The sequence below is a fragment of the Sporosarcina sp. resist genome (genome assembly GCF_014302295.1).
GTDB lineage: Bacteria > Bacillota > Bacilli > Bacillales_A > Planococcaceae > Sporosarcina > Sporosarcina psychrophila.
On the sequence record NZ_CP060287.1, the window covers coordinates 459171 to 510000 of the forward strand.

The following is a 50830-nucleotide window of genomic DNA, read 5'->3' on the forward strand; positions in this document are numbered from 1 at the left end:
CAGCCCAGTTACTGTTGAATTTATTTATAGCTCTGCTCTGGATGCTCTTAATCGATGAGGATGAGCTAAAGTTTACGACTTTCTTTGCCGGCTTCCTGGTTGGGATAGGAATCATATTTTTCATGCATAGATTTTTCGGCACGCAATTCTACTTGCGCCGTTTGTATGCGACATTCAAGCTGCTTTTCATCTTCATATCCGAATTGACCAAATCGAGCGTAGTTGTATTGAAACAAATACTTAGCCCAAAGCTGAAAATTAAACCGGGTATTTTTAAATATGAAACAGTCTTAGAGAGTGATTCAGAAGTGACGATGCTGTCGTTGCTTTTGACGCTGACCCCGGGGTCTGTCGTCATGGAAGTGTCCCCTGAAGGAAATGTCCTGTTTATTCACGCGATGGACGTCGAACAATCTCGCGATGGACTTTTGATGCAACTGCATAACTTTGAAAGAGCAATCATGGAGGTGACCCGCTGATGATTCAAGCAATGCTGACGACTTCGCTCGTATTATTCTCAATAACGATTGCAATAGCTGTCATACGAATCATTCTCGGCCCTTCGATGCCGGACCGCGTTATCGGGCTCGATATGATTGGTGTAAACTTGATTGCTATGATAGCCGTAATTTCAGTGGTGATGAACACGAAAGCATTTTTAGAAGTCATTCTTATTTTGGGAATTCTATCGTTCATCGGTACAATTGCCTTCTCTAAATTCATCGAGAGGGGTGTTATCGTTGAACGTAAACACGATAGGTGAATTCGTAGGCGCATTTCTGATTTTAACAGGCGGAGTTGCGAGCGTAATCAGTGTCTTTGGATTGCTTCGGCTGCCTGATGTCTACACGAGATCTCATGCTGCGACGAAAAGTTCGACGCTCGCTGTTTTGCTAACCTTGTCAGGTGCTTTTATTTACTTTTTGTTCAGTCAACATTTCGTAAGTGTACGCCTTCTTTTAGGAATTGTGTTCGTCTTTCTAACTGCACCGGTTGCCGGACATTTGATCGTCCGAGCGGCTTACCGGTCGAATGTGAAGTTAGCGGATATTTCTACTGAGGATGAATTATATGAGGTTTTGCATAAGGATAAAATAGAAGAGGATGGGACCGGCCGTTAGTGGCTGTCCTATCCTTTTTTTTGTTGAGGGGATTTGGATGGATGATTGGTTGTGCTGTGTTAATGCTCGGTGTCGCGGATATATGATTGGTTGTGATGCGTTTCTGCTCGGTATCGCGGATATATGATCGGTTGTGATGCGTTAATGCTCGGTATCGGGGATATATGATTGGTTGTGCTGTGTTAATGCTTGGTGTCGGGGATATATGATCGGTTGTGATGCGTTAATGCTCGGTGTCGCGGATATATGATTGGTTGTGCTGCGTTAATGCTCGGTGTCGCGGATATATGATTGGTTGTGCTGCGTTAATGCTCGGTGTCGGGTATATATGATCGGTTGTGATGCGTTAATGCTCGGTATCGCGGATATATGATTGGTTGTGATGCGTTAATGCTCGGTAGCGCGGATATATAATCGGTTGTGTTGAGTTACCACTTTTGCCCTAAGGTTAGTTTGGAGAAAGAAGGAATATAAATGAAATAGTAGAATACCATTAAGGGAGATAGGGAAGGTGCGTGAAATGGTGAAACAGGGGAAACGGATGGGGAAATGGCCAAAAATTATGTTGTCGGTGTTTGGATCAATTATAGTTTTGGCTATTGTGGTACTACTTATTGTAAATAGTTACATAGCGAAGTCGAAACCGTTTATTGATGGAGAAGTAAGTATGGAAATTCTAGATGAAGATGTGACAATCGTCCGGGATGAGTTTGGCGTACCGCATATAACGGCGGAATCGGACGCGGATTTGTATAGGACTCAAGGCTATGTGCAAGCTCAAGACCGTTTATTCCAAATGGATATGGCTCGTAGGCAAGCGAGTGGTCGATTATCCGAAGTAGTTGGGGAAGTAGCTGTTGGAACGGATAAGAAGTTCCGTACATTTAGTTTGCGCTCGGCGGCCGAAGCGTCTTATGACGGCTATGGTGAGGGAGGGAAAAAGGTGCTCAGCTGGTATGCGGAAGGAGTCAATGCATTCATTGAGGAGGCGGAGCGAGATGGGAAGTTTCCGTATGAATTCAAGGTCCTGGGCTACACGCCTGAACCATGGACAGAAATCGATTCGCTGACGATAGGTAAGTATATGGCTTATGACCTCGGCGGAAACTGGGATAGTTTAGCGGTCAGGCATTGGGCGTTGAATAATTTCTCGGAAGACTTGGCGCGGGAGTTGTTCACCGTTTATCCGGAAAATGCGTCTTCTATTATTGAGGCTAACATTGCGAATCCGGTCGCTGTGGCTGGTCAGTTCGACCCTGATCTTGTGCCGCCTGAATTCAACGGTAGTAACAACTGGGTCGTGTCGGGGGATAAAACGGCTTCAGGATTACCGCTTCTAGCAGATGATCCGCATCTCGGGCTTGATACGCCGGCGATCTGGTATCAGATGCATTTGCAATCACCTGAACAAAACGTTAGCGGTGTTATTTTTGCAGGGATTCCAGGAATTATTCTTGGGCATAATGACGACGTTGCATGGGGTGTGACGAACGTTGGACCTGACGTACAAGATCTATATATCGAAACTCCGAATCCTGAAGATCGGACACAATTTCTCTATGATGGAGAATGGGAACAGGCTGAGGTAAGAGATGAAACGATTTCTGTAAAAGGCGAGGAGGATGTACCGTTTGAAGTAATGGTTACGCGACATGGCCCGATTATTTCGGACATTCTTTACAAAGATGAAGATCCAGACGCGCTGTTTTCAATGCAATGGACAGCACTGGAACCGACAAAAGAACTCGAAGCGATTATGAAGATGAACAAAGCTTCCGACTGGGAAAGTTTTGAGATGGCTTTGGAAGACTTCCATGCACCAGCACAGAACTTTGTGTTTGCAGCGAATGACGGCACTATTGCTTATAAAGCGAACGGTCGTATTCCTATCAGGAAACAAGGGGATGCGCAATTGCCTGTACCAGGCGACTCTTCCGATTATGGCTGGACGGGCTACATTCCATATGATGAGTTGCCGCGTGTCGTGAATCCTAAAGAAGGGTTCATTGCCACAGCAAATAATCAAATTGTTGACGATTCATATCCGTATCATATTACAAAACTTTGGGCACAGCCTTATCGCTATGAACGAATAGCGGAAGTGCTTCGCGAAGGAGATAATTTCACGGCGGAAGATATGATGAAATTGCAGATGGATCAGAAGAACTTATACGCTCGTGAGTTCTTGGACGATATGATTGGTTCAATTGAAATGAAAGACGCCGCTGTCGGAAAGTACAAAGAAATTGTAAAAATGCTTCGCGAGTGGGATCAATATGATTCCGCAGATGCGGCGGCACCACTTGTCTTTCATAAATGGATAAAACAATTGCCAATTGGCATGCTCAGTGCAACGATGCCTGAGGACGTTTATGAGCTTCTGCCGGCGAAGGGGACAATTACCGACAAAATGTTGCGCGACGCTTATGCGGGTGAACCAGGCGCCTGGGTGGAAGAGTATGGCGGTGTTGATAAGTGGGTCTTCGATTCATTTGTAAATTCAATCGAAGAGATTGAAGGATTGTTCGGTGATAAAATCGCGGATTGGCAATGGGGAGATTTCCATCAGTTGGAGTTTCCGCACGCTCTATCAGGCGCATCTCCAATCTTTGAATATTTCTTAAATCCGAAGAAACAGGCAATCGGCGGTTCGAATGTTACAGTCCAGGCTGCAGCATTTCAGGCAGATGGTACTGTAAATCACGGTGCACCTTGGCGCTTTGTTGCCGATTTGTCCGATTTATCGAAAGCGAATCATATTGTAGGGCCGGGTCAAAGTGGCCACATAAAATCGCAATGGTTCCACGATCAAGCAGATGACTGGGTGAATGGTAATTACCATGAAACTGTTTTGGATGGGGACATTAAAGAAGGATATACGTTGAAGTTAAAAGCGGAGCGCTAATGCGCCCCGTTTTTAATTTGGTGAAACTTTGGAAACGCGGGTAAACCGATGCATTATCTTATCCACCGCTAAGAGCCTCTGTTATTTAACAATCAAAACCGGTGCTGTCACACGTTTTGCTACTTTATGACTCACACTGCCTAGCACCATTTCCTGAAAAGTATTCAGGCCACGGCTACCGAGAACGACAAGATCGAATTCACCACTATTGGCAAAATTAACGATGATTGGTCCAGGGTCACCGTGTTTGATGACAAGCTTAAAGGGGATTTGAAACTGCTCGAAAGCCTCCTCGATGGGCATGAGTCGCTTCTTGCGATCGATATGGAGATCATCACTGCTAGCATTATCAAGTACATCTGAACGTGTTCGGTCAAACTCAAGGATATAAAGGATTTCAACGGCCACTCCTTGGCATAACGAGGCAAGTTGAGCGGCATGTTTGGCTGCGCGGTGCGAGTTTACTGAGCCGTCGACCGCGACTAGTATTCGGTTATACATCGGAATCCCTACTTTCGTATGTCTGACATGTAAAGTTACATTGTTAGTAAGTATAAGTCTTCTACGCCTATCTGTTAAACCCTTCTTTTGAGTAATAAATCAAGCGGAAATTTACATTCAAAGCACCGTTTGATTAGCCTTGCAATTACAAGAGGAATTACATATACTAAAGTTAATCAAACAACCATTTGAATGAGGTGTAAATATGACGGTAAAAGAAGTTTGTGAAGTGACAACGGTTCATGAAGAAGTTGTGAATCGGGTACAGAAGGCGCTCCCTGATGTGGGTGCTGCTGTCGCGATATTTAAAGCGTTGGCGGATGAAACCAGATTAAAAATTGCTTTTTCGCTGACACTAGAAGAAGAAATGTGTGTATGTGACGTTGCGGCAGTGATTGGTTCTTCCGTTGCGACAGCTTCCCACCACTTACGCTATTTGCGCGAACAAGCACTTGCTAAATCAAGGAGAAAAGGGAAGATGGTTTACTATTCGCTCGCAGACGATCACGTCCACCAACTTGTGAAAGTCGCACACGAGCATACGATAGAGGGTGTTGAGCATGGCAACGGTTGAGAAGAAAGAATATAGGTTGGAGAATCTAACATGTGCCAGTTGTGCGATGAAGTTTGAAAAAAACGTTAAAAACCTGCCTTCTATTGAGGATGTACAAGTGAATTTTGGTGCATCAAAATTAGCGTTCAGTGGCAGCGCGACGATTGAAGATCTCGAAGCAGCAGGTGCATTTGATGGCATTAAAGTTGTCCCGCTTCAGAATAAGAAGATTGAGCCGAAAACGTCTTTCTTTAAACGGAAAGAGAATCTCGTTACACTTTTTTCGCTGCTGTTCTTACTAATAGGGATGTATGTGTCATTTCGTTACGCTGAAACACATCCTGCAGCAATTGCCCTATTTGCAATTGCCATTGTAATTGGTGGAACAAGCATATTCAAAACAGGATTGCGAAATTTGGTCCGTTTCGAATTCGATATGAAAACGCTGATGACGATTGCCATTATTGGTGCTGCCATTATTGGGGAATGGCGTGAAGGTGCGGTTGTCGTCTTCCTGTTTGCGGTTAGTGAAGCGTTAGAAGCCTATTCAATGAATAAAGCACGACAGTCCATCCGACAATTGATGGATATTGCACCGCCTTCCGCCCTCGTAAAACGTGGGGAAGCGTTTATGGAACTTCCGACAGAAGATATCATCGTCGGCGATATTCTAATCGTAAAACCGGGTCAGAAAATCGCTATGGACGGCGCTGTTCTAATGGGTTCATCTACGGTCAATCAAGCAGCGATTACAGGGGAATCCATCCCTGTCCAAAAAAAATCTGGTGATAATGTATTCGCGGGCACGCTTAATGAAGAGGGTGCACTTGAAGTTACGGTTACAAAGCTTGTCGGCGATACAACAATTGCGAAAATCATCCATCTCGTAGAAGATGCGCAAGCAGAAAAAGCACCATCTCAAAAGTTCGTTGATAAATTCGCGAAATACTACACACCTGCAATCATCGTGATTGCAATTCTTGTGGCCATAATACCACCATTACTTGGTGGCGATTGGAACGCGTGGATCTACCAAGGTCTTGCTGTACTCGTCGTCGGTTGTCCGTGTGCACTTGTTGTCTCTACACCAGTTGCGATTGTCACAGCGATTGGTAACGCGGCACGTCAAGGCGTGCTGATTAAAGGCGGTATCCACCTCGAAGAAACAGGAAGACTTGACGTTATTGCGTTCGATAAAACCGGAACGTTGACGAAAGGGTATCCAGAAGTAACGGATTTCATCGTAGGTAAAGAAATCGCTCAAGAGCAATTGTTAAGCGCAATCGCAGCAGTCGAGTCAATGTCGCAGCATCCGCTTGCAAAAGCGGTTGTCGATTACGCGCATCATCATGGTGCACAGAAAGTCGTTGTGTCGAATTTTCAATCGGTTACCGGAAAGGGCGCTTATGCTGAAATTGATGGCATGACGACTTATATTGGCAGCCTGAGCTGGGCACAAGAACTTTCTTCATTGCCAGAAGAAATATTACAGCAAGCGGCATCCCTTCAACGAGAAGGAAAGTCTGTCATGGCGATTGTCACGGGTACTGATTTTAGTGGACTGCTAGCCGTGGCGGATCCCATACGTGCGGAAAGTCGTGACGTCCTTGAACAACTGAAAAGTATAGGTATCCGTCATACAGTCATGCTGACAGGCGATCACCAAGTAACGGCAGATGCAATTGCTACTGAGCTCGGTGTTACGGATGTACGCGCCGGACTAATGCCGGAAGACAAATTAACAGCGATTAAACGATTGAGCGACGAATATGGCCGTGTTGCCATGGTTGGAGATGGCATCAATGACGCACCTGCCTTAGCTGCGGCTTCAGTTGGTATAGCAATGGGTGGAGCAGGAACGGACGCTGCATTGGAAACAGCAGATATTGCACTAATGGCAGATGATTTAGGGAAATTACCTTATACAATGAAATTAAGCCGAAAAACATTGCGAATCATCAAAGAAAACATTATGTTTGCATTAGGCTTAAAAATTATAGCATTGCTTCTTATCATTCCCGGTTGGCTGACATTATGGATTGCCATCTTCGCGGATATGGGTGCCACGCTACTCGTTGTGCTGAACTCGTTGCGGTTGCTACGCGTTCATAAGTAAGTAGTTTCTATACGGAGGCGAATTCTAATGTATTTACAAGAGTGGACAATGGAAGAGCAGGAGCAACTTATTCATTTCATGACAACTAATACGTGGCCTTACCACGGTAACTCTGATCCGGGACGTCATTTGATTGAAAAAACAATCGAAGAGGGCGGCTATGAGTCGGATGAAGTCAAAACGTTTTGGGTGGAAAATGACGCCGGAGAAAAAGTAGGAATCGTAAAAATTTACGACTTGCAAGATGAAATTCCGTTGTTCGATTTACGTATTGCAGATATGTCGAGGGGATATGGCTACGGCCCGAAGGCTCTTCGTCTTGTCGCGGAATATGTATTCGGATTGCCAGGCAAGAAAATTCGTCTCGAAGGTCATACGAGACAAGATAATCTTGCGATGCGAAAAACGTTCGAACGTGCAGGCTTTGTCAAGGAAGCACATCTTCGGAAAGCTTGGTTTTCGCCTAAAGAACATTCCTATTATGATGCAGTGACCTATGGTATTACGCGGGAAGATTTCATGGCGGGAACGACAACGCCTGTGATTTGGGAAGACGGAGAGAAGTCACGAGGTTCTGCGGCATCCCCTCGTATCCCGGATTTCGCGGAGTCATTCGAATCAGAACGGCTTGTCATTCGGGCTCCTGAACTGGGCGATGCAACAGATGCTTGGAATGCGATTAGGGCTTCATTACCTGCGCTTCGCAAGTGGATGCCATGGGCGCAACCGGAACCGGAGCTGCATATGACAGAAGAAAGCTTGCGAAAAGCAGTTGCAAATTTCATCACAAGACAAGACCTGCGCTTCCATGTTTACCATAAAGAAACCGGGAAGTTTGTCGGTTCATCGGGACTACATCGAATCGATTGGTCGATTCCGAAATTCGAGATTGGCTACTGGCTAGCTACAGAATTTGAAGGCCAGGGCTATATGACCGAAGCCGTTAAACATATTGAAAAATTTGCCTTCGAAAAGCTTGGAGCGCGCAGAGTGGAAATTCGTTGTGATGAAGAAAACATGAAAAGTCGTAGCGTCGCAGAACGTGCAGGGTTCACCCTCGAAGGAATTTTGAAACAAGATTCCTTATCACCCGATGGTAATGTTTTACGAAATACATGCATCTATGCGAAAATAGACTAAAGAAAAGCGGAAGCGGCCCGTATAGACGCGACAGGCATAAAACGGACCGGCGACGCGGTGCTCTTCCCGCACAGCTGGTCTGGCTTATGACCCGAGCGTCTGGCCGCTGTAGCTAGACAATATAAGGAATGCAGCTTAAGTGCGCGACGTTCTGTCGCAACAGCTGCATGACCTACTTCGTGTAGGCCTAAGCTCCAGGCGCCGTCTAGCTCCGAAAAGCGCTGGAGGTCTTTCAGAAAAAGGCGTACTTTGCCTTTATCTGAAAGAATGAAGCGACTCGAGGGGCTGGCGCCTGTAGCTAGACAAGAAAAGCGGAAGCGGCCCGCATAGACGCGACAGGCATAAGACGGACCGGCGACGCGGTGTTCTTTACCCGGGAGGGATGCACTTCAATCCTTCCTAGCTGGTCTGGCTTATGACCCGAGCGTCTGGCCGCTGAAGCTAGACACTAAAAAAGGGATGCCGACTAATGTCGACATCCCTTTCGTTACACGCTTCGTTTTCCGGAAATAAGATTGAAAATAAATGCAATAACCGCGATGACTAGAAGAATGTGAATTAGTCCTCCGCCAATCTTGAATACGAGACCTAACAACCAAAACACGAATAATGCTACAATGAGTAACCATATAATTCGACCCATGTGAATTCCCCCTTTACTGATGTATTCTATCTTTACCCCCGCCAATTAAAAGTTAAACTAGGGACGTTTGAAAAGTAGTGATTGGGAATGAGACTGGGTATACATACTGGAGGCGGTACAGTTGGCAACACCAGGTATGGAAGATTATCTTGAACAGATTTATTTGCATATCGAAGCGAAAGGCGTTGCACGTGTATCGGATGTAGCTGAATCCTTGGCGGTTCTCCCTTCATCCGTTACAAAAATGGCTCAGCGTCTCGACAAGGAAGGCTATATTGTTTATGAACGCTACAAAGGTCTCGAATTGACAGGAAAAGGGTTTTCGTTCGGAAAAAAACTTGTTCGACGTCATGATCTCCTTGAACAGTTTCTTCGCATTATTGGAGTCGATGAAGAAAATATTTATGGGGACGTGGAAGGAATTGAACATCACCTAAGCTGGAATGCGATGGATCGAATAACTGATTTGGTCGAAGCGATGGGACAAGACGAAGAATTTGTTAGAAAATTACGTGTAATGGATCAGGAGAAAGAGGTAGATAAATAATGGAACAACTAAAATCAGGTTATGCGGTGGAGTTAGAAGTGTTGGAGCAAGACGGTTCAAGATGGATATTGGGTGGCGATAGCGAACAAGAACATATTATGTTGAATGCATCTGATGCAGACGAAAACATTCAAGAAGGAGATAAAGTAAAAGTATTCCTTTACATGAATAGACGCGGAGAGCTTTCTGCGACGATGCAGATTCCACACATGACAGCTGAGACATTTGGCTGGGCACGTGTAATACGTGTGGATGACCATGAAGGTGTTTATGTTGATATCGGTTCTTCAATCGAAGTGCTTGTGAATAAAAATGATATGCCTAAAGTGCGGGCTCTATGGCCGAAGGTAGACGATGCATTGTATATGACGCTTCGAATGGATTTGGGCGGTACTATTTTCGGCCGACTTGCTACAGAAGAACGCGTATTAGAACAAATCATTGAAGCACCTACTTCCGTCTTTAACATGGACTTGAAGGCAAGAGCGTATCGCTTGTTACCAGTTGGTTCGTTTATGCTTAGCATTCCTGAAAATTACCGTATTTTCATCCACAATACAGAACAGGAACGTGAACCTCGTCTCGGCCAAGAAATGACTGTCCGTATTATTGGTGTCCGTGAAGATGGAACAGTGAACGGATCGATGTTGCCTCGTAAAGAGGAGCGTCAGGGAGACGATGCTGAAAAAATCCTTCGTTATTTGAATGAAGCTAAGGGACGTATGCCCTTCACGGATAAATCAACACCTGACGAGATAAAAGAAATGTTCAATATGAGTAAAGCATCATTCAAACGTGCACTTGGTAAACTCATGAAAGAAGGCAGAATTGAACAGAATGATGGATGGACATTGTTGAAATAATACCGAAGTTCGGGAACCTTTATCAACCGGGAATCGTATTAATTCCTAGAAAGAGGGGGAATCAACATGAAACGTCTACTGACAATAATGATGGCGGCTGTACTGGTAATCGGAATCACGGTTCCGGCGACCGTACATGCAGAAGATCCAGTCATCAATGAAAAACTAGGTGTACCAATCGTTGTTTACGGTGCAGATTTATCAGACGCAGAAAAAGAAAGTGTGAAGAATAGTTTGGGCGTTGCACAAGAAGCGGAAGTGGAAGAAATATCCGTTGATGGCAGTGACCTTGTGAAATATATTAAAGATGGCAATGGCAAGGCACGTATGTATTCTTCAGCTAAAATCACGAGGCAGGAAGAAGGCAAAGGGCTTGTCATCACGATTGTTACACAGGATAATATTACACAGGTGACACCAGAAATCTATGCAACGGCAATGTTAACGGCCGGAATCGAAGACGCAATTGTCGAGGTAGCCTCACCGAAAAAAGTGACGGGCCATTCCGCGTTAGTTGGAATATACAAAGCCTATGAAGTGACTGGTGAGAAACTTGATACAGAGCGGACTGATGTCGCAAATGATGAATTGAATCTTGCGACGAAGTTTGCGAAAGAACCCGGTGTCGATAGTGACAAAGTAGCCGAGCTTCTAACGGAAATTAAAAAGCAAATCGCAGAGAAAAATCCGGCGACAAAAGAAGAGGTTGAGAAAATTGTCACAGAGCAAATGAAAAAGCTTAATATTAATTTAAGTGATGCGGATCGGCAATTGCTCATAGACTTAATGGACAGAATTAGAAATTTAGATATCGATTTCAATAAATTATCTGAGCAATTATCGGATATGACATCGAAAATAAAAGAAACACTCGGTGATATTGATCCTGGCTTTTGGGAAAGTGTGAAGGAGTTCTTTGCGAACCTTTTCGAATCCGTTCAGTCTTGGTTTAAGTAATCGGGAAGTAAAATGTTGTATTATGAAGGAGAATTTATTGAAAAGGGGTAGTTTAGATGGAATTCGAATTTGTTGAATTGGGCGGGGATGCATTCGCGTTCCGTTATGAACAAAATGGAGCGATGCTTGCAGAAATTACATGGACAATTCTTGGGGATGTGATGGTGATGGATCATACATTCGTTTCACCTGAACTCCGAGGACAAGGCGTTGCAAAAAAAATACTGGACCGTGCAGCGAGTTATGCGCGTGAACAAGAGTTAAAAATGGAGCCTGTCTGCTCGTATGTTGTAACAGCTTTTGAACGCTACAAAGATTATGATGATGTAAAAGTGTGAAAAATAATAAAAGGCAATCCATTTAGTTATAAAACTAAGGATTGCCTTTTATATTTCACGCGGTAAAGTTCGATTCATTCAAATCCCTCACAATAAAGTAATTAAGTACACTATACTAGTTAATACAGTAGCGCCGGCGACAGTATACATCATGTCGGCTTGACTGAAAATCAGTTTCTTCTCCATTTGTATCGTCCCCTTTCCTAATTTGGGCTATGATGCCTGCATATATACAGAATACCCGTTCACTATTTTATGAAACATCTTTGTCATGTTATTGTTTGAAAAAGTGAAACCTATCCTTCAGTTGAACGTATAATCATATATAGAGATTAAGAGAGAGGTGTATTTCATGAGCCGTACAGTAGAAAGAGTATTATCGATAATAAGTGTTATATTTACGGCAGTAGGTGTTATTCTAAGTTTCGCCTCACTGGCTTTATTTAACTATGTGAAGTCGGAGCCGATGTTCCGTGTAGAATTCGATTCGGAGATGATGGCATATGATCCGACGCTAACACCAATGGAACTGGAGTCAATTTATTCGGTCTTTTCCCTAGTAGGTGGGTTTATGTGGTTAATCATTATCAGCTTAATCATTAGTTTTATCTTGACGATAATTGGGATTGTGAGTATTTGGAAGAACAAAAACCCTAAGCTTGCCGGGATTATGTTCATTATCGCCGGTTTGACTGCTGGGATTATTTCATTGACTTCAATTCTTCTGTACATTGCTGGGATCCTTTGTTTTACCAAGAAACCACCACTAACACAGGAGTCGCAGTTCGTGGATGATAAGTATGATGGAACAATGAGACCTTTATAATAATGTAAAAAAACACTTTCCTCCAATTGGGGGAAAGTGTTTTTTTTAGTGTAAGGCAAGTGCTGGGGAATGAATACAAAATACATATTGGGCTGTTACTACAGGGTAGCCCTCGAAATATTCTTCAAAGATATCAAGTAACTCAAAGCCTTGTTTCTCATAAAAGGCTCGTCCAACCGTATTGCGTTCGTCTACATAAACAAATAATTTCTGTGCGTCTGAAAGTAACGACAGAGAGTATTCAACTAACTTTTTACCATAGCCCATTTTCTGATGCGATGGTAAAATATACATAGCAGTCAATTCAGAATCGCCATCTTCATCTTTTTTCGTGAAACTGGAAAAACCGATAGGAATACCTTCACATTCGGCTACTAGCACATACGTTTTCTCCATGCGCTTCAGTAGCATCGCTTCTGAGTAGGAGCGATTGATAAATTTCTTTTGGATTTCTGCTGGAATAATATCTTTATAGGTTTCGTTCCAAGTCTTAAAAACAATCTGTTGAACGTGCATACTATCCATGGCAGTCATTAGTCGGATCATTGCACTGTCACCTCTGCATTTCTTTTTGTAATCATAACAAATAACTTGGATGAAAACTACCAATGTAATGAAAATGATATATATGGGAGAGATGCTGGATGAAGTGGACTTATAACGAATTTGGGGAATTAAGCGGTCATGAAGTATATGAAATGTTGAAGTTACGTGTTGATGTATTCATCGTGGAGCAAAATTGTGCGTATCATGAAGTTGATGGTCATGATTACGATGCGATTCATATATTCTGTTGCGATGAGGAAGGACTGGCCGCCTATGCACGGCTTCTTCCGGCTAGTGTGAAGTATTTGGAGCCATCCATTGGTCGGGTCATCATCAGAGAGGACAAAAGGGGCACAGGGCTTGCACATATTCTTATGGAACGAAGCGTTGACTTTACCAAGAAACATTGGAAACCTGAAAAGATTCGATTGCAGGCTCAGCAACATCTTGTTGGATTTTATGAGAAGCATGGATTTAATGCGATTTCGGAGCCTTATGAAGATGGTGGAATTCCGCATGTGGATATGATTTTATCAAACGTATGAAAATGAAAGTTTCTAAACTGGCAGATGAGGGTATACTCTCTATACAATACTTTTTTCATTAAATCTGGGAGGAATGATTTGAATGGGTCGTAAACGAAATAATAATTTATTACTTGCAACGATGGCGGCGGGGGCTTATGCCTACTTCAGTAAAAAAGAAAATAGGGATAAGGCACAAGTGGCTTTTAGTAATATGAAAACAAAAGTTGATTCATTCATCGAATCACAAAAGTTGAATAGATCTTCCGAAACTAAAGTCGGACATTCGGATCCATATGATCTTCAAGATAACAAAATGGTAAGTGAAGGTGCTCAAACGAGTGTCCACTATTATAACCAAGAAATTGAAGATGATGTGAAGATGACCCCTGAAACAGATGGACTCTACCATAAAAAAGAACAAAACGAATTAGGCGCGGAACAATCCATCAAATAAAAATGTAGTACGATACCAAAAACACTTCCTACATGGAAGTGTTTTTTTATTAAATTATGTTAGGGATTCTTGCATTTGGGTATTGAGGGAAGAATGAAAAATATATACGACAGGCAACAACCCAGAAGCTCCTCCAGGATTCTACTCGTGAAGACGGAACAGAATGAAATTTATGAAGTACATACGAAAATTTTGTGCTCTGGAAGAATCTCAATACTACCTATGTTTTCCTGAAAATAAAATTCCTGATATATCTGAGCGATTCTATTTTGTAATCAAAGTTATTTCACACGCATAGATAAAAAATAAACCGGTCAAACACCTAGGCAATTCCGAAGAGGTCTGGCAGGAGATTATTTTCGTTACTCCATTACTGGGGAAGAAAAAATTTTCCGAACGGTCAATCGTTGTAATTTGAGGACTAGGTAAGGTATACTTTTTAATAGTTTGAAATAGTGAAGGTGAATCTAATGAAGAAGAAAATTGGATTAGTTACGATGTTAATGACCACTGCCGTTTTTCTAAGCGGTTGTGCAGGCATCGAGAACAAAGAAGGTACATTTTATAATCTTTTCGTTAAGCCGATGGATTGGTTACTGCATTTTTTCAGTGATTTCTTCAATGGGAATTACGGCCTGTCGATTATACTCATTACGGTATTAATCCGGTTGGTCCTAATGCCGCTTATGCTGAAAAACTATAAGTCGCAACAGAATATGAAAGTTAAAATGGATGCGCTCCGCCCTGAGATGGAAGACATTCAAAAGCGTTTGAAAGAAGCAAAAGAAAAAGAACAAAAAGATGAGCAAGTGAAGCTTCAGCAAGAAATGATGGGACTTTATTCGAAGCATGGTGTCAATCCACTTAATATGGGTTGTCTTCCGTTAGTCATCCAGATGCCAATCATCATGGGTCTCTACTTTGCTATCCTCAATTCTACTGAAGTACAAACACATGAGTTTCTTTGGTTTAATCTCGGAGAGCCGGATATGATTATGATGGTTCTTGCTGGTGCAGTTTACTTCGTCCAAGCACGTGTATCACTATGGACAATGCCGGAGCAGCAGAAGAAACAGATGAAAGCATTTATTTACTTATCGCCAGTTATGATTATGTTCATTTCATTCAAGGCGATGGCAGCACTACCCCTTTACTGGGCAGTTGGGGGACTTCTCCTTATCTTCCAAACGTACTTAGGCCGCAAGTTCTATTACAAGCATCCTGAACTGGTTGTAGAAGATGCTGAAGAGGTTATAAATGCTGAAGAAGTAAAAGAAGTAAAAGAAGTAAAAGAAGTAAAAGAAGTAAAAGAAGTAAAAGAAGTAAAAGAAGTAAAAGAAGTAAAAGAAGTAAAAGAAGTAAAAGAAGTAAAAAAGATAGACACTAAAGACGATAAATGAAAGTAGGCTGGAGAGAAATCTTCGGCCTTTTTTCTGGTCAGATTACAGGAATCAGATAATGGTCAACATATGTAGATTACAAGGCATAGGAGGATATCGATGTGCAGACTAAATGGTTATTTGGAATCGGGATTGTAGCAGCCGCATTAGCTTCGGTCTATTTCATCATCAAGCTCGACTTGAACAACGCTGTTTTGTCGATGGTGGCTCTGTTTTCATTGACAAATGGGGCTCGGGCGAAATCATTTCGTGAGCAGGGTATGGTACGCGAGTCGAAATGGATGTTATGGATGTCTATTTTTTTCGGAGGCGCTTTTGTAGTGTTGCTCATATTTAATATTGTTAGGTAAGTTGAACATATGATTAACTATATATGTTGAATGAGTGATTCTATATAATCTCCAGCGAAGGCGTCCCCTAGCGTTGTTGGTAGGATTCTTTATTTCAACACATATAGGTAAAGAAAAGACGCTTACCGGGAACTGAAATTTCCGGTAAGCGTCTATTCTATTAATAGGTATATTTCTTTCTAGTCATCAGCACGATGATGATAGCCGGAATAGAACAAATAATCATACCGAGAAATGCGAGCCGTGGTGAAACGTCATATAAGTAACCACCTAAAAATGTCAGGATTGCGGTGCTCAGGCTCATCGCGAATGCTGCATACATTCCTTGTGCTGTAGCAAGTTGATCATGGGGCAGTTTTTGAGAAATGAATTTTATGAACGCAAAATGGGCTACACCAAACGACAAGGCATGGAGTATTTGAGTACCGATGAAAACAGATATGTATGGAAATAAAGCAATTAGTACCCATCTTACCGTGGATCCGATCCCTGCTATGAGAAACATCGTGGAGACTTTAAGGTTTGCAAGCAATCGATCAGCACGTGTAAAAAACAATATTTCAAATAACACTGCTATATTCAAGATAATCCCGATATAAAGACCATTAACACCAAGATTATCTAGGAAGATGAATCCGAAGTTATAATAGGACGCATGCGCCCCTTGTAAAAGGATGGCGAGTAGCAAGACGATTGCAAATTCTTTGGACGTCAAGAGCGATTTGAAATTGATGGCTTGTTTAGTAGTGTCGTCATGAACTGGATTTAATCGCAAAGCTTCTGGTGCTGGTCGCATGAAAAATAATGTTAAGATAGTTAACCCAACAATCATTATGTAAAGGATTGCTTGCTCAGTCCAAATAGCTGTAGCTGCTCCGATTAACAACAAAGCAACAGTGTAGCCAATTGATCCGAACGATCTGCTCTTTCCGTAATGAATTCCTTCTATCTGCATTAAAATAGACGCGCCGCTTTCGACGGCAGGCAATATCATCGGATAGATTGCACTGAATAGGACGGTAATAATAAGAAGTACGATGAAAGGTGAGTCTGGTAAATAGAGGAGCGTTAAAATAAGTGCTGTAAGTGAAATCCATTTCATCACACGGATCATGGATATTTTTCGAGTCAGATACGGGAAGATAAGGAATGTGGATAACGATCGTGCAATCATTCCAGCACCCATAATAAAACTTGCTGCTGTTACGGATAAACCTTTTTCAATTGTTAGCCAGCCAGTCCAATAGGGAAGAAATACGCCCCAAGTAAAGAAAAAAGCGAAAAAACTCATCGAAAGCCATCTTTGGTTCTTCATCCTATCGCTCCCTTGCAAACTATTCAATAATCGTGAAATTAAATGATAGCATACGCAGACCACAAAGAAAAATGATGGTAGACTATACATATATATTGAGAAGGTAGGCTTATTGATGAAACGAAAAAACAACTATACCAATAAGAAAAAAAAGGGTAAAGCTTTAACAATCACTTTAATTATTTCCGGCTTCATTATGACAGGACTCCTAATTGGACTTGGAATGAATGACTGGGATGTAGAAAAAAGTATTAAAAAAGGGCAGGAAGTCATTGGTATGTCTGTTGCAAATGGGGATGAGGACGCAGCCCACGAAACAGAACCAACCGAACTCCCTGACCTTGTAGAGCAACCAGATGCTGAAGAAACGAAAGAAGAGGACGAACCAGGGAAAGTGCAGGAGGTTACGCCTGAATCTCCATCCAAACCAACAAAAAACAACGGTGCAGGATCTGGTACTGAAGTAAAGCCGAATCCAGCGATTGACAACGGAGGATATATCGAAGGTCAGACGCTTCCTAAAGAACCGAAGTTTGTAAAAGGGATTTTACTCGCCAATAAAAAGTATCCGCTTCCGGCAACATACGCACCTGGAGAAGACAAAAAAGCGCGTGGGGCATTTGAAAGAATGGCGGCAGAAGCGAAACTTACAGGTTTTAATCTCAATGCATTCAGCACCTATCGCTCATTTGAATACCAGACGACACTTTACGAGAGATATGTTGCTCGTGATGGTGAGAAAGCGGCCGATACCTACAGTGCACGCCCGGGTTATTCTGAACATCAAACAGGGCTGGCATTCGATATTGGTGAAGTGAATTTCGAACAGCACTTTGCTTCATCATCATTTGGGGAAACAGAAGCAGGAAAATGGGTGGCAGCAAACGCTCACCGATTCGGCTTCGTTATGCGCTATCCAGTGGGGAAAGAACAGATTACAGGATATATGCATGAATCTTGGCATTTCCGTTATGTTGGTCTTGAAATTGCGGACGAAATTTTCAAGAAAAATCTTACGTTAGAAGAATATTTAGGGGTCCAATAAACACATAAGTGACTCATATTTTCATAGAACAAAAGGGACGTACCGTTTTAGCGGTGCGTCCCTTTTGTTCTATGAAAAGAAAGTATTTAGGTCGGTATTTAGACTCCAGACATCTTGCGCTTTTCTTAGTGTCTAGCTTCAGGCGCCAGCCGCTCGACTTATGCCTGTCGCGTCTAGCGGGCGTATTAAGCCTTTCTTATATCATAAAATTGGTGAAAGTAGTCTTGAAACTGATTCTTTTAATTTAATGAGACGAGAACGTTCCAAATACATTTCATAGGTTAATTCAGTCGATAATTGCATATCCTGTTCGAAAAGCTCAGCTAATTCATGTGATTTTTCACGATCATAAATGAAGGCGTTGACTTCAAAATTCAATTTGAAGCTGCGGACATCGATATTGGCAGTTCCGACGGTTGAAAGCTCATCATCAACGACGATTTGCTTGGTATGCAGGAAGCCATTTTCATAAATATAAACTTTTGCTCCTGCTTTTAATAATTTACCAACATTTGAATAGGTTGCCCAGTATACAAACATGTGGTCAGGCTTGTTCGGAATCATTATCCGCACATCGATTCCAGAGAGACATGCAATGCGTAGCGCGTCCAAGAAGCTGATATCTGGGATGAAATAAGGCGTTTGAATATAAATATATTTCTTCGCGATGAAAATCATTTTCAAATAACCGTCTTTAATCTGCTCCCATTCTGAGTCGGGTCCACTCGACACAATCTGCATCCCGACGGAACCTTTACGAGGGATAGCAGGGAAGAAGTGTTCTGCATATTCGATATCATTTTTTTCAGATGCTTGGTTCCAGTCCAATATAAACCTCGTCTGAAGCGGGTGTACCGCACTTCCTTCAATCCGCAGATGTGTATCGCGCCAATAACCAAACTTCTTGTTCAGCCCCAAGTACTCATCGCCTACGTTGAATCCACCAACATAACCAATTCGCCCGTCGATAACAACAATTTTACGATGGTTCCTGAAATTCATTCGAGGATTGATAAGTGGCATAGTAGCTGGGAAAAACGCTTCAACATCTCCTCCGTTATCAATCAGTTCCTTCAAATGTCTCTTGCGAAGCCCTCGTGAACCGATATCATCGAAGAGTACACGCACTTTTACGCCTTGCTTCGCTTTTCGTATTAAAACGTTTAGTATCCTAGTCCCCAGGGTATCCAATTTGAAAATGTAAGTTTGAAAATGAATATGATCCTTTGCTTGCTCGAGGTCATGGATAAGTGCATCAAATTTAGCTGCGCCATCGTTGAAAACCTGAACGTCATTGTCTTGCGTCAAGACAGCGTGGTTATTTCTAAGATGAAGGTAAATCATGTCCTTGTAGTGAGCTGTATCATCTAGCCTAAATTCGAGGGTATCTTCTTCTATTGCTTCAATTTGATAATCAATCAATTGATCGATACCAATTTTACTTCGTCCTTCCCAACGGAAAAGGTGTTTTTCCCTCAGTTGCCTGCCGAGTAAAAGGTAAATAAAGAAACCGAAAAATGGAATGAAAAATATGACGAGGAGCCATGCCCAAGTTGAGGTTGGGTCTCTTCTTTCTAGAAAAATAAGGGCAATCGCAAGAAATATATTCAAAATAAAAACTGCCGTAACCGAGATGCTGATTAGTTGAGTCATAAGCGGCCTCCTTTACATATAATGCTTATCTTACTAGTATAACGGAAGACTTAGAAAAAAGAAGTAACAGTGGAAGTTAAGATAAAACCTACTTGACTGATAGACATTAATGGTTTAAAGTGTGCTTTATGCTACACGCTATCTAAAACTTAGGAGGAAGAAAAGTGAATACATTATTACTTATTTTAAACATTGCCGGGTTGCTCTTGCTCGTCGGTATACTATATAGTATGCATCGCAAAAAGGTTTCGTTTTCAAAACGTGTTTTCACCGGGCTGGGTCTCGGAATTGCATACGGACTTATTTTACACTTCGCATACGGTACAGATTCAACAGTATTGCAGGAGTCTATGCCGTGGTTTAACTTGATAGGAACAGGTTATGTTAAATTACTTCAGATGATTGTTATGCCACTCGTTTTCATTTCAATTCTTGGGGCATTCACGAAAATAACAATCGGCAAGAATTTTGGTAAGATGGCGGGATTGATATTAGGACTTCTTATTGGAACAACTGCAATCGCCGCGGTTATCGGGATTTCTGTTACACTTCTTTTCGGCCTTGATGCGAAGGAAATAGTGCAGGGGGAAGCTGAGCTTGCACGCGGTGTTTCTATTGAAGAACGATCGGAAGGAGTCGCGGACCGTCCGTTGCCTGATCAGTTAATAGACTTATTGCCTGCGAATCCGTTTCTTGACTTCACAGGTGCACGACCAACTTCAACAATTGGGGTTGTCATCTTTGCGGCATTCCTTGGATTTGCGTATTTGACACTTACAAGAAGAGATGAAAAAAATGCAGCTACAGTGAAAAAGGGAATCGATGCAATCTATTCTCTGATCATGGGTGTTGTAAAGATTGTCTTGCGCTTGACTCCATACGGTATTTTAGCGATTATTGCAACCACCGTAGCGACGTCTGACTTTGCAGCTATCTATAGTCTAGGCAAGTTTGTACTTGCTTCGTATGTAGCGATTTTAATCATGTTCGGCATTCACTTAATCATTATTACGCTATCGGGATTAAACCCAATCACTTACGTGAAAAAAGCAGGGGAAGTATTGATATTTGCCTTCTCCTCAAGATCGAGTGCAGGGGCGCTTCCACTAAACATTGATACACAGACGAATCGTCTCGGCGTACCTGATGGTATTGCCAACTTTGCCGGATCATTCGGCCTGTCAATCGGTCAAAATGGTTGTGCTGGAATCTACCCTGCGATGCTTGCAGTGATGATTGCACCTTCAGTAGGACAGAACCCGCTTGAACCAACATTCCTTGTTACATTGATCGCTATCGTGGCAATCAGCTCATTCGGAGTTGCTGGAGTTGGTGGCGGAGCAACATTCGCTGCGATTCTTGTTCTATCAGCACTGGACTTGCCGATTGTATTAGCAGGACTGCTGATTTCAGTAGAACCGCTCATCGACATGGGCCGTACAGCATTAAACGTCAGCGGATCCATGACGGCGGGTGTTACGACCGCACGTGTAACGGGCGAATTGGATAAAGACATGTACAACGCTCCGCTTGATAAGCAGACGGCTGAAGTATAATCGTGCAATCGGGCATAAATTTGCTTGACCGATCGTATAACGCTGCAATCGAGCATAAATTTGCTTGACCGATCATATAACGCTGCAATCGAGCATAAATGTGTTTGACCGATCGTATAACGCTGCAATCGAGCATAAATGTGTTTGACCGATCGTATAACGCTGCAATCGAGCATAAATTTGCTTGACCGATCGTATAACTTTGTAATCGAGCATAAATTTGCTTGACCGATCATATAATCTTGCAATCGAGCATAAACTTGTTTGACCGATCATATAATCTCGCAATCGAGCATAAATCTTGGTTGACCGATCATATATTACTTCAGACCAATCATAAAACAAAAAATACCGCAGAAGACGCGATTGTCTTCTGCGGTATTTTTATTTTGTTAACAATTCATATGTCTCCAAAATGAAATCTTTATAAGGCGTACGGGGCATCATTGAAATGTTCTGCATGGCGAGCCATGCAAGGCGTCTCGCTTCAATAAGATTGCCTAATTCCATGTAGCAAAGTGCTTTATATGCATCCTTTTCATAAAAAATCGACAAGTCGAATGGATGATGGGTATAGTCTGCAATCTTCACTTTTTCGAGGGCCACGAGTGCATGTTCAAATTCATTTAATCCGAAAAAGGATTTTCCTTTTTCTAGATTAATAAAGGGACTGTAGTCATTAGAATACTTACCTTTATCTAAGAACTGATCCCATTGTTCTTGCGCTTCCTTGTAGGACTTTTTGAAAGAATTTAAATAATGGACTTCCGCAAACTTCGTGAAAAATATTGCTTCTTTATCTTCCGAAAAATCCCCGTATTGGGTTAATTTCTTTAAATAATAAGCGTATTGGTCTTCATCTTCCTCCATTATTGCATGAGCGGTTGCTAGCCTATATAAGTGGTCGATACGATAAAACACCCGCTCCTGCTTTGAAAATTCAATACCGCTTTTCATGACTCGTATGGCAGACTCGGAATCTCCTACTGCAAAAAGGAGAACAGCTTCCATATAATCGAGGTCAAGCCGTGTCATCGGATCGATAAATGCATTTCGAGCTTCGATTTCGGAACGTTCGTGGAGCAAAGTACTTAGTGATTGTGCATAGTTATGCTCGGTAAATTTGACAAATGCCCGGAATATTCCTATGCTTGCGCGCCTCGGAATGATGTTCATCAGATCATACATTGTTGCAGCTCGATCGGAAAATACTTGCCATCCACTCTTTTTTTCATAATAAATACAGCGACTATATATTTCCAATAGGCGCGCTGATTCATAACCTTGTGTCAATTTTGGGACATAGGGCTCAACTAGCGTGATGAGCTGAGTGTATTCATCAGTCCGTATATCAAATTCGGTATTATACAGAATCTCCGCTTTCTCAAGCAGTGCTCTTAGTTCATGTGTGCTTACTTCTTCCAATAACTCCACCACTTCTACACCGAGTCTTTCTGCTATATAAGATAGGCTTTCCATCGAAGGATTCGCCTTGTTATTCTCGATGAGACTAAGCATGCCTTTTGTTAGCTCATCACCCGCTAAAGCCTCCAACGTCAATTTCCGTTGTTTTCGTAATTTGCGTATTCGCTCACCTAACGTTTCGATAGGTCACACCTCCACTGTTTTAATTACGTAGTTTAATTATATTAAACTTTAACTTGTAATGGAAGTGTTTATCATGTTATTATTCGTTTAATGAAATTAAACAATTCAGACGGGAGTGTTTGTATGCAAGAGGTTTTAAAGCTTAAAAAAGCCACTTATCATCTGTGGACGTTCACAATCAGTAAGCTCATTTCTTCGTTCGGGGCACAGGTATATGCATTCGCTATTAGTTTTTACATTTTACAACTAACTGGATCCGCAACAAGTTTTGCGACGAACCTTATTTGCAACCTTTTACCACGGACACTTGTTGCGCCTTTTGCAGGCTACGCGGCTGATCGGTATTCAAGAAAGACAATCATTATTACCGCTCAAGTTGCTTCAACTCTTGCAATCGGGGGGCTCTTGATTGTAAGTCTGACTTCTGGATTGTCTTTAATTGCAATCTACACTACAACTGTTGTTTTATCGATCACATCAACATTTTCGGGCGTAACGTTCAGCTCTTCTATTACTGGACTTATTGATGAAGGACGAATTCAAAAAGCGATGTCTCTGAACCAAATGTCCATTTCATTTGCGGCAATCGGAAGCCCGGCGGTAGGTGGTTTATTGTATGGAACAGTCCCGATGCCGGTATTTCTCATAATGTATATGACTGCTTCGATTATTGGGGTATTTCTAGAATCAACGATGAATTTCAAGTTATTTGCGAAACGTAAAGAAATAGTCGATGGGGAACCGAAGGAATCGATGATGCAAAGTATGAAGGCTGGATTAGCCTATTTAAAATTACAACCAATTCTGATGACATTGATTTGGATTGCTTTATTCATCAACTTTCTATTTGGTGCATTCCAAGTCGGTTATTCCTTCATTCTTATTGAAAAGATGAAGATGGTATCGACACATTTTGGATTGACGGAAGGTGCATTTGCGGTGGGGATGCTACTATTGTCAATCTATCTGACGATGCGTAAAGAAGTGAAGTATCCGTTGCTTATCTCAAAACGAGGCATTCTCGGAATGGGTGCCATTATGGGAAGCGTAGCAATTCCTCTTTTAATACCTATGCACTATAATTTTATGTTTGGGTTTTATGCATTCATCATGTTTAGCTTTGGAGCAACAATAATTATAGTAAATACGCCCATGCAAGTAATGATGCAGAAAATGATTGACGATGATTATAAAGGACGCGTATTTTCAATCCTGGAAACAATGTCGATGGCACTTATGCCCCTTGGAGTAGTTATCTACGGGTTCTTATATGATATATTCCCGGCACAATGGATTCTCATTGTTTCGAGTCTAATACTAATTGGGGTTATTCTCGTGTTGGCACGGCCATCAGTCATGATTAAAGCTCATCCGGAACTCGGAAATTCAAATGTGAAGGAATCAGAGGTTATTTCAGAATAATTATTAGCAACATTTTTAATGTGAAATAGCAAAGACCACCTGTCTTCAATTTTAGAAAGGTGGTCTTTACTATTCGAATTAGTTATTCAGCGTTGCTTCCAAATTCCGCAACGATTTAGCAGACTTCCTAAAGGCGAAGATTAGCCCGATAGATAGAATTGCAAGAACTGTGGAAATGAAGTACATATTGCCGGCTTCTTGCGTGAAAATCCATGTGAATAACAGCGGACCGATGATGCGTCCCATGTTATCCATGGAATATGTCATCCCAGCAGCTGTTCCGTATTTTCCGCCAGACTCTTTTGTTGTTAATGAAACGAGTACCGTACGGGCAAGTGCGTTCCCCGCAGTGAAGACACTCAGCGCAAAACCGGCCCAGAAAAGGCTTGATGTAAACGGAATAAGGAACAGGCCAAGTGCGGTAACGATCTGCGCCCCAATAATCCATTTCGTTTCCGTTCCGTTTTTCACACGGCGAACGACGCCGCCTTGAATTGCCGCGTCGACGAAACCACTAGCCATAAACAAGTAACCAAGCTGAAGTGGTGTGATTTCAATTTTTGAGATTTGGAACAGCTGGAACGTAGATTCAAGCCCGGCGAGAAGGAATGTCACCATGAACGAGAATAGAAATAGATAACGGATACGATATTGCCAAAGCATAGCTCCACCTTTTGGTAGGAGAGCACGTTTATTCGCCTCTCCACGTCGTTCCGGTTCCTTCAATATAATTCCTGCATAAATCATAAGGAGCACTGTCAAGGTACCAGAAGCAATGAATGGTAATTGAAGACTGACATTACCAAGTACGCCCCCGATTGCTGGTCCGAAAATAAAACCAAGTCCAATTGACATACCAAGCAGTCCCATATATTTATTACGGTTTTCGTCATCCGTCATATCTGCAACGAATCCAGTAACAGCGGTGTAAAGTGCACCAGAGAATATCCCTCCCACAACGCGTGACGCGTACAATAGCGGCAAGTTCTCGATGAACAAAGCAAATAGGAAGAAACTAAGACTGAAGCCAATTAGTCCTATTAAAATGAGCTTTTTTCTTCCGGTTCTGTCTGACAAAGCCCCCCATAGCGGCGCGGTAAAGAAAGATGCTAGTGCATAAACGGTCAGTAATCCGCCAACATGTACTTCAGATAATCCTTGCTGCAAGATAACTTCAGGAAGAATTGGAATTATAATACCAAACCCAAGATAAACAAAAAATTGTACGGACATAAGTAGAAGGATTGCTTTTTTCATATTCAAACCCACTTTCGACTGAATCAATATATTCATTCTACCCTTCGTATGTAAATCAGACAATGGAAAAGGGGAGGAGGTGGTAGGTTTACAATGTATTGTCTGAAGTTGATACCACTAAGTGGAAAGTAAACAACGTTTTGTCCAAAGTAAACAACGCTACCCGGAAAATTCATCTGCAAATAGATTTTTTGTCAAATTACCTACCTTGATGTATGAAACATTTACAAAAAGTTAATAACTGTAACAATAATGAAAGATTTAAAAGTGGACAGGAGTGGTATAATTGTAGTACGAGCAAAATAGAACGACATTTACCTGTAGAACGAAACTTTACTGATGCATATTCGTCTAGAACTAATAGAAAGGTCGAGGTGGAAAAGATGGCTAAAGAAGTTGATTTGAAAACAATCATCTCCAACTTGGCGAAGTTGGGTGTTTCGGCTACGATGACGAAATCCCGTCTGGAAATGCTGAAAGCCCTCGCGCCACTTGCACAAGCCCCACAAATTCAATCTCAATAAAGAAAGTGATAGTACCAAGACAAAAAAAAGCTTCGACGGATTTTTCCGTCGAAGCTTTTTTTGTCTTGGTGTCTAGACTCCAGGCGCCAGCCGCTCGGGTCATAAGCAATTCAGCTATGTGGCAAAGGGCGCCACGTCGCTAGATCGACTTATGCCTGTCGCGTCTAAGCGGGCGCTTTCCGCTATTCTTTATTCGTCATCATCCGAACTAAACATGTACGTCCTATGATGGTACTTCATACTGAATACTAATCCAATTGCGAGCATATTCCCCATTAGTGAACTACCGCCATAACTGATGAATGGCAGCGGGATGCCAGTAATCGGGAGTAGCTGAATCGTCATCCCGATGTTTTCAAAGACATGGAACGTAATCATTGCAATAATACCTGCGCATATATACGTACTAAATGGATCTTTCAATTCAAGCGTAATTTTCGTCAAGTGATAAATGAGGAAAAAGTACAAGCAAATAACTAAGCTAGCGCCGATGAATCCCCAATCTTCCCCAATCGTTGTGAAGATGAAATCGGTGTGGCTTTCTGCGACGTACACTTCGCGGCCTTTATAACCTTTTCCGAAAACTTCACCCGAGCCAATCGCATTGAGTGACGTAATAAGGTGACGCCCTTCATTCGAAGAATAGGAATAAGGATCGAGCCATGAATAGATACGTTCAAACATATATGGTCTTAAACCAAGTTTGTTTTGAAGGAAGTCCTGTGCATAGAGTGTCATCCACAGCAAAGTCGCTCCAATCGTCGCGGTCCCGACAAATACTGGCAAAATTATTCGCCACGTAATTCCTGCTACAACGACGAACGCTGCCGTAATCGCTATGAAGACAAGTCCAGTACCAAGATCGGTCTGCATCATGATGAAAAGCAACGGCAAGAATAGAACAGCAATTATTTTCCCGAGTAAAAAAAAGTCGGTCTTCAATGTTTTCTTAACGAACTTTTCGTGATGCGTCGTAATCATGCGCGCCATGCCGATGATGAAAAATGTCTTCATGAACTCAGCGGGTTGGATGCTTCCTACCCCAGGGAGGTGAAACCAGCTTTTTGCACCATTTCTTTTTGCCACAAGCTCCATGCTATCCGGAAGAATAATTAGCAGGGCTAAAATAAATACACCGCCGCCGTAAATAATCCAGGCAGCTTTCTTATATTGATCCGGTTCTAAAAACATCGTAATCGCGATAATGACACATCCGATGAAGTACCATTGAATTTGCGAGGGTACGAAGTTTATGGTGTATTGGCCAGTCGTCTGAGCCGAAGCAATCGCGAACAAGCTGACAAGGAAAAATAACAGCAGGATAAATGCAAGTGTCCAGTCAAAACGATCTGCCGGTTTATTAGGTATTTTCATATATAGTCACCTTGATTTCACTAAAATAGGATTACTTTCTACATTTCTTAGTATAACGGAAAGGAGTTGCGATGGTTTCTTTTTTTACTATTGTCTAATGAACTCTGCTAATCAATCTTCATCATCAGAGTCGAACAAATACGTTCGATGATGGAATTTCATACTGAAGACTAAACCGATTGCGAGCATATTACTCATTAGCGAACTCCCGCCGTAACTGATGAATGGTAGGGGGATTCCGGTAATCGGAAGTAACTGGATTGTCATGCCTATGTTTTCAAAGACATGGAACGTAATCATGGCGATAATACCTGTACAGACATACACGCTAAATGGATCTTTTAGTTCAAGTGCAACACGCGTCAAATGATAAATAAGGATGAAAAACAATGTAATCACGAGACTAGCGCCTATGAAGCCGTATTCTTCTCCGATAACACTGAATATGAAATCGGTATGATTTTCTGGAATGTATACTTCGCGACTTTGAAAACCTTTGCCGTTAATACCACCTGAGCCGATAGCTGTCATGGAGGTTAGTAGGTTATAACCCTCATCAGAAGGGTAAGAATATGGATCGAGCCACGAATAAACTCTTTTAAACTGGTAGCGGGAAAAACCGAGTGTGTCTTCCATGAAATCTTGCGCATAGAGGGCCATCCATAATAATCCCCCACCAATTGCGGCTGTTCCTGCGAAAAGTGGTAATAGAATTCTCCATGAAATTCCTGCAACGACAATGACGGCGGCCGTAATTGCCATGAATACTAAAGAAGTTCCGAGGTCAGGCTGTTTCACAATGAATGCGAGCGGTAGGAGAAGAACAACCATAATCTTTCCAAGGAGAAGAAAATCCGTTTTTATTGTTCTTTCCACAAAGTTTTCATTATGAGAACTCACCATGCGCGCCATGCCTAGGATGAAAAATGTTTTTATGAATTCAGAAGGTTGAATTGTTCCGATAGCCGGAAGATGAAGCCATCTTTTTGCGCCAAGTCGCATTTCAGCAATTTGTCCATCTCCTCCTGGGGCTAAAAAGAGGAAGACGAGAAGAAAAACTCCGAGTCCGTATAAGTACCATGCCATCTGTTTATATTGTTCAGGTTCCAGATACATAGCCATAGCAATGATGAATGCGCCTACGATATACCATCTAATTTGTAATGGCACAAAGTTTATTGAATACTGCCCGGATGTTTGAGCGGAAGCAATTGTAAATATGCTTATAATGCAAAATAGCAATAAAATAAAGGCTAGTGTCCAGTCGAAACGATCTGCAGGCTTGTTTGTTTGTTTCATATTATCACCTGTTTTTCCATCTAATCTAGCATTCTTAAGTATAGCTCATCGGAGTAGAGTATGCATTTCCTCATATTGGACGTAAAGGCAACCGCGAAGTTGCCTCTTGAAAGATGGGCATGCTAAACTTGTGGGGAATTTAAGGTCTATTTTAACTGTGTGAATATGAGAGGAGATTTTCGTTGTGGCATGGATTTATTTACTGATCGCAGGCATGACTGAAATCATTTGGGCAATTGGATTAAAAGAAGCGCAGGGCTTTACAGTCCTTCTCCCTTCAATAGTAACGCTGGTTTTCATCATAGTTAGCTTTTTCCTGTTCGCGAAAGCAATGGAGAAAATACCCATTGGTACTGCATATGCTATTTTTACAGGAATCGGTGCGGCTGGAACAGCAATTGTCGGTATTATCCTATTCAATGAAGGAGCAGGTATTGGTAAACTGTTTTTTCTAGTGCTTCTTCTTGTTGGCATCGTCGGACTTAAACTTGCTGATGGACAGGGGGAGACTAAATAGTGTCTTGGATAATCTTAATTATTGCGGGGCTATTCGAAGTGGCGTTCGTTATTATGATGAAATTATCGGAAGGATTCCGAAATAAAAAATATACAGTATTGACTGTTCTAACAGCAGCACTCAGTTTCTTTTTATTATCAGTTGCTATAAAAGATTTACCCGTTGGAACAGGGTATGCCGTTTGGGCAGGGATAGGTGCAGCAGGTAGTGTTCTAATAGGCATGGTTTTTTTTCGTGAAAAGCGAAGTGCGCTAAAGTTCCTGTTTTTATCCTTCATCATTGCAGGTGTTACGGGACTTAAGTTGTTTGGTTGAATATCTTACATAAAATCATCATGAAAGTGAGCTGTTCATGGTAAACTGAAGGAATGAAACTAATAGATTGTGAGGGGAAAATATGAAGAAAAAACTAGGATTGGTCTACGGTGGAAAATCGGCTGAGCATGAGGTGTCGCTGTCGACTGCACGTGCAGTGACACAAGCGGTGGACTTTGATAAATACGAAGTAGTTCCAATTTATATAACGTACGACGGTGAGTGGAGAAAAGGAGAATCACTTGAAAGCTCCGCGAAAACGATTGAAGAGCTTCGCCTTGAGGGGGATGGCTCCAGTCAACCAGATAGTATACATGATTTCTTGAATGGAGGAACGGGCGCTCCAGACGTCATTTTTCCACTTTTGCACGGAACAAATGGTGAAGATGGAACGGTTCAAGGGCTCTTTGAGGTGATGAATGTCCCTTACGTCGGTAATGGTGTACTGGCATCGTCAGCGGGAATGGACAAAGTCGTCATGAAGCAGTTATTCGCGCAAGTAGGATTGAAACAAGTGCCTTATGTACACTTTATCCGTACTGGATGGGTCAAAGAACAGCAACAGTTAGTCGACAAAATGGAAACAGAGCTCGGCTGGCCGATGTTCGTAAAACCTGCGAATCTTGGTTCCAGTGTGGGTATAAGCATGGCAACGGACCGCAAAGGTTTAATCGAAGCTGTGGATATTGCTCTGAAATTCGACCGGAAAATCATCGTCGAACAAGGCGTAACTGCACGTGAAATCGAAATGGGCGTCATGGGTAACGACGAACCGCTATGCTCAGTGTCAGGGGAGATTAAACCTGTTGCGGCATTTTACGATTATGAAGCGAAATATACAGATGGCAACACAACACTGGCCATCCCTGCACAAGTAACTGAGGAAGTTAAAAAGACAATGGAAGACATGGCTGTCCGTGCCTTTAAAGTGCTTGACTGTTCGGGACTCGTCCGTGCAGACTTTTTTGTCACTGCGGACGACGAAGTCTTGATTAATGAAGTGAATACAATGCCAGGTTTTACACCGACAAGCATGTTCCCGCTACTATGGCAGAAAACAGGTGTAGCTTATCCTGAATTAATCAACGGGCTGATCGAACTAGCACTGGAACGACATGCGGAAAAGCAAACATTACAATATACGATGGATTGAGTGTGATTTGAAGTGAAACGGAAGTTAACCGAAATCGCTGATTGGATACAGGCGGCTGGCCAAAATTTAGAAGACATATTCGCAACGGGTGTGTCCATTGATTCACGAACTGCATCGGCGGGGGACCTATTTATCCCTTTTCGTGGGGAACAAGTAAATGGTCACAATTATGTGGAACAAGCGATTAAACAGGGTGCGGTCGCATCTTTGTGGTTGAAAGATGAACCGGATCCACCTGCAAATGTGCCGCTAATTTTTGTCGAGAATCACGAGTTGGCGCTCCAGGAAATGGCACGCGTTTATCGGGGGATGCTTCAATGTAAAGTCGTCGGCATTACAGGATCGAATGGCAAAACATCAACAAAGGATTTAATTGCAAGTGTATTGTCTCCGTATTTCAACGTCCGAAAAACGGAAGGGAACTATAATAATGAACTTGGTTTACCATTGACGATATTGTCGCTTGAGGAAGATACCGAGTTTGCAATCTTGGAAATGGGCATGAGTGGGTTCGGGGAAATTTCCTTTTTATCGAAACTGGCGAAACCACATTTTGCTGTGATTACGAATATCGGAGAAGCGCATATGCAGGATCTTGGATCGCGTGCAGGAATCGCCAAAGCGAAATTCGAAATTATCGATGGATTGCAAGAAGGTGGCAAGCTATTTTACGACGGCGACGAACCGCTTCTACAAGGTCTTGTTGATCAGCTTACTGCAGTTCAAGCTGTTTCGTTTGGCTATGAAAAAGAAACGATGTTGTCACTCGAAAAGATTGAATCTGGCGATGAAGGAAGTCGTTTTACAGTCACTGGCTTACTAGACGGAGAATTCACAATCCCTGTATACGGGGCGCATCAAGTTAAAAATGCGCTGGCTGCAATTCTTATTGCAAATGAAGCAGCTATCAGTGTCGATGACATCCGCGGATCACTTCGCCAAGCGTCCTTAACGGATATGCGTATGCAGCCGGTTAGTGTCGATAATGGTGCATTGTTCATTAATGACGCATACAACGCAGCACCGACATCAATGCGTGCAGCACTTGCTTTCATGGAGGATACTGAATTACGTAAAGAAAAATGGGTTGTACTTGCTGATATGTTAGAACTGGGTGACGAAGAGCAGGTTTATCATGAAAATCTAGCCGATGAACTGGTTGCGATGAAGCTAGAAGGCATTCTACTCTATGGTCCGCGTATGAAATGGTTACATGATAAATTGCAAAACGGTGGCATGGAAACGCGGCTATTATGGTCAGAAAAGGATTATACTCCTATTGTGAACGCACTCCGGGAATATACTGGCGTAGATTCGATTGTACTGTTAAAAGGTTCACGTGGAATGGCACTTGAATATATTCTAGAAGATCTGATGGGTAAAGGAGCCGGGAAATGAAAACGGGCGTGCTATTCATACATGGCTTTACAGGCGGTCCATTTGAAGTAAGGCCGCTTGTGAATTTCTTGAAAATGAAAACGAACTGGCAGTTAGCTATACCGACATTGACTGGCCATGGCATCACGCTGAATCTTGAAAAAGGATCCGCTGCTTCCTGGTTGATGGAAGCGGAACTTGCACTTAAAAGACTGCAAAAAGAAGTCGACCGCGTAATCGTGGTCGGCTTTTCGATGGGCGGACTGATTGCGATGTATCTTGGACTGAGGTATAAAATCGACAAACTTGTCTTGTTAAGCGCGGCGGCAAGATATATAAGTCCACGCATCCTTTTGAAAGAGATGAGAATCATGTTGGCAAAACCGCTTATGAAAAAATATCCACCAAATACATTTTATCATTTGTATGAATATAAGCTTGCACACACACCGTTGCGTGCAGTCTTCGAATTTTTACGCATTGTGAGCATCGTCAAACCTTATTATGGTTTGATTAAAACACCTGTATGTATCGTTCAAGGTGAGAAAGATGGAATTGTCCCGTTTACTACCGCTGAGCACTTGTTAAAAAAACTTGGCTCCGAAAAAAAGGAATTCATAAAATCACCTGTTGGGAAGCATCATATCTGTTACAGCGATGACTGTGACAATTGGTTCAATGAAGTGCTTCGGTTCATGCGGGAAGATTGACCATGGGTGAGTGAAAAATCGGCTTTTTGATGATGTCTAGCTCCAGCGTCTAGGCGAGCCGCTTTCGCTTTTTGGTGAGTAAACTGATTATTACTACTTAAGCGGATTGATTGCGAAGTGCTTTTTCCCATGGTATACTGTGATGAACATTGGATACATTTACGTAGCACTCTTCAAGAAGTGAAGGGTACTTTTTTTTGAATATAACGGTTTGCTCATATAAGTTGGACGAATTGTCCATTGATCGAACCGCTCGGCAAAGACCGGGCTTTCCTTTTCAACCATAACCTCTACTTATACTATAGAGAATGCAAAATATCGGAAACGTTCCCTTTTAACAGGCTCGAATTTGCCGTGCCTTCATTTGCAAATGTAACCAATTGTCAAATGAAAAAACAAAGGAGATTGATAAGTTTGACTAATTTTTCGGATTTAAATATCAGTGAATCAACACAACGCGCACTAGCTAAAATGGGGTTTGAAGAAGCAACACCAATCCAAGAAGGTACTGTCCGTTTTGGTATGGAAGGTCGCGACGTTATCGGCCAGGCGCAAACTGGTACTGGTAAAACAGCTGCATTTGGTATTCCAATCATTGAAAAGGTTGATATCAGAAACACTGCAGTACAGGCACTAGTAATTGCTCCAACACGCGAATTGGCTATTCAGGTTTCTGAAGAAATCTACAGAATTGGTGCTGACAAACGTGTACGCATTCTTTCTGTTTACGGTGGACAAGAAATTGGACGTCAGATCCGTGCATTGCGCAATAACCCACAAATCATCGTTGGTACGCCAGGACGTATTCTTGACCATATCAAACGTAAAACATTGAAATTAGACGGCGTACAAACACTTGTACTTGACGAAGCAGATGAAATGTTGAACATGGGCTTCATCGAAGACATCAACACAATTCTTGCGAGTGTACCGGCTGAGCGCCAAACACTTCTATTCTCGGCTACTATGCCTGGACCAATCCGCAAAATTGCAGAAACGTTCATGAAAAACCCGGAAATGGTTAAAATCAAGTCTAAAGAAATGACTGTTGAAAATATCGAACAGTTCTTCGTTAAATCACAAGAACGCGAAAAGTTTGATATCCTTTCACGTCTTCTAAATGTTCAACAACCTGAACTTGCAATCATCTTTGGTCGTACAAAACGTCGCGTTGACGAACTATCTCAGGCACTAGGTATCCGCGGATACATTGCTGAAGGAATTCACGGCGACTTGACTCAAGCGAAACGGATGTCTGTCCTTAAGCAATTCAAAGAAGGTAAAGTTGATATCCTTGTTGCAACTGACGTTGCGGCACGTGGACTCGATATTTCAGGCGTAACACACGTTTACAACTTCGATATTCCACAAGATCCTGAAAGCTATGTTCACCGTATTGGTCGTACAGGACGCGCAGGGAAAAGTGGAGTAGCAATTACATTCGTAACACCACGTGAAATGGGTTACCTTCGTATTGTAGAAGAAACAACTAAAAAACAAATGACTCCATTGAACCCACCATCTTCTGACGAAGCAATTCTTGGTCAGCAACGTGTGGCTGTGGAACAACTTACTGAAATTGTTACTAAAAATGAATTGAGTGATTATACACATCTTGCAGCTGATTTGCTTGAGAAATTCGAAGCTAAAGATCTAGTTGCAGCAGCACTTCGTTCATTAACTCGCGAACCGAATGATACACCTGTATCAATTTCGGAAGAGCGTCCATTACCATCACGCGGAAATTCTCGCGGCGGCGGCGGTGGTTATAAAGGTAACCGTAGCGGCGGACGTCCATCAAGCGGTGGCGGCGGACGTGGTTATGGCGGCGGAGCTCGTCGTAGTGGCGGAAGTGGCGGCAACGCACCAAGCGGTAGCCGTGACGGAGCTAGAAGAGACAGCAGCAGTCGTTCACGTACTACTAAATCAGATCGTTAATAATGAACCTTTAAAAGATCCGGATAGCGCAATGAGCGCTTACCCGGATCTTTTTTTGTATACAATAAAGTTCGAAGGGGAATGTGAGGACTAGGCAACACCAAGTCCGAGGTATGCAACGAAGTCTCTGAACTAAATAACACAAAGCCGAAACTAAGCAACATCCACACGACAAAGCAACGTTTCGTCTGAACTAGACAACATATAGCTCAAGGTATGCAACGCAATCTCCAAACTAAACAACACTACGCGAAAACTAAACAACACTCCCTCAACCCTCTTAGCAACAATCCATCAAAATGAAACATTTCGCGCTCTTAATCGTATAGAATAAGTAGAGAGGAAGAGGTGTTCATATGAGAGAACAACCGGTGAATCGTATATCGGAAAAAGGATTAAAGGTATGGAGATTATACGGCATTATGGAAACAGGATTCCTTTTACTTGTAGCAATTGCCGCGGGGGTATTGGCTTATATATTTGAAGGTCCATGGTGGATATATGCGGTGGCTGCGGTTGTCGTAATCCTATTCGCGTACTTTTTCATTTATTTATTTCCCAAAGTTAAATGGATGCGATGGCGCTATGAAGTGCGTGAATCAGAAATTGAGCTGCAACATGGTATTTTTATCGTCAAACGGACGTTGATTCCAATGGTGCGTGTTCAGCACGTAGACACCGCGCAAGGACCGATTTTACGAAAATATAACTTGGCGGAAATCACGATTTCCACGGCGGCGACGAATCATACAATACCTGCTCTTGTGATGGAAGAGGCGGATGAACTTCGGAGCAGGATATCAGCGCTTGCAAGGGTGGCGGAAGAAGATGTCTGAGACACGCTATAAATTACACTGGATTACAGCCATTATTGAAGTATTGAAGACGGCGAAAGATGCGATATTACCGATTATTGTCCTCGTGTTCGCTAATGGGCTGAATGATGTGGGATCTGGGAAATGGTATTTGGATTACTTATCCTTCATCATTTTCGGAGTCCTCATTATCGCTTTTTTCATCACAGGTATTATTAAGTGGAAACGTTTTGAATACTGGTTTGAAGATAATGAACTTCGAATCGAATATGGGTTATTTGTGAAAAAGAAACGCTATATTCCGTTTGACCGAATTCAAAGCCTCGATTATACGGAAGGGATTTTGCACCGACCTTTCAAACTTGTCAAAGTGAAAGTGGAGACAGCAGGTAGCTCCTCTTCGAAAAAGTCGGAGGCAGAATTGACCGCGATTACGAAAGAGGCGGCAAGTAGAATTGAAATGGAAATAGCGCAGGCGAAAAGTGGTAAGAAGGAAACTTTGCTGGAAAATGGAGAACTGCCAGAAATAATTCAAGCAGTGGAAGAACCGCAAAGGAAATCAGTTTTTACAATGTCATCGAAAGGTCTGCTTATCCTAGCAACTACATCAGGTGGGATTGGAATTATTCTTTCGGGCGTGGGGATCTTCTTATCGCAGTTTGCGGAGATGATACCGTTTCAATGGATGTATGAAGAGATTTCAGGCTTCATCAAGTTCGGTCTTCTTATCGTTGCAATTGCTGTGTTTTTAGGATTCGTTTTTGTGTGGGGGATATCGGTTGCCATGACATTCCTGGCATATTACGGTTTTACTGTTTCACTTGAAAAAGAAGACATCGTTATTACGCGCGGTCTACTTGAGAAAAAACGGATGACAGTGCCGCTGAACAGGGTTCAAAGCGTACGTATTATTGAGAATCCTTTTAGGCAACTATTCGGCTACGCTGCTGTTGCAATTGATAGTGCGGGAGGAGGCGGAGCGGAAGGGGCGAAAATAAATTTATTTCCTTTGGTAAAAAAAGCGGATATCTATGGACCATTGAAAGAGATATTCCCGGATCTTATACTTGATGAACCGACGGAAAAACTGCCAGCACGCGGCAAGCGCTTTTTCTATCGTAGCGATTTCCTATGGATGATTCCTGCGATCGGCGCATTGACATACTTTTTCTTTCCATACGGGTTGTTGTCACTCTTCATCGTACCGGTCATTGTCCTATTCGGATTATGGCAACATCGATCGGCTGCTTACGGGATATCGGGTAATCAGCTGACGATGCGATTCAGGAACCTTAGCCTTCAGACCGCTTTCTTGATGAAAAAAAGAATTCAATCGATGGAAATGAAACAAAACTACTTCCACAAACGAAAAAGTGTAGCCACATTAGCCACTAACATCAAATCTGGTATGAGTACTTTTAGTGCACAAGTACATCATATGGAAGAGTCAGAAGCCGAGAAGCTGCTTTCGTGGTATGAGAAGAATTCGAAGGATGCTTGATTCGCTTTCAATAGGTACAAAAAAGAGCAGGGATAACCCTGCTCTTTTAACTAAAGATAAGAACGCATAAGTTTTTCACCTGGAGCTGTGTCTAGACTCCAGCGCTTTTCTTTATCTTTTTTTACTTTTCCAACTGACAATCCGTTTGGGATGAAAATAGCTGAGGCCGATTATAAATCCGACGACTAACCCTGCAATATGGGCTGTTGTATTAATGCCAGGCTGGATATAGGTCATAATAATACTGATCACAATAATTGGTACGATAATCTGTCTTAGCTGTGGCAGGATATGCTTCGTATAATAGACAAGAGCTCCAAATGCTCCGAGAATCCCAAAAATCGCACCACTTGCGCCGACACTTGCATACGCAGGACCCTGTAGGAAAAATGTTGCTATATTAGCGAAAATACCTGAGAGCATATAAATTGTCAGGAAGCGTGCTTTGCCTGCGATTTTCTCGAGTTCGGGCCCGAAAATGAAAAGAGAAAACATATTAAACAGCAGGTGCATAATACCGCCGTGAAGGAATATCGGTGTAAGAAGTCTCCACCATTCTCCATCGGAGATGAGAAAGTTGATGCCAACGCCAGTGTTAAATACTTGTGTCCCGATAACCGGGATGATCGTCACGAGATAAATAAGGATATTCAAAGCAAGGAAAAACGTCACCACCGGATAGAGGCGGATGTATTGCGAGAAGCTTTCTGTACGGCTAAACATGTATTCACCTCAATCTATGACTTCATTATACATATTTTATCGTCTAGGCTCCAGTGCTTGATCAAGGTGTCGACGATTTTTTTGCAAACTTTGGAAGGAGGAATTATTTTGATTGCAGGAATTGGGCTTGATATCGTCGAATTGGATAGAATCGCCAAGTTGGATGCTAGGTCTCCGAAATTCCGTATGCGCATTTTAACTATGGAAGAGCTGGAAATTTACGAATCGCACACGACTAATCGGCGAATAGAATTCCTTGCGGGTCGTTTTGCTGGGAAAGAAGCGTTTGCTAAAGCGAAAGGAACAGGAATTGGCACGCAGTGTAGTTTCTTGGATATCAGCATATTGCCTGAACTGAGTGGCAAACCGACTGTGTTTTTCAAAGGAGATTCAATCACTGGTTTCATATCTATAACTCATACGCGAACCGTAGCAGCAGCTCAAGTTATCCTTCTTGCATAATTGTTCGTCCTTCCTCATAAGATGACCTACCCGATTGAAATGAGAAAGGATGAACTGTATGCGTAGCCGAATAGTTGCTCTTTTGTTAGTTGTAGTCATGGTAGTCCTTGCGGCATGTGGGTCGCCGTCGAAAGAGGATGTCATGAAGAAACTCAGTGGAAAGTGGAATGAAGCGAAGGGGTATGATTTGCAAGCGACCATGGAAATTAAGACTGGAGCCGAGCCGCGTTCATATGAGGTCGCTGTTTGGCATACGAAGCCGTCTTTCTATCGCGTTAATGTAACGCAGGCAGGAAGTAAGGATTCCCAGATGATTGTTCGTAATAAAGAAGGTGTTTTTGTTGTTACCCCATCACTCGGTAAGACCTACAAGTTCCAAAGTGACTGGCCTTCTCAAAATAGCCAGGCGTATTTAATAGGTGCGTTGTCGGAAGATATTAAAGCTGATAAAAATGCGACAATGACGGAAAAAGAGAAAACGTACGTCTTTGAAACGGCCACGAGAAATAACCATAAGAAGGTTTTGCCAACCCAGCAGATCCATATTGACAAAAAGACATTGCTACCAACGTATGTCTCCGTACTGGATGAAAACAAGGTGGAGAAGATTCGCATTACGTTCAATAAGATTACACTTGGCGTCGAACGAAAAGCTGGCGATTACAAAGTAGATATGGATGAGACGAATACAGGTAAAGAAACTGAACCAGCCGCGGATGATGAAGCAACAGGACTCTCAACGTATTATCCATCAGTAGCTTGGGCGGATGGCACTCTTGTTGATGAAGAAATCGTGAAAATGGATAGCGGTACACGAACATTCATGACTTTTGGAGGAGAGAAAGAGTTCATTATTGTTCAAGAACCAGCAGTTAGAGCGGAAAATAAAATGGCAGTCTCCATTGAAGGTGATCCTGTCGATCTTGGATTTACTGTTGCAGCCCTTACGGAAAATTCGATTCGTTGGGAAAGTGGAGGCGTTTCATTCTTCATCGCATCTGATAATTTGACGCAAGATGAACTGATTGAAGTAGCAGGATCGATGCAAGTGGAGGGGATGAAATAATATAACTAAGGTTGACGAAGAAAGGGCAAGGGATGGATAATGGAGAGTACTACAGTACAAATGAGGGATTGTTATGGAAGACTCTATTCATTATCGTCCAACACAAGCCATCGTCGATCTAGCTGCGATTCGGGCCAATGTTCGGAATTTGAAAGATTATTTAGGAAGTGAAACCGCAGTAATTGCAGTTGTGAAAGCAGACGGTTACGGCCACGGTGAAGTTGAAGTGGCTCAAGCTGCTTTTGAAGCTGGTGCAGAAATGGTCTCGGTGGCAACACCTGACGAGGCGATACGACTCCGAATGGCTGGTATTAGTGGGGACATTCTTGTCATGGGACCGTCACCGCTTGTGTTTGCTGAAAAAGCAGCCGAATTGGGGATTATACTAACCGTTTCGAGTGCTGAGTGGTTGCAATCGGCATTAGACGTTAGCGAAAAATTCATGCAACAATTGAAGATTCATGTAAAGATTGACAGTGGAATGGGTAGAATCGGATTGAGAGATGAGGGGGCGCTTCGGTCCCTTATGTCGGTCGTAAATAGTACTAAACAAGTGCTACTGGACGGTATCTTCACACACTTCGCTTGTGCTGATGAAGAAAACACTGAAAACACAGAAGAACAATTTATTAAGTTCATGAGGTTAGTGCAGACGCTGTCGGAAAAACCACGACTTGTTCACGCATCGAATAGCGCGGCGTCCCTCCTCTATCCCGAATATGCGCTTGATGCAGTCCGTTTCGGAATCGGACTTTATGGCATCGCGCCTTCGGAATATGTAGGAGGGAAATTGCCGTTTCGTCTTGAAAGATCATTGCGAATCGAAAGCGAACTTGCTTATGTAAAGTTGTTGGAGGTGGGCAATCGAATCAGTTATGGCGGTACCTATGTAACTTCGAGTGCAGAATGGATCGGCACAATCCCGATTGGTTATGCAGATGGTTTGAGACGTGGTCTGCGCGGACAGGAAGTACTCATTGATGGAGAACGAATGCCTATTATTGGAACCATCTGCATGGATCAATGCATGGTGAAGCTTCCGCGAGAACTGGCGGTTGGCGAAAAAGTTGTTCTAATAGGTCGTCAAGATAAAGAAGAAGTTACGATGGAGGAGTGGGCGGAGCGACTCGGCACGATTCCATATGAAATTGCTGTTTCCATTGCGAAGCGAGTACCGAGAATATACACAGGGAAAGATGGACAGAATATATAATATTCGCACATTCGACAAAAAAACTTAGCAGCTTTGCAGAATCCTGTCAATAAAATTCCTTTCGTGTCTTCTCATTGTCGGTATACAATGGTAAGATGGACTTGTATTGAAATGAGGGAACGGTTTTGTCGGAGGTGCTAACGTTGCGTGCAAATAAAAACTTTAAAGAAGTTATTGTTAAAATTCCGAAACGGATGCTGAATGAAAATGAACATACGGTCGTTCATCAGGAACTGGACCGTGGTGATTTCGTTTATATTTCGACAAAGCGATATGTAACTGACTATGAATCGGATACGATCAGGGAAGAGATGATGAACGGTTATCTCGAAATGTCGCAAATCAACCTTAGAATCGCCACGGAATGCTTGCATGTGGAATTTGAAGCCCAGCATACGGTAGAACGTCTCGTAAGCGGAGGATGAAAAGTTGGCAATAAAACGTGGAGACGTCTTTTTTGCAGATCTGTCGCCTGTTGTTGGTTCTGAACAGGGAGGTACGAGACCGGTCCTTGTCATCCAAAATGATATTGGAAATCGGTTTAGTCCGACGGTAATTATTGCGGCAATCACTGCGCAAATTCAAAAAGCGAAATTGCCTACACATGTTGAAATTGATGCGGTACGATACGGCTTCGAGCGGGATTCGGTTATTCTGCTCGAGCAGGTCCGCACAATCGACAAGTCGAGGCTTACAGATAAGATTACGCATCTAGATGAATTTTTGATGGAACAGGTCGATGAAGCGCTCGAAGTAAGTTTCGGCCTCATCAAATTCTGAGCATACATATAAGAAAAAACACCATGGATTCGTTTCTGTGGTGTTCTTTTCATTGCAGTCACTTTTCCGTTACCTAAGTAATATGACAAAAAGAGTGTATTGCATCACTCTTTTCGTTACAATGAAGATACGTAAATTTGGAATTCACAAGGAGGCTTATTGGAACAATTATGAGTATTCAACTGGTGGAAGGCGTAAACGAAAATATTAATGAAATTATTGAACGATGGCAATTACTAATGAAGGATGAAAAGGGAGAGAAGTTTTTTCATTTCATGCCTGAACAACTTGTAGAAAAGACGAGTAGTGAGTTTGCGGCACTGATGACATCGAATATTTATGAACAAGACATTGTCAATACTGAGAAGTTGAAGGAATTTACTGTGAAGGTTGTCCGGTTTGGTTGGTCTATTAAATTTGTAAATAAAGCGATTGATAACTTTTCGAAAATTGTTTTCGAATTATTGGAGGAAAAAGGGGTTATTGAACAAAGTAATTTACGGTTTTATATGACACTTTTCGATAATTGGATTTTGCCTTTACGCGAAAGTATCATAGAAGCCTATTCCGTGGAATGGGAACGGACCGTCAGTTTGCAGAAAATCGCCTTGCAGGAACTGTCGGCTTCATTGATACCGGTTTTCGAAAAGATATCAGTAATGCCGCTTGTCGGTACGATCGATACCGAGCGGGCAAAATTAATTATGGAAAACTTACTGGAAGGTGTAGTAAAGCAGCGCGCCGAAGTAGTACTTCTTGATATTACCGGTGTACCAGTCGTGGATACAATGGTCGCCCATCATATCATTCAGGCGGCGGATGCAGTCCGTCTTGTCGGAGCAAAATGTATGCTGGTTGGAATTCGGCCGGAAATTGCCCAAACCATCGTTACGCTTGGTATTAACTTGAATGATTTCACAACAACTAGCACGTTGCAGCGCGGAATGCAGGAGGCACTTGGACTGACGAACCGTACAGTAGTGGAGGTTGAACAATCATGAATATGAGAATTCCAATTTTGAAATTAAATGACACATTAATTGTTTCTGTTCAATGGGAACTTGACGATCAGACGGCCCTCCAGTTTCAAGAGGATTTATTGAGGAAGATGCATGAAACGACGGCAAGAGGTGTTGTGATTGATTTGACACCAATTGATTTCATCGATTCTTTTATTGCAAAAGTGTTGGGAGATGTTATCAGTATGTCTGGTTTAATGGGGGCGAAAGTCGTCATTACTGGTATTCAGCCTGCCGTTGCAATTACGCTTATCGAACTTGGGATTCGTTTGGAGAATGTTTTGACGGCACTCGATCTCGAAAACGGATTGGACAAACTGCGTAAAGAATTGGAGGCCTAACAATGGAGTACTGGTCTTCTGTAGACATATACACGGAGTGGGACATTGTTGCTGCCCGCCAGTTGGGCCGGAATGAAGCGAAGAAGTCCGGCTTCGGTACGGTCGATCAGGCACGTATCACAACGGCAATTAGTGAATTAGCACGTAATATCTATTTATACGCTGGAAAAGGTAAGATAGAAATAAAGCGGTTGTCTGAAAATGACCTGTACGGAATTACGATTATAGCTTCGGATAATGGCCCGGGAATTTCGGACATGCGTAAGGTGATGGAAGACGGATACTCGACTTCTGGAGGACTTGGTGCAGGTATGCCGGGCGTTAGAAGGCTTATGGATGAATTTAAAGTGGACACGGAGCCTGGAGTAGGAACAACGATCACTACTACAAAATGGCTCCGATGAGGAGATGATGATGGATGCCTCTGGAAGTTGGGAAGCAGTATAAAGAAATATTGAAGCAATATGTAGATGGACAAAATGAAGAAGATCTTTATGTAGGACAACAATTTAGCAGGCGATTCATAGAAAAGGATATATCGCCCGAAGACGTTATCAGTATCCATAAAACAGCACTCACTGAAGTCTTGCCGGATATGCCGGAAAAACTATGGCACTCGTTTGACTTTTTGATTGAAATGATGATTCATTACGGGCTTGCGCTTAGGGAGCATCAGAGTCTCATTCAAAAACAGGAAGAAATTCAGATTGAAATGAATGTAGCGGCAAAAGTACAAGATACGCTTCTGAAAACGAGGAAACCAGATTTTAAAGAGCTTGATATTGGATTTGTAACAGAGCCGGCTAAGCAAATGAGCGGGGACTATATTTATTTCCTAAATGATAATAGTTACGAAGCAGGTGTGGCTGTAGCTGATGTTATCGGAAAAGGGATTCCGGCGGCACTTTGCATGTCAATGATCAAGTTTGGAATGGACGGTTTGCAGAACGAAAATACAAGCCCGAGGAATGTCCTTGATATTGTTAACAGGATTGTGGAAAAAAGTGTAGATGATTCGATGTTCATTTCTATGTTTTATGGAAAGTATGATGCAAGGGACTCTAGTTTTTCATATGCTACCGCGGGACATGAACCTGCTCTCCTGTATAAGGCGGCGACGGGGGAATTTACGGAACTTCATGCAAAAGGACTTCTCCTTGGTGTTCATCCAAATGTCGTCTATGAAGAGAAATCAGTCCTTCTAGAAGAAGGCGACTTTATCGCGATGATGACGGATGGTGTTACCGAAGTAAGAACGGATACTGGTTTCATAGATGATGAAGTCATCAAATTGATCTTGTCGGAAGTGAAAGACGAACCTGCACAAACAATTGCTGATACAGTATACCAAAGGCTAGCGTATCTCCAAAACTTTCATTTACGCGATGATTTTACGATTGTTATTTTTAAAAAAGAGAACGATAAGGTTTAAGATTTTATGATAAGGGTATATGTATCTCTACTATGCTATTTTAAAAAAAGAAATTCGGGGTGTAATTATGAATTTGCAAGTCGACTTAGTGGAAGAAAATAGTGTTCAACGATTTAAAATTGTTGGCGAAATTGATGCGTTTACAGCACCGAAATTAAAAGAGTGTCTTGCATCAGCAGAAAATGTGGAAAACATGCAAGCTGAATTAGACTTATCTGAAGTTGGATATATGGACAGCACTGGGCTTGGTATTTTTGTCGGGTTCTATAAAGCTGTCAAGGCTAATGGAGGGCATGTGAAGATAGTTGGTGTAAACACTCGTTTAAAAAGATTATTCGAAATAACTGGTTTAGCTGAAGTTATGGATATCGTAATGGTAGAAAGTAGGGACAGAGATGCAACCGTATGATTATATTGAAATCAAGGTTCCCGCAAAAGCACAATATGTTGGAGTTGCTCGACTCGCGATTTCAGGACTGGCAAGCCGACTTGGTTTTACTTATGATGAAATTGAAGATTTAAAGATTGCCTCGAGCGAAGCGATTACTAATGCAGTTCAGCATGCATATAAAGAGGATGATGAAGGGGAAGTTGTAGTTGGTTGTGCTCTTTTTGTGGACAAATTAGAAATTATGGTCGCGGATCATGGGAAAAGTTTTGATTTTGAGGAAACGAAGAAACGCGTAGGACCATACAATGAACAGGAAGAAGTTCAATTTCTTCGTGAAGGCGGACTAGGCCTCTATTTAATGGAGACACTGATGGATGATGTAAAAGTGCTTCATGAGGAGGGTGTGACAGTCTTTATGACTAAATATCTCGGTGGAGAGCGGGGGGATGAGGATGTCGATGTCGAAAGAACCATCTCCTCTTGAATCTAAAACGGAAGAACAATCCCTTTCTCAAGCAGGAGGAAGCGAACCATCTCTCCGTGGAAGTGGAACGAAGCTAGAAGTCCTTGAATGGATTAAACGTTATCAAGAAACCAATGATGATGAGGCGCAGACAAATTTGGTTCTACACTATGAACGTCTCATTCAATCAATCGCCCGAAAGTACTCTAACGGTAAGTCCTTTCATGAAGATATTGCCCAGGTCGGCATGCTAGGACTTCTTGGAGCGATACGTAGGTATAATCCAGAATACGGGAGAAGCTTTGAAGCGTTCGCGGTGCCAACGGTCATCGGTGAAATTAAGCGTTTTCTCCGCGATAAGACATGGGCAATACATGTTCCACGCCGTATAAAAGAACTGGGACCAAAAATCAAGGCAGCTGTCGAAACGTTAACAATAGAAATGCAACGTTCTCCTCTTGTTGGTGAAATTGCGGAATACCTTGATGTAGAAGAAGAAGTGGTCCTCGAAGCGATGGAGATGGGGAGAAGTTATCAAGCACTCTCAATGGATCATACTCTCGATGCTGATTCTGAAGGGGGCACGATAACACTATTCGATATTATTGGTGAGAATGATGGTGGCTTTGAGAAAACAGATCAACGTATGGTTGTTGCGAATGCTCTAAATGTATTATCGGAACGTGAAAAACAAATCATCCAGTATACATATATTGAACAACTGAGCCAAAAAGAAACAGGAGAACGACTCGGTATTTCTCAAATGCATGTTTCAAGATTACAACGCAAAGCGATTAAGAAGTTACAGGAAGCAATATTGTCGGCTGGTGGTGCGTTATAGTGGATTCGATAATAACTGAGCATGTTGAAGCGTATGTTTATCAGGAAGCGAAGTTTGGAAATCGAGAATGTGGTGACTCTTATTTTATCCATGCGGAGGAAGGCTATTTCATCTGCGCAATTGCGGATGGATTAGGTAATGGACCGATTGCACGCCAATCTTCTCAAATTCTTCCTAAAGTGTTGAAAGAATATCATCATGAGTCAATAGACGAATTACTTAGCCGCTGTAATGAACATATGGTGCAAAAGCGTGGTGCGGCAGTAGCTATCGTCAAAGTCGATTACAAGCAAAAAACAATTCAGTATAGTTGTGTTGGCAATGTCCGTTTTTATATGCTTCATGATTGCGATAAGATGATTTATCCTTTACCGGTAATGGGCTATCTTTCAGGGAGACCGCAAAATTTAAAAACGCAACAATACAACTATGAAAAGGGAGACCTATTTTTCCTCCATTCAGATGGCGTCATACTTAGAAGCCCGAAAGCTTCATTGAAGGAAAGTTCGGGACCTTGTGAGCTATATCAAAAAGTGCTGGCTTCAATTGAACACGGTGACGATGCAACATTTATAGCTGGAAGCCTACTTCTGTGAGTTGGAGGTGGGCTTTTTTATTGCGGGTAATTATAAAGTCTTGGATTGCGGATAGAATGCAATATGGAGATTTCCCATCTAGATTCAAATCCATATCGGTTAGAACGGGCGCTTACGCTTTTGTTTTCAGGTAAGAAAGTATACGATTTTTTGACTTAGAATAGTGTCTAGCTCCAGGCGCCAGCCGCTTGGAGGCCCACAGGATGTGGGTCACCTAGCCATTGCCGCAGGACGCGGCGTACTTAGGCTAGGTTCCTTAAAAGCAATCCAACTATGTGGCAAAGAGCGCCACGTCGCTGGCCCGACTTATGCCTGTCGCGGGCCTACAGGATGTAGGTCATGCAGCTATTGCCACAGGAAGTGGCGCACTTAAGCTGCGATCCATTTAGGCGCCTTGCGCTTTTGTTTCCGTCCAGACTCCAGCGCCTAGAGGCTCGGGTCATAAGTCGGTCCGGCTGTGCGGCAAAGAACGCCGCTTCGCCAGCCCGCCTTATGCCTGTCGCCACAGAACAGGCGCTTGTGCTTTTGTTCGCAGGTAAGAAAGTATACGTTTTTTTGACTTAGAATAGTGTCTAGCTTCAGGCGCCAGCCGCTCGGGGTCATAAGCAATCCAGCTATGTGGCAAAGAGCGCCACGTCGCTGGCTCGACTTATGCCTGTCGCGTCTAGAAGGCGCCTTGCGCTTTTCTTATGTTAAAATGAATCTATAGAAGGAAGGGTGGTTTTATTGATGAAGCATATTGTTGAGGCTACAGCTGGGAAAGCGGCCGTCAGTATACATCAAGCTGAAAAGGTAATCGCATTACTTGACCAAGGAAATACTGTCCCATTTATCGCGCGTTACCGAAAAGAAGAAACTGGTTCGTTGGACGAAGTGCAAATTAAAGCGATTGAAGATGCTTATAGCTATGTGAAGGGACTTGAACAGCGCAAAGAAGAAGTGATTCGCCTTATCGATGAACAAGGTAAACTGGATGACGATTTGAGGAAATCAATTGAAAGCGCTACCGTTTTGCAAAGAATTGAGGACTTGTACAGACCTTTCAAACAAAAAAGACGGACACGTGCCATGATTGCAATTGAAAGTGGTCTTGAACCACTGGCGAAAAAACTGATGGAGTTTCCAGGGAATTCACCGGAAGATCTTGCTTTGCCTTTCTTAAATGAAGAAATTGGCGTAAATGCGGTTGAAGACGCATTGGCTGGAGCTCGGGACATTGTAGCTGAACAATTTGCGGATGATGCCGCAATACGGGAAAACATACGAAAGTTAGCGTGGTCAGATGGGATGATTGTTTCTGCAGTCCGCAAGGGGGCAGAGGACAAGCGTGACGTTTTCGAAAATTACTATGAGTATGAAGAGCCTTTGAAAAAAATCGTTCCACACCGTGTTCTTGCATTAAACCGCGGTGAAAAAGAAGATGTGTTACGTGTCGGTATTTCTTTCCCGAGTGAACGAATTATCGGAGGACTTGAGCGTGAGTTGATTCGTAAATCACATTCGCCTTCTGCACCACATGTAAAAGAAGCGATTGAAGATGCATTTAAACGATTGATTGCTCCATCAATTGAGCGGGAAATTAGGGCGGCGCTTACTGAAAAGGCCGAAGAGCAAGCAATCCATGTGTTTTCGGAAAACTTGAAAAGTCTTCTCCTACAACCTCCATTGAAAGGGAAAGTGGTATTAGGTCTTGATCCGGCCTTCCGGACAGGGTGTAAACTTGCCATAGTTGATGAAACAGGGAAATTACTTGAAATATCCGTAATTTATCCGCATCAACCCAAAATGGAAAAGGAAAAATCGAAGCGTGCTATTTTGGAGTTACTGAAAAAGTATCCGATCACAATCATTGCAATAGGTAACGGAACAGCTTCGCGTGAATCGGAATTGTTCATAGTTGAATGTATAAAAGAAGCACAAGCAGGTGTTTCGTATGTCATTGTAAATGAAGCGGGTGCCAGTGTTTATTCAGCTTCGGCTCAAGCGCGGGATGAGTTCCCTGATCTTCAAGTTGAACAGCGGAGTGCGGTTTCGATAGCAAGGCGTTTACAGGATCCGTTATCTGAGCTTGTGAAAATTGATCCAGGCTCAGTTGGTGTTGGACAATACCAACATGACGTAGCTAAAAAACGTCTTTCCGAATCACTATCATTCGTAGTTGAAACAGCTGTGAACCGGGTAGGAGTAGATGTTAACACTGCATCATCCTCGCTACTTCAATATGTGGCAGGGCTGTCCAAAACCGTCGCGGAAAATATTGTGAAATCGCGGGAAGAGAATGGATTGTTTACGAAGCGCAATCAATTGAAGAAAGTACCCCGCCTCGGAGCGAAGACTTATGAACAAGCGATTGGTTTCTTACGGGTACCTGATGCAAAAGATCCGTTTGATTCGACGGGGATTCACCCCGAAAGTTATCAATTGGCGGAACAAATACTAGAAGAAGCGAATGCAAGCAAGAAGTTGCTCGGTAAGAAAGAAACTGGGGATGCATTGTCTGCTCTTGACATCAAAGCTTTAGCGATTAGGTTAGATGTTGGGGAAGTGACATTGAAAGATATTATCGAAACACTTCAAAGACCAAATCGGGACCCGCGCGATGATTATCCGCAACCACTATTAAAAGCAGATGTACTCGACATGAAGGATCTATATGAAGGTCTTGAAATGCAAGGAACCGTTCGAAATGTTGTGGACTTCGGTGCCTTTGTGGATATCGGTGTAAAGGAAGATGGTCTCGTTCATATCTCGAAATTGAAAAAAGGATATGTAAAACATCCACTAGACGTCGTTTCTTCGGGAGATATTGTAACTGTGTGGGTGGAAGGTGTAGATAAAGGAAAAGGACGTATTTCGCTGACGATGTTACCGCCGACTGCAAAATGACGACTAAAGGAGGGGTGGCTATGACGGATGAAGAATTGAAGGAGCTTATTGAAAGTGTTTCTTTAGAAGCATTCGGAAAGTCATTCCTTCATATTGCTCGGTTTAATAGTAGACTAAGAACAACAGGCGGTCGCTATATACTTTCAAATCATTCGATCGAAATTAATCCGTTGGTTTTGGAGTTGTATGGAACTGAAGAGTTGGTTGGTGTAATCAAACATGAACTCTGTCATTACCATCTTCATATAGAAGGAAGAGGTTACCGTCATCGCGATGCAGATTTTAGAGAGTTGCTAAAGCGCACTTCTTCCCCAAGGTTTTGCCGACCACTAACTGAGAAGAATAAGAAGACCTATTCTATCTATGTATATGAGTGTACATCATGTAAGCTACTTTATAACCGGAGAAGAAGGATGGACGTTAGAAAATATAGATGTGGGAAATGTGCAGGGCAAATTGTGGTAGTGCAAGCTGTAAAATGATTGTTGAGGACACGGTGAGGACCTGCAAACCGCACTCTAATCGTGTTCTCAATAATACTTAAAATTAATTGATGAAAAAGTGTTGACGAAATGAGAAACTCTGTTTATAATAAGAAAAGTCGGTTGGGAACGGCGCGCACGACATTAACAAAAGCGTTTCCCGTACATAAGACAAACATCTTATATGGCCCCTTGGTCAAGCGGTTAAGACACCGCCCTTTCACGGCGGTATCACGGGTTCGAATCCCGTAGGGGTCACCATTACTTTTTTTGAAACGAAGTGTTGAAAAGAGTCTGACATGAACTTCATGCGAAGTGCTGAAAGAACTTTATACAACATGAAAAACGACTTATTACCGTATCGGTGGGGTATAGCCAAGTGGTAAGGCATCGGACTTTGACTCCGTCATCGTTGGTTCGAATCCAGCTACCCCAGCCAAACTTTCAGAATGCTAAAGCATACGAGAAGTTGTGCTACAAAAGAAGAGTATCTCGGTTCTTAGGAATTCATGGACTACTTCTTCTATATAATAGAGAGCCATTAGCTCAGTTGGTAGAGCATCTGACTTTTAATCAGAGGGTCGCAGGTTCGAATCCTGCATGGCTCATCATTAACTTGAAAAAAGTATTGACAAATGAACTGTATGGTATATAATAAAGTTTGTCGCTAAAGCAATGCGGTAGTGGCGGAATGGCAGACGCGCTAGGTTGAGGGCCTAGTGGGGGTTAACCCCGTGGAGGTTCAAGTCCTCTTTACCGCACCAAACAACTTGATTCATTAAAAGACCCTTTTACCTCGGTGGGTATAGTGATACATTAAGAAAGAAATGGTTATCATTCAACTAACGTCGGATGTGCCAATATTATGCGGGTGTAGTTTAGTGGTAAAACCTCAGCCTTCCAAGCTGATGATGAGGGTTCGATTCCCTTCACCCGCTCCATACTATTTTTATGAAACACATAAGCAAAT

General features: G+C 42.5%; 52 protein-coding genes, 5 tRNA genes and 1 pseudogene (1 of these 58 running past the window's edge). 48 read left to right on the forward strand and 10 right to left on the reverse strand.

Going from position 1 to position 50830, the window contains the following annotated elements; all coding sequences use genetic code 11:
* The 4 genes from H7992_RS02285 to H7992_RS02300 all read left to right on the forward strand — a co-directional run.
* A protein-coding gene (locus H7992_RS02285) for a Na+/H+ antiporter subunit E (RefSeq protein WP_067205208.1) crosses the window boundary here: on the forward strand, positions 1–479 show its 3' portion. Its footprint begins 4 nt before the window's first position; 479 of the gene's 483 nt are visible here — the last part of the coding sequence; its start codon lies off the left edge, out of view; its stop codon occupies positions 477–479.
* Positions 479–763: a Na(+)/H(+) antiporter subunit F1 gene (locus H7992_RS02290; protein WP_067205211.1), complete on the forward strand. Its 285-nt coding sequence runs from the start codon at positions 479–481 to the stop codon at positions 761–763. Before H7992_RS02285 ends, H7992_RS02290 begins: the two co-directional genes overlap by 1 nt.
* Complete coding sequence (locus tag H7992_RS02295; protein ID WP_067205214.1) at positions 741–1121, forward strand: Na+/H+ antiporter subunit G; 381 nt, start codon at positions 741–743, stop codon at positions 1119–1121. Before H7992_RS02290 ends, H7992_RS02295 begins: the two co-directional genes overlap by 23 nt.
* 520 nt (positions 1122–1641) lie before the next feature.
* Positions 1642–4026, forward strand: a complete 2385-nt coding sequence (locus tag H7992_RS02300) for a penicillin acylase family protein (RefSeq protein ID WP_255428662.1) — start codon at positions 1642–1644, stop codon at positions 4024–4026.
* 81 nt (positions 4027–4107) lie between these two features.
* Here the strand turns inward: H7992_RS02300 and H7992_RS02305 are convergent, their stop codons facing one another.
* Positions 4108–4527, reverse strand: a complete 420-nt coding sequence (locus H7992_RS02305; RefSeq protein WP_067205217.1) for a universal stress protein — start codon at positions 4525–4527, stop codon at positions 4108–4110.
* A 205-nt stretch (positions 4528–4732) separates the two neighbouring features.
* Here H7992_RS02305 and H7992_RS02310 point away from each other — a divergent pair, with 205 nt between their 5' ends.
* The 3 genes from H7992_RS02310 to H7992_RS02320 are packed head-to-tail and all read left to right on the forward strand — an operon-like array spanning position 4733 to position 8336.
* Positions 4733–5101, forward strand: coding sequence for an ArsR/SmtB family transcription factor (locus H7992_RS02310; RefSeq protein WP_067205220.1), 369 nt, complete (start codon positions 4733–4735; stop codon positions 5099–5101).
* The gene (locus H7992_RS02315) at positions 5088–7196 is read left to right on the forward strand and encodes a heavy metal translocating P-type ATPase (RefSeq protein ID WP_187046539.1); all 2109 of its coding nucleotides are present in this window, start codon (positions 5088–5090) and stop codon (positions 7194–7196) included. The genes H7992_RS02310 and H7992_RS02315 overlap by 14 nt, the downstream gene beginning before the upstream one ends.
* Before the next feature lie 27 nt (positions 7197–7223).
* On the forward strand, positions 7224–8336 hold the full coding sequence (locus H7992_RS02320; protein ID WP_067205225.1) for a GNAT family N-acetyltransferase: 1113 nt from the start codon (positions 7224–7226) through the stop codon (positions 8334–8336).
* Between the two features lie 487 nt (positions 8337–8823).
* Here H7992_RS02320 and H7992_RS02325 read toward each other — a convergent pair whose 3' ends face one another.
* Positions 8824–8979, reverse strand: coding sequence for a lmo0937 family membrane protein (locus H7992_RS02325; protein WP_370569949.1), 156 nt, complete (start codon positions 8977–8979; stop codon positions 8824–8826).
* A 121-nt stretch (positions 8980–9100) separates the two neighbouring features.
* Here H7992_RS02325 and mntR point away from each other — a divergent pair, with 121 nt between their 5' ends.
* The 5 genes from mntR to H7992_RS02350 all read left to right on the forward strand — a co-directional run bounded on the left by mntR (position 9101) and on the right by H7992_RS02350 (position 12510).
* Positions 9101–9526, forward strand: a complete 426-nt coding sequence (gene mntR, locus H7992_RS02330) for a transcriptional regulator MntR (RefSeq protein ID WP_067205228.1) — start codon at positions 9101–9103, stop codon at positions 9524–9526.
* The gene (locus tag H7992_RS02335; RefSeq protein ID WP_067205231.1) at positions 9526–10389 is read left to right on the forward strand and encodes a CvfB family protein; all 864 of its coding nucleotides are present in this window, start codon (positions 9526–9528) and stop codon (positions 10387–10389) included. The genes mntR and H7992_RS02335 overlap by 1 nt, the downstream gene beginning before the upstream one ends.
* 66 nt (positions 10390–10455) lie before the next feature.
* Positions 10456–11346, forward strand: coding sequence for a DUF1002 domain-containing protein (locus H7992_RS02340; RefSeq protein WP_187046540.1), 891 nt, complete (start codon positions 10456–10458; stop codon positions 11344–11346).
* 56 nt (positions 11347–11402) lie between these two features.
* Positions 11403–11684 carry a GNAT family N-acetyltransferase gene (locus H7992_RS02345; protein WP_067205236.1) on the forward strand — a complete coding sequence of 94 codons (282 nt, stop codon included), beginning with the start codon at positions 11403–11405 and terminating at the stop codon, positions 11682–11684.
* Between the two features lie 352 nt (positions 11685–12036).
* The gene (locus H7992_RS02350; protein ID WP_187046541.1) at positions 12037–12510 is read left to right on the forward strand and encodes a DUF4064 domain-containing protein; all 474 of its coding nucleotides are present in this window, start codon (positions 12037–12039) and stop codon (positions 12508–12510) included.
* A 45-nt stretch (positions 12511–12555) separates the two neighbouring features.
* Here the strand turns inward: H7992_RS02350 and H7992_RS02355 are convergent, their stop codons facing one another.
* Positions 12556–13056 (reverse strand): GNAT family N-acetyltransferase, encoded by a 501-nt coding sequence (locus H7992_RS02355; protein WP_187046542.1) that lies wholly within the window; start codon positions 13054–13056, stop codon positions 12556–12558.
* A 98-nt stretch (positions 13057–13154) separates the two neighbouring features.
* On the opposite strand from H7992_RS02355, the gene H7992_RS02360 reads away from it, so the two are divergent.
* The 4 genes and pseudogenes from H7992_RS02360 to H7992_RS02375 all read left to right on the forward strand — a co-directional run bounded on the left by H7992_RS02360 (position 13155) and on the right by H7992_RS02375 (position 15787).
* Positions 13155–13601, forward strand: coding sequence for a GNAT family N-acetyltransferase (locus H7992_RS02360; RefSeq protein ID WP_187046543.1), 447 nt, complete (start codon positions 13155–13157; stop codon positions 13599–13601).
* Positions 13602–13683: 82 nt separating this feature from the next.
* Entirely contained in the window at positions 13684–14037 is a 354-nt protein-coding gene (locus H7992_RS02365; protein WP_187046544.1) for a hypothetical protein, read from the forward strand.
* Positions 14038–14507: 470 nt separating this feature from the next.
* Positions 14508–15275, forward strand: a pseudogene (yidC, locus tag H7992_RS02370) (membrane protein insertase YidC); the annotation flags it as partial.
* A 263-nt stretch (positions 15276–15538) separates the two neighbouring features.
* The gene (locus H7992_RS02375) at positions 15539–15787 is read left to right on the forward strand and encodes a hypothetical protein (RefSeq protein ID WP_067205252.1); all 249 of its coding nucleotides are present in this window, start codon (positions 15539–15541) and stop codon (positions 15785–15787) included.
* 160 nt (positions 15788–15947) lie between these two features.
* On the opposite strand, the gene H7992_RS02380 is transcribed toward H7992_RS02375, so the two are convergent.
* Positions 15948–17102 carry an MFS transporter gene (locus tag H7992_RS02380; RefSeq protein WP_187046546.1) on the reverse strand — a complete coding sequence of 385 codons (1155 nt, stop codon included), beginning with the start codon at positions 17100–17102 and terminating at the stop codon, positions 15948–15950.
* 115 nt (positions 17103–17217) lie between these two features.
* On the opposite strand from H7992_RS02380, the gene H7992_RS02385 reads away from it, so the two are divergent.
* Complete coding sequence (locus H7992_RS02385) at positions 17218–18147, forward strand: M15 family metallopeptidase (protein WP_255428663.1); 930 nt, start codon at positions 17218–17220, stop codon at positions 18145–18147.
* Positions 18148–18348: 201 nt separating this feature from the next.
* Here H7992_RS02385 and cls read toward each other — a convergent pair whose 3' ends face one another.
* Positions 18349–19800, reverse strand: coding sequence for a cardiolipin synthase (cls, locus tag H7992_RS02390; RefSeq protein ID WP_067205257.1), 1452 nt, complete (start codon positions 19798–19800; stop codon positions 18349–18351).
* 230 nt (positions 19801–20030) lie between these two features.
* Here cls and H7992_RS02395 point away from each other — a divergent pair, with 230 nt between their 5' ends.
* Entirely contained in the window at positions 20031–21356 is a 1326-nt protein-coding gene (locus H7992_RS02395) for an L-cystine transporter (protein WP_082786789.1), read from the forward strand.
* Positions 21357–21740: 384 nt separating this feature from the next.
* Here the strand turns inward: H7992_RS02395 and H7992_RS02400 are convergent, their stop codons facing one another.
* Positions 21741–22910: a tetratricopeptide repeat protein gene (locus H7992_RS02400; RefSeq protein ID WP_255428563.1), complete on the reverse strand. Its 1170-nt coding sequence runs from the start codon at positions 22908–22910 to the stop codon at positions 21741–21743.
* A gap of 177 nt (positions 22911–23087) precedes the next feature.
* Between H7992_RS02400 and H7992_RS02405 the strand changes: the two genes are divergently transcribed.
* Positions 23088–24386 (forward strand): MFS transporter, encoded by a 1299-nt coding sequence (locus H7992_RS02405; protein WP_187046547.1) that lies wholly within the window; start codon positions 23088–23090, stop codon positions 24384–24386.
* A 78-nt stretch (positions 24387–24464) separates the two neighbouring features.
* Here H7992_RS02405 and H7992_RS02410 read toward each other — a convergent pair whose 3' ends face one another.
* On the reverse strand, positions 24465–25643 hold the full coding sequence (locus H7992_RS02410) for an MFS transporter (RefSeq protein WP_187046548.1): 1179 nt from the start codon (positions 25641–25643) through the stop codon (positions 24465–24467).
* 383 nt (positions 25644–26026) lie between these two features.
* Here H7992_RS02410 and H7992_RS02415 point away from each other — a divergent pair, with 383 nt between their 5' ends.
* Entirely contained in the window at positions 26027–26167 is a 141-nt protein-coding gene (locus tag H7992_RS02415; RefSeq protein WP_186672238.1) for an Lmo0850 family protein, read from the forward strand.
* Between the two features lie 189 nt (positions 26168–26356).
* Here the strand turns inward: H7992_RS02415 and H7992_RS02420 are convergent, their stop codons facing one another.
* A complete protein-coding gene (locus tag H7992_RS02420; protein WP_067205272.1) occupies positions 26357–27541 on the reverse strand; it encodes an FtsW/RodA/SpoVE family cell cycle protein in 1185 nt (394 codons plus the stop codon).
* 111 nt (positions 27542–27652) lie between these two features.
* Positions 27653–28840, reverse strand: a complete 1188-nt coding sequence (locus H7992_RS02425; RefSeq protein WP_187046549.1) for an FtsW/RodA/SpoVE family cell cycle protein — start codon at positions 28838–28840, stop codon at positions 27653–27655.
* Positions 28841–29024: 184 nt separating this feature from the next.
* Between H7992_RS02425 and H7992_RS02430 the strand changes: the two genes are divergently transcribed.
* The 8 genes from H7992_RS02430 (at position 29025) to H7992_RS02465 (ending at position 37165) form a co-directional block, all read left to right on the forward strand.
* Positions 29025–29357 (forward strand): DMT family transporter, encoded by a 333-nt coding sequence (locus H7992_RS02430; RefSeq protein ID WP_067205278.1) that lies wholly within the window; start codon positions 29025–29027, stop codon positions 29355–29357.
* On the forward strand, positions 29357–29671 hold the full coding sequence (locus H7992_RS02435; RefSeq protein ID WP_067205281.1) for a DMT family transporter: 315 nt from the start codon (positions 29357–29359) through the stop codon (positions 29669–29671). Before H7992_RS02430 ends, H7992_RS02435 begins: the two co-directional genes overlap by 1 nt.
* An 82-nt stretch (positions 29672–29753) precedes the next feature.
* Positions 29754–30824, forward strand: coding sequence for a D-alanine--D-alanine ligase (locus H7992_RS02440; protein ID WP_187046550.1), 1071 nt, complete (start codon positions 29754–29756; stop codon positions 30822–30824).
* Between the two features lie 12 nt (positions 30825–30836).
* The gene (gene murF, locus H7992_RS02445) at positions 30837–32222 is read left to right on the forward strand and encodes a UDP-N-acetylmuramoyl-tripeptide--D-alanyl-D-alanine ligase (RefSeq protein WP_187046551.1); all 1386 of its coding nucleotides are present in this window, start codon (positions 30837–30839) and stop codon (positions 32220–32222) included.
* Positions 32219–32911, forward strand: coding sequence for an alpha/beta hydrolase (locus H7992_RS02450; RefSeq protein ID WP_067205289.1), 693 nt, complete (start codon positions 32219–32221; stop codon positions 32909–32911). Before murF ends, H7992_RS02450 begins: the two co-directional genes overlap by 4 nt.
* Positions 32912–33325: 414 nt before the next feature.
* Entirely contained in the window at positions 33326–34849 is a 1524-nt protein-coding gene (locus H7992_RS02455) for a degradosome RNA helicase CshA (protein WP_304627121.1), read from the forward strand.
* Between the two features lie 356 nt (positions 34850–35205).
* On the forward strand, positions 35206–35685 hold the full coding sequence (locus H7992_RS02460) for a PH domain-containing protein (protein WP_067205295.1): 480 nt from the start codon (positions 35206–35208) through the stop codon (positions 35683–35685).
* Positions 35678–37165, forward strand: a complete 1488-nt coding sequence (locus H7992_RS02465; protein ID WP_187046553.1) for a PH domain-containing protein — start codon at positions 35678–35680, stop codon at positions 37163–37165. The genes H7992_RS02460 and H7992_RS02465 overlap by 8 nt, the downstream gene beginning before the upstream one ends.
* Before the next feature lie 111 nt (positions 37166–37276).
* Here the strand turns inward: H7992_RS02465 and H7992_RS02470 are convergent, their stop codons facing one another.
* Positions 37277–37888, reverse strand: coding sequence for a rhomboid family intramembrane serine protease (locus H7992_RS02470; protein WP_187046554.1), 612 nt, complete (start codon positions 37886–37888; stop codon positions 37277–37279).
* Between the two features lie 108 nt (positions 37889–37996).
* Here H7992_RS02470 and acpS point away from each other — a divergent pair, with 108 nt between their 5' ends.
* The 20 genes from acpS (at position 37997) to H7992_RS02570 (ending at position 50801) form a co-directional block, all read left to right on the forward strand.
* Positions 37997–38350 carry a holo-ACP synthase gene (gene acpS / locus H7992_RS02475; protein ID WP_067205304.1) on the forward strand — a complete coding sequence of 118 codons (354 nt, stop codon included), beginning with the start codon at positions 37997–37999 and terminating at the stop codon, positions 38348–38350.
* A gap of 58 nt (positions 38351–38408) precedes the next feature.
* On the forward strand, positions 38409–39416 hold the full coding sequence (locus tag H7992_RS02480; protein WP_067205307.1) for a LolA family protein: 1008 nt from the start codon (positions 38409–38411) through the stop codon (positions 39414–39416).
* A gap of 73 nt (positions 39417–39489) precedes the next feature.
* Positions 39490–40629, forward strand: a complete 1140-nt coding sequence (alr, locus tag H7992_RS02485) for an alanine racemase (RefSeq protein WP_187046555.1) — start codon at positions 39490–39492, stop codon at positions 40627–40629.
* 134 nt (positions 40630–40763) lie between these two features.
* Positions 40764–41054 (forward strand): transcriptional regulator, encoded by a 291-nt coding sequence (locus H7992_RS02490; RefSeq protein ID WP_231885814.1) that lies wholly within the window; start codon positions 40764–40766, stop codon positions 41052–41054.
* Positions 41055–41058: 4 nt separating this feature from the next.
* On the forward strand, positions 41059–41409 hold the full coding sequence (locus H7992_RS02495; protein ID WP_067205315.1) for a type II toxin-antitoxin system PemK/MazF family toxin: 351 nt from the start codon (positions 41059–41061) through the stop codon (positions 41407–41409).
* Positions 41410–41579: 170 nt separating this feature from the next.
* Entirely contained in the window at positions 41580–42410 is an 831-nt protein-coding gene (locus H7992_RS02500; protein WP_067205318.1) for an STAS domain-containing protein, read from the forward strand.
* Positions 42407–42769 (forward strand): STAS domain-containing protein, encoded by a 363-nt coding sequence (locus H7992_RS02505; RefSeq protein WP_067205320.1) that lies wholly within the window; start codon positions 42407–42409, stop codon positions 42767–42769. Before H7992_RS02500 ends, H7992_RS02505 begins: the two co-directional genes overlap by 4 nt.
* 2 nt (positions 42770–42771) lie before the next feature.
* The gene (locus H7992_RS02510) at positions 42772–43173 is read left to right on the forward strand and encodes an anti-sigma regulatory factor (RefSeq protein ID WP_067205322.1); all 402 of its coding nucleotides are present in this window, start codon (positions 42772–42774) and stop codon (positions 43171–43173) included.
* A 14-nt stretch (positions 43174–43187) separates the two neighbouring features.
* Entirely contained in the window at positions 43188–44201 is a 1014-nt protein-coding gene (locus H7992_RS02515; RefSeq protein WP_067205324.1) for a PP2C family protein-serine/threonine phosphatase, read from the forward strand.
* A gap of 67 nt (positions 44202–44268) precedes the next feature.
* On the forward strand, positions 44269–44610 hold the full coding sequence (locus H7992_RS02520) for an STAS domain-containing protein (RefSeq protein ID WP_187046556.1): 342 nt from the start codon (positions 44269–44271) through the stop codon (positions 44608–44610).
* Positions 44597–45076 carry an anti-sigma B factor RsbW gene (gene rsbW / locus H7992_RS02525; protein WP_067205326.1) on the forward strand — a complete coding sequence of 160 codons (480 nt, stop codon included), beginning with the start codon at positions 44597–44599 and terminating at the stop codon, positions 45074–45076. The genes H7992_RS02520 and rsbW overlap by 14 nt, the downstream gene beginning before the upstream one ends.
* The gene (sigB, locus tag H7992_RS02530; protein ID WP_255428564.1) at positions 45045–45896 is read left to right on the forward strand and encodes an RNA polymerase sigma factor SigB; all 852 of its coding nucleotides are present in this window, start codon (positions 45045–45047) and stop codon (positions 45894–45896) included. The genes rsbW and sigB overlap by 32 nt, the downstream gene beginning before the upstream one ends.
* Positions 45896–46492 carry a PP2C family serine/threonine-protein phosphatase gene (locus H7992_RS02535; RefSeq protein WP_187046557.1) on the forward strand — a complete coding sequence of 199 codons (597 nt, stop codon included), beginning with the start codon at positions 45896–45898 and terminating at the stop codon, positions 46490–46492. Before sigB ends, H7992_RS02535 begins: the two co-directional genes overlap by 1 nt.
* A 729-nt stretch (positions 46493–47221) precedes the next feature.
* Positions 47222–49378 carry a Tex family protein gene (locus H7992_RS02540; RefSeq protein WP_187046558.1) on the forward strand — a complete coding sequence of 719 codons (2157 nt, stop codon included), beginning with the start codon at positions 47222–47224 and terminating at the stop codon, positions 49376–49378.
* A 20-nt stretch (positions 49379–49398) separates the two neighbouring features.
* Positions 49399–49860: a SprT family protein gene (locus H7992_RS02545; protein ID WP_067205335.1), complete on the forward strand. Its 462-nt coding sequence runs from the start codon at positions 49399–49401 to the stop codon at positions 49858–49860.
* Between the two features lie 186 nt (positions 49861–50046).
* Positions 50047–50121 (forward strand) — tRNA-Glu (locus tag H7992_RS02550).
* Positions 50122–50225: 104 nt separating this feature from the next.
* A tRNA-Gln gene (locus H7992_RS02555) sits at positions 50226–50299 on the forward strand.
* A 96-nt stretch (positions 50300–50395) separates the two neighbouring features.
* Positions 50396–50468 (forward strand) — tRNA-Lys (locus H7992_RS02560).
* Positions 50469–50537: 69 nt separating this feature from the next.
* A tRNA-Leu gene (locus tag H7992_RS02565) sits at positions 50538–50624 on the forward strand.
* A gap of 103 nt (positions 50625–50727) precedes the next feature.
* Positions 50728–50801: transfer RNA gene (locus H7992_RS02570), tRNA-Gly, on the forward strand.
* Positions 50802–50830: the final 29 nt, after the last annotated feature.

What these genes read in the sequence shown, in the direction of transcription:
- H7992_RS02420 (WP_067205272.1), bottom strand. Translation starts at nt 27,541, where the DNA reads ATGAAAATACCTAATAAACCGGCAGATCGTTTTGACTGGACACTTGCA.
- H7992_RS02460 (WP_067205295.1), top strand. Translation starts at nt 35,206, where the DNA reads ATGAGAGAACAACCGGTGAATCGTATATCGGAAAAAGGATTAAAGGTA.
- H7992_RS02345 (WP_067205236.1), top strand. Translation starts at nt 11,403, where the DNA reads ATGGAATTCGAATTTGTTGAATTGGGCGGGGATGCATTCGCGTTCCGT.
- H7992_RS02515 (WP_067205324.1), top strand. Translation starts at nt 43,188, where the DNA reads ATGCCTCTGGAAGTTGGGAAGCAGTATAAAGAAATATTGAAGCAATAT.
- alr (WP_187046555.1), top strand. Translation starts at nt 39,490, where the DNA reads ATGGAAGACTCTATTCATTATCGTCCAACACAAGCCATCGTCGATCTA.
- H7992_RS02380 (WP_187046546.1), bottom strand. Translation starts at nt 17,102, where the DNA reads ATGAAGAACCAAAGATGGCTTTCGATGAGTTTTTTCGCTTTTTTCTTT.
- H7992_RS02480 (WP_067205307.1), top strand. Translation starts at nt 38,409, where the DNA reads ATGCGTAGCCGAATAGTTGCTCTTTTGTTAGTTGTAGTCATGGTAGTC.
- H7992_RS02545 (WP_067205335.1), top strand. Translation starts at nt 49,399, where the DNA reads ATGACGGATGAAGAATTGAAGGAGCTTATTGAAAGTGTTTCTTTAGAA.
- sigB (WP_255428564.1), top strand. Translation starts at nt 45,045, where the DNA reads ATGTCGATGTCGAAAGAACCATCTCCTCTTGAATCTAAAACGGAAGAA.
- H7992_RS02540 (WP_187046558.1), top strand. Translation starts at nt 47,222, where the DNA reads ATGAAGCATATTGTTGAGGCTACAGCTGGGAAAGCGGCCGTCAGTATA.
- H7992_RS02520 (WP_187046556.1), top strand. Translation starts at nt 44,269, where the DNA reads ATGAATTTGCAAGTCGACTTAGTGGAAGAAAATAGTGTTCAACGATTT.
- H7992_RS02320 (WP_067205225.1), top strand. Translation starts at nt 7,224, where the DNA reads ATGTATTTACAAGAGTGGACAATGGAAGAGCAGGAGCAACTTATTCAT.
- H7992_RS02510 (WP_067205322.1), top strand. Translation starts at nt 42,772, where the DNA reads ATGGAGTACTGGTCTTCTGTAGACATATACACGGAGTGGGACATTGTT.
- H7992_RS02290 (WP_067205211.1), top strand. Translation starts at nt 479, where the DNA reads ATGATTCAAGCAATGCTGACGACTTCGCTCGTATTATTCTCAATAACG.
- cls (WP_067205257.1), bottom strand. Translation starts at nt 19,800, where the DNA reads ATGACTCAACTAATCAGCATCTCGGTTACGGCAGTTTTTATTTTGAAT.
- H7992_RS02500 (WP_067205318.1), top strand. Translation starts at nt 41,580, where the DNA reads ATGAGTATTCAACTGGTGGAAGGCGTAAACGAAAATATTAATGAAATT.
- H7992_RS02355 (WP_187046542.1), bottom strand. Translation starts at nt 13,056, where the DNA reads ATGATCCGACTAATGACTGCCATGGATAGTATGCACGTTCAACAGATT.
- H7992_RS02405 (WP_187046547.1), top strand. Translation starts at nt 23,088, where the DNA reads ATGCAAGAGGTTTTAAAGCTTAAAAAAGCCACTTATCATCTGTGGACG.
- H7992_RS02335 (WP_067205231.1), top strand. Translation starts at nt 9,526, where the DNA reads ATGGAACAACTAAAATCAGGTTATGCGGTGGAGTTAGAAGTGTTGGAG.
- H7992_RS02505 (WP_067205320.1), top strand. Translation starts at nt 42,407, where the DNA reads ATGAATATGAGAATTCCAATTTTGAAATTAAATGACACATTAATTGTT.
- H7992_RS02470 (WP_187046554.1), bottom strand. Translation starts at nt 37,888, where the DNA reads ATGTTTAGCCGTACAGAAAGCTTCTCGCAATACATCCGCCTCTATCCG.
- H7992_RS02440 (WP_187046550.1), top strand. Translation starts at nt 29,754, where the DNA reads ATGAAGAAAAAACTAGGATTGGTCTACGGTGGAAAATCGGCTGAGCAT.
- H7992_RS02360 (WP_187046543.1), top strand. Translation starts at nt 13,155, where the DNA reads ATGAAGTGGACTTATAACGAATTTGGGGAATTAAGCGGTCATGAAGTA.
- H7992_RS02325 (WP_370569949.1), bottom strand. Translation starts at nt 8,979, where the DNA reads ATGGGTCGAATTATATGGTTACTCATTGTAGCATTATTCGTGTTTTGG.
- H7992_RS02415 (WP_186672238.1), top strand. Translation starts at nt 26,027, where the DNA reads ATGGCTAAAGAAGTTGATTTGAAAACAATCATCTCCAACTTGGCGAAG.
- H7992_RS02315 (WP_187046539.1), top strand. Translation starts at nt 5,088, where the DNA reads ATGGCAACGGTTGAGAAGAAAGAATATAGGTTGGAGAATCTAACATGT.
- H7992_RS02425 (WP_187046549.1), bottom strand. Translation starts at nt 28,840, where the DNA reads ATGAAACAAACAAACAAGCCTGCAGATCGTTTCGACTGGACACTAGCC.
- H7992_RS02450 (WP_067205289.1), top strand. Translation starts at nt 32,219, where the DNA reads ATGAAAACGGGCGTGCTATTCATACATGGCTTTACAGGCGGTCCATTT.
- H7992_RS02365 (WP_187046544.1), top strand. Translation starts at nt 13,684, where the DNA reads ATGGGTCGTAAACGAAATAATAATTTATTACTTGCAACGATGGCGGCG.
- H7992_RS02410 (WP_187046548.1), bottom strand. Translation starts at nt 25,643, where the DNA reads ATGAAAAAAGCAATCCTTCTACTTATGTCCGTACAATTTTTTGTTTAT.
- H7992_RS02305 (WP_067205217.1), bottom strand. Translation starts at nt 4,527, where the DNA reads ATGTATAACCGAATACTAGTCGCGGTCGACGGCTCAGTAAACTCGCAC.
- H7992_RS02395 (WP_082786789.1), top strand. Translation starts at nt 20,031, where the DNA reads ATGCATCGCAAAAAGGTTTCGTTTTCAAAACGTGTTTTCACCGGGCTG.
- rsbW (WP_067205326.1), top strand. Translation starts at nt 44,597, where the DNA reads ATGCAACCGTATGATTATATTGAAATCAAGGTTCCCGCAAAAGCACAA.
- H7992_RS02385 (WP_255428663.1), top strand. Translation starts at nt 17,218, where the DNA reads ATGAAACGAAAAAACAACTATACCAATAAGAAAAAAAAGGGTAAAGCT.
- H7992_RS02310 (WP_067205220.1), top strand. Translation starts at nt 4,733, where the DNA reads ATGACGGTAAAAGAAGTTTGTGAAGTGACAACGGTTCATGAAGAAGTT.
- H7992_RS02465 (WP_187046553.1), top strand. Translation starts at nt 35,678, where the DNA reads ATGTCTGAGACACGCTATAAATTACACTGGATTACAGCCATTATTGAA.
- H7992_RS02350 (WP_187046541.1), top strand. Translation starts at nt 12,037, where the DNA reads ATGAGCCGTACAGTAGAAAGAGTATTATCGATAATAAGTGTTATATTT.
- H7992_RS02300 (WP_255428662.1), top strand. Translation starts at nt 1,642, where the DNA reads ATGGTGAAACAGGGGAAACGGATGGGGAAATGGCCAAAAATTATGTTG.
- H7992_RS02340 (WP_187046540.1), top strand. Translation starts at nt 10,456, where the DNA reads ATGAAACGTCTACTGACAATAATGATGGCGGCTGTACTGGTAATCGGA.